Consider the following 57,671-nt stretch of genomic DNA (forward strand, 5'->3'; position numbering starts at 1 on the left):
CTGAATCAATTCCAGCAATTATTGCAACACTTTTTTGTGATTCTCCAGCTAAAACTCTAGCTACAAGAGAATACCTTCCTTCAGCTGTACGTTCTTTACATGTTGAAGGATGCTTTAAAGTATCAATTCCATAAATATCTGCAATTCTTGACCAAGTAACAATTCGTTTTCTAAAATTCTTTTGACCAATTCCTGCTGGTGTTTCAGGCCATTGACCATTTCTGTATAGCTCGACACAATTTAATTTAAATACAAAATCATATTTCACGTAAAAACCCCCTTTACTGGTGTCCAGTAAAGGGGGTACATATCAAAAATCTAACATTTGGAGGTCGGTTTTTTATAAACTTCCTACGGTACCAGCCGGTTCATATCCCTGGGAAAGAGCGCCGCCTCCCTGACATTCGTTTTGCCTAAAAGGCTCATGGTAAAGCGCTCCACGCCCATTCCAAAGCCTCCATGAGGAGCTATGCCGTATTTATGAAGCATCAAATAGCTTTCGAAGGCCTCTGTATTCATTCCTCTCTCTTTCATCTTCTCTGTCTGGGCATGGTAATCATGGATACGCTGCCCGCCCGTCGTTACTTCAATCCCTCTAAAAAGCAAGTCAAAGCTTTTGGTCACTTCTTTATCCCCATCCTCCTCCATGGCGTAAAAGGGCCGCTTGGCTGTAGGATAATGGGTAACAAAGACAAATTCGCAGCCGGTCTTTTCTTTTATCAGCTGGCATAACAGCCTCTCTTCCTCCGGTTCAAAGTCATAGTCATCCTCTGTATTTCTGTTAAATTCCTTTTGTATCCATTCCTTGGCTTCCTTAAAAGATATGGAAGGGATGCTATCAATAGCAGGAAGATTGACTTCTAAAAGCTCAAGCTCCTCCCTGCAATTTTCCTTAAGGTATGCCATCACTGTCTGAAGCATTGCTGTTTCGGTTTCCATGATTTCGTAAAAGCTGCTGATATACCCCATCTCCAGGTCAAGACCTATATATTCATTCAGATGTCTTGCCGTATCATGCTTCTCCGCCCTGTAAACAGCCCCGATTTCAAAGACCCTGTCAAAAACTGCCACCATCATCTGCTTATATGCCTGGGGACTTTGGGCAAGATATGCCTCTTTTCCGAAATACTGCAACCCAAACATATTAGCTCCGCCTTCAACACCTGAGAAAACAATCTTCGGACTGTGAATTTCCGTGAACTTTTTTTCCATGAGGAATTTTCTTGCTCCTGCTAAAATGCCCTCCTGTATTTTAAATACGGCCCTCTCTTTGTGGTTTCTAAGAGTTATAACTCGGTAATCCAGTTTTGTCTCAAGAGAAGCCTTGACCTCTCTGTTATTAATAACTACCGGCACTTCCGCGGCGGGAAGGGATAAAATCTCTATCTCTAAAATGTCAATCTCAAATCCGGCATGGGCTCTTTCTTCCTTTCTTACCATCCCCTTAACTTTCACACTGGCATTTTCACAAAGCTCTTCACAGGTTATATTACCAGTGTCTAATACGCATTGGATGAGATTTCTTGCCGTACGCAATATAACAAAGGAAAAACCGCTCATCTTTCTGATTTTATAAACAGAGCCGGTAATGTCTGCCAACTTTCCGATTCTTTCCCTTAATTCCTTTTCTTCTATGATTTCAGTTGTCTTACCAATTATATTATTCATAAATGACCTCCTGTTTTTCATTAATATGCTGCTTTTCCTATTCTTAAATCTCTTCCGCCATAATCTCTATGCTGCATGTTTCCTTCGCGCATATCGCAGATCAGCCTGCGATATTGTCCAAATAAGACATTTGAAAAATGCAGTGTGTTTTTCAATCCATCCCCCCTTAAACAAAAAAAGCACCTGGATATTTTATAAAAATACCCAGGTGGCTTTTGTTTCTATCCGTGTAAGAATCCTGCCTCCATAGGTACAAGCCAAATAAGCGCTTATACCTATGGTACTTCCATAGCTATAAGCGCCGCCTATCATCATCCCTATTTAAAAAGGCAGGCTTAAAAAGATTCATACTTAACCTCATTTCTTACTCATTAATAATTTCAATTATCCTATCACGAAAGTTTTTATTTGTCAATCTCTGATATTAGATGATTATTTAAAATTTAGTGTGGTGGTTTTCACATTTGTATATTTGCTCATAAAGTCTTTTTGTAAACTGCTTACCTTGTATAAGCGATTGAAACGGATAAGTGAATGTTTCACCACACTCATTGCATTCATATCGAGGTGACTTTACAATTATATCTATGTGTACCAATCCCATACTTATATCATGCACCAGACGGTCTGATTTTCCGTTTGAGTAATAATTATGTGATTTACCACATTTTAAGCAAGCTCCACTATATCTTTTGACTGGTTCACAATGGAACAACAGTGAAGTAAAATCATTCATAGGTCGGACACAATCAAGTTCAGTCAGTTCTTCGATATTAAGCTTTGGAATTGGACGAACATCCTCATATTGATTCTTTTGTTCTTGTACTTTGCTCGCTGCTACCAACATTAATAAATGTTTGATAACAGCTTTTTATTTTATGCTTTGTACAAGACAACTCTTGTATAATTATTCTGCACCATTGCTACTATTACAGGGTTTACAAGGCATTAGGCAGTTTTCGGTTATCTGCAAGTTCGTGTGAGTTTTGTCCTTAGAGCCATTTTAGTAAGCTTGTAGGGCTTTTTAATAAAACCGTATGATATTTTTAATAACTAATAACAAAATGCTTATTTTGTTTATTAAATTGAAATCCACCAACACACTCCAAATTTATCAATAACAGTGGCACAACATTTGCTCCACGGAACTTCATGAATGGGATTAATAATAACACCGCCATTACTCAAAATATTAAAGGCATTATAAACCGATTCTTCGCTTCCCATCTCAAAAACATTAAAAGTCATTGTTTCCCATTTCATTTTGTGAACTATGTTTATGTCACAAGGGTTTGCTGCTTCGCTTAATGCTAAAAAACCTTCACCATTTACGGATAATTCACAGTGTACATAAGCAGTTTCGGTATCATTTTTCACTTCAAATGTAATTTCTGCACCAAAAGCTTTGCAATACATTTCTGCCGCTTCAAAACTACTTTTCACATAAACCTGAGTATAATTTTTCATATTTACCTCCTGCACAAAATATAAATACCATTACGCAAGCCTGTTTTGCTTGACTTGCGTATATAATGTTTTACTATTGCATCACAAAAAAAATTAAAATCTACCGCTTCAACGCTTGTTTAGGTGAAATACTATACTTATCTCAAACTCCACACTATATCTTAAATAATCTATTAGATATTACACAGAAAACATATAAAGGATATCTCTAGAAATTCACGATGTTTTTGACTTGCATTTCTGGCAGATAAATTCAAGATACCGTCTTACAAGATTGATGTCCGTACATTGGTACAGCATTCTTGCACCTACAACATCCTCAATTTCATTAAAAATAAGCTCCCCATCTTCTCCTATCAAAAAATCAATCCCGACCATTCCAAAGGAAAAATGCCGTATAATCTTTTCTGCCACACTTCTTTCCTTGCCGGAAAGTTCATAGACTCCAATCTCCCCTCCCAGGGAATAATTAGCACGAAAGCCTTCCCTTGAAGTGCGAAGAATGGCTGTGACAATATCCTTTCCAATTACATAAACACGTAAATCCTGATGCCTCCCGGTTATCAGGGGCTGCATAACACAATCGGAAGAAGCAATCCCTTTCAGAATTTCCTCCTCTTTCGTCTCAACTTCTCTGAAATCCTGATATATGTCCTTTTCGCCAGGAGATGCCTTGGGAAGTGCCAAAAATACCTGGCTTCCTCCATGGCCTTCAACGGTTTTAATCACTGTAGGCTCTGTAATTCTTTGATACCTTTGCAGCACTAACGCATTTTCTACAAATGTCGTATCTACGATTGGAATCCCCAACGCTGCCACTGTCTGATAGGTCAGGGCTTTATCATTACAAATACGTGCAATTACTGTGGAATTAAATACCGGGATGGAAAGGCATTCCAGCTGCTTGCTTAAAAGAGGGTATATAGTGCGCACAACTGCAAAATCAGGCTTTTGGCATTCCTCTCCCTTATACCGTATAAACCAGCTGTTATTTTTAACACCGATTTCAAGGTATTCACGAAGAATCAGCTCTACAGAGATTCCCATAGCCTGTCCTTCTTTTTCGTAGAATTCAATATAGCCCTTGTTTTTAACGGCATCCTTTTCTCCATAGATTAACCAGCCCGTCATTATTTCGCTCCTTTTACCTTCCCTAAGATATACTCCAATATAACATCTGCCGCATTTACTCCCGTACAATCATAGATGTTCTTAAAATGAGCATTGGAATTCACTTCACAGACAAGGGGTTCTCCATCACGGCCAAATAAAATATCGACTCCCGCAAAATCAAGTCCCAGCGTCTTACAGCATAAGAGTGCCAGGTCAATCTGCTCCTTTGTAGGCTCATAGGGTTTCATCTTCCCCCCTGCCGTAATATTCGCCCTAAAATCCCCATTATCGGAATAGCGGTACATGGAAGCGATAACCTCCTCTCCCACAACCTGAAGCCTGACATCCCGTCCCATACTGCTTTCGATAAATTCCTGAAAAAGCATGGGTTTACTGCCGATTTTTAAGGTAATTGCCATAAGTTCTGCCTGGGACCTTGCCAGATACACCTGCTGTCCAAAAGAGCCAAAGCATTCCTTTACCACACAGGGATAACCAATCAGTGCTTCAACCTCCTCAAGGAAATCCAGGTTCGCATATCCGATGGTATCAAAGGTCATTGGTGCAATATAGGTTTTCGGCATTGGGATACCTGCTTTTGAAAGAGCTAAATGGGTAAGGCTCTTATCATCACTTAAAGCAATTGCCCTGGAAGAGTTGTATAAAGTATACCCGCTATCCTCTAAAAATTTTGCAAGCCTGATATCCTTGTCCCAAAAGAGGACAAAATCAACCTCCCGGCCCTTTCCCTCCCTGCTATCCTCTCTGTCTCCAGGCAGGTATATGGGCAACTGGGAATTGCCAAATCCTTTAAGGTCTATGGCGTATTTTTTTGCACTCTCCATAAACCACTGGTGGATAATTGAGAATTTGGAATTTATAAGATAAGAGTTGGTAACTAAATATCCCTTAACCGGTGTTTTATATATATTCGTCGACATACGCTTCAAACTCCTCCAAAGACATTAATATCTTTCTCGGCTTAGTTCCTTCTTCCGGTCCAACCACACCGGCCTCCGCCAGCTGATCCATAATTCTTGCCGCCCTGTTAAAGCCGATTTTATATACTCTTTGCAGCATACCGATGGATGCTTTATCCTTTTCAATGATGAATTTACCGGCCTCTATAAAATAATCGTCCCGTTCACTGCCGCCGGAAACACTCATACTTTCCGATGTTTGAGCATTTGCAATCTTACCTTCCACTTCCTCGCTGTATTCCGCTCCGCTGTTGGTCTCTGCCAAGAATTTTACTACTCCACTGACTTCCTTATCGGAAATAAATGCTCCCTGCACACGGATAGGCTTTGGATAACCGGAAGGAAAGAACAGCATATCACCTTTTCCCAAGAGCTTTTCTGCTCCTGATCCGTCAATGATTGTCCTGGAATCGATGGCAGAGGATACGGAGAAGGCAATTCTTGACGGAATATTGGCCTTTATCAGACCGGTTATAACATTTACGGAAGGCCTCTGGGTAGCTATGATAAGGTGGAGTCCTGCCGCACGCGCCATCTGTGCCAGACGGCAGATAGCATCCTCAACCTCTCCCGGTGCTACCATCATAAGATCTGCAAGCTCGTCTACGATAATCACAATCTGTGGAAGTTTTTGGTATCTTTCATCCTGATATTCTGCTACAGTGGCAACTTTTTCATTATAGCCTTTTACATCCCTTACACCCAAATCGGCAAACTTCTTATATCTTTCTGTCATCTCCATAACTGCCCAGTTAAGAGCTGCCGATGCCTTCTTAGGATCGGTAACAACCGGTATCAAAAGGTGCGGTATTCCATTATAAACACTAAGTTCCACTACCTTGGGATCCACCATTATCATCTTCACATCGGAAGGATTGGCTTTATACAAAATACTCATAATCAGGGTATTTATACATACGGACTTACCGGAACCTGTAGCTCCTGCAATTAGTAAGTGAGGCATCTTTCCGATGTCTGTGACAATAATCTGCCCGCCGATATCCTTTCCAACGGCAAAAGCGATATCCGAAGGATGCCCTTTAAATTCTCTGCTGTCAATTAATTCACGGAATAAAACCATAGAATTATCTTTATTAGGTACCTCAATTCCTACGGCCGCCTTTCCAGGAATAGGAGCTTCAATACGGATATCCGCAGCTGCCAGATTCAGCTTGATATCATCTGCAAGCCCTGTGATCCGGCTGACCTTAACTCCCTGCTCGGGAAGCAGCTCATATCTGGTTACGGAAGGCCCGCAGCTGACATTGGTTACCGTAACGCCAACGCCAAAGCTTTCCAAAGTCTTTTGAAGCTTTATAGCCGTCTCCTTTAAATCTCTTTCAGATACTCCCTTGACATTTCCCTTAGGTCTGGCCAGTAAATCCAAAGGCGGGAATACGTATTCTTTCACTGCTGCCTGCTGATTCCTGGTCATTTCATCTGAAATATCGGATAAATTATCGAAAGAAGCCTCTGCCGCTTCTGTATTAAGTCCATTTAAAACATCCGTTTTTTCTTCTGCCATCTCTGTAAAATTGTCTGTATATTCATCTTTTGCGACATCCTCTTTCGTGGTATCCTCTCCATAAAATGCAGCAGGAACATTCTCTTCCTCTGTAAAATCAGGTTCCAAAGCCCTTGCTTCTTCATGAAGCACAAAGCCCATATCAGCCTGCTGTATGGGAAGCTCATCCATAGGCTTAGGGGTTATCTCCTGCATCTCCACTGCCGCTTTATTATCTGCCTCTTTCTTCTTTCTTGCAGATTTTCCTTTTTTCGCGGAAGGTACCTCTTCCGGTTTTACTTCCTCCGAAATGGTTTCTGCTCCCACTAATTCTTCGCTTTTCTTCGGGAAGGAGATAATTCTTGCCTTTCTCTTTGGAAGCACTGTCCCTTCTTCCATAGCCTCTATCTCTTTAGCTTCTGTCTCTTCCTGCCTTAAGCGTTTCATCTCCCTCATCTGCAGAAGAGCCGCTTCGCTCTTTTGCCCAAGTGGTTTAAAAAGGGATTTCCCTGTAAATATTACTACAAGGACAGCCATAATGCCAAAGAGGACTACATAACTTCCTGCGGTTCCAAACAAAGGGTAGAACAGCGCCAGTAACAGCCCTCCGATAAGTCCTCCCCCATTCTTATCAGCAGAGGAACCACGGTAAATATCCGTAAGTTTTATTCCATCCTGATATCCCGTTGTCAACAGTTGAATAACCGCCGCAAGCACAATACTGATTAATACTGCTGTTACTATCTTAACATAAGCTGACTTATTTCCCCTGTTAGCAACTCCAAAGGCTACGGAGAAGAACAAAAAAAACGGCAGCAGATAAGCAAGAAAGCCAAAGATGCCAAAAGTGAAGCTGTTTATCCAGTTTCCGGCTTTTCCGCTTAAATGAAAGTTACTAAGTATCAATAGAAGTGATATCACAAGGCTTGCTACTAATACTATCTCATCCCTATACATATCCTTTACAGGATCTTTTCTTTTTCCTTTATGTACATTTTTTCTGCCACTGCTTTTCTTACCGGTATTACCGGTTCTTTTTCTGGCAGAAGTTTTACTTTTCATTTTTTCGGCAGCCAAAACAAACCCTCCCTAAACTCAAAAATAGACCCGGAATAACTGCAGCTACCTGCTGCTGCCTCTTCCTGATCCTTTGACAGCCATTCTACACTTTTATACCAAAGAAACATTTAAAGCCAGCTTATTTTCAACAGCCGGTTTTAAATGCTCTTCAGAAATTTCCATAAAATTATTATACCCTTAAACAACCTTAGTTGCAAGGAAAATTATTCCCGGGGGAGTACAGTGGATTCAGATAATCCTCCATATCAGTGGACTGAATTCCCTCAATAATATAATCCTTTCCTTCTTTTCTTGTATATATTTTTCCTCTTTCTACGTCAAAACTACACCTTTCTACTTCTGTCGACTTTTCTTCCTTCTCTTTCGATTGAATATTCGATTTTGTTCTATCTGTGTAGATTCTCTCCAGTGGAGTTACGGTGTACAGCATTCGTCATCACCTCTTCCTGCCATTTGGTATAATTTTCCTAATGCATCTCTGATTCCGCCTACTTCATCAACTATTCCGTTATCCACTGTTTCAGAGCCTATCAGTATCGATCCCACATCCTTGGCAAGCTGGCCGGTATTGTGCATAAGACCTCTTAATTTTTCCTTATCGATTTTGGAATGACTGGATACAAAATTTAGTATCCTGTCCTGTATTTTTTCAAAATAATCATAGGTCTGGGAAACACCTATCACCGTACCGTTCATCCGAACAGGATGGATAATCATAGTTGCGGTAGGAACTATGAAGCTGTATTTTGCAGAAACTGCCAGCGGCACTCCGATGGAATGGCTTCCTCCCAGTACCAGTGAAACCGTTGGTTTGCTTAAAGAGGCTATCATTTCCGCAATGGCAAGTCCTGCTTCTACATCCCCTCCTACCGTATTGATCAAAATCAGTAAGCCATCAATATCAGAGCTGTCTTCAATGGCTGCAAGCTGCGGCAGGACATGTTCATACTTTGTCGTTTTGTTATGCTGGGGCAGACATTCATGCCCTTCAATCTCTCCTATTATCGATAGTAAATGTATTTTAGACTTTCTCTTCTCATTTATGAGCGTTGTTTGCCCGAATTCCTTTATTTTGCCGTCATCTAATTCTTCCTTTTCTTTCTCTTCTTTTTGCTTTTCTATTTTTGTCTCGTTCTTAGCCATGGCATCTCCTTATATTTATCATTATTGTAATCCTCATCTCCTGCCTGTTTTTTGTAAACATATTTCATTTGTTTATACAGGTGTATTTTTTCCCACGTATATTTATTTTTTGTATATGACATAATGATGTCCTGATGATAATTTTTAATATTCCCAATTCTCATATAAAATATCATGAGATGAAGATAAAATAAAGGATGTGCCTTGGCACATCCTTAGAGGAGCGTTTTTCCTATGCTTCATTTTTTAATTTAAAAAACTTAGTAAACTTTAAAAATATCAGGCGGTTCCGTGTATCAAAATCCAACCGTTTTGTAAGCGGAACCAGCCTTTCCTCAAGTTTTATATCTCTTATCTCCCTCTTGTATCCGGCAGCCGTTAAGAGTTTCCGCAAATCCGATTCCGTAGGCAGCTTACCCAGAATACCGGAAATAGCCGGAAGAGAGTCCAGGGCATTCTCTTTTACAACCTCTTCATAAGTCCTTCCCTTCCCCATGCTTTCTATCTCTCTATTTGGCATAACCTTATTGATTCCATTTTTGACGGTATTTTTAAGTTTGTGACAAGTATGTACTGCTACCATAAGCCCAATAGAAATCTTCTCTCCGTGATAGGTCTCAAAGAGTTCATTAACAGCTTCTTTTTCCCACAGGTGTGCCGCATCATCTCCCCCGGAGGCAGAACTTATACTCCCAACCATCTGCATGGCAATGCCGGATAATAAAAGTGCATATATGAGCTTTTCATAAGCTCTTAAAGTATTCTTATCCCTTGTATTTCCCTTTAAATCATTGCTGTAAAGACACACTTCCTTTAATGCCGACATCTCCATCTCACAGATTCGTTGGCAGATATATTCTCCCGTTACCATATGGGAAATCTCCCAGTCCGTAAGGGCCGTGTACTTTCTTAGGATTTTCGTTATACCGGAAGCGGTGAGCCTATAAGGTGCTTTTGCAAGAATGAGGGTATCTGCAATTATCAGTACAGGTGAATCTCCCGGAATATTTTTCTTAGAGCCATTCATTGTCAATATAGAAATGACAGATGCATAACTGTCTGTGCTGGCAGCAGTAGGGACGGATACAAAGGGTATCCTAAACTCCATTGCCAAATACCGGCTGATATCATGGATAGTACCGGCACCTGCGGCAATAATGAGCTTTATTCTGCCGGAAGAGAGCAAACCTTTTCTTGCCAGGGTAATTCCGCAATTATCCGCTCTAAGATCATTTGCAGGAAGTATGATTAATTCACAGCCAGGCAGCAGTTTCTCCACTGTCTTTCCTGCTGCCTGATATGTATTGGTATCACAGATAACTGCAATTTCAGTGTTTCGTCCATCGAAAATACTTCTGACTTTTTCGGGAAGCCTCTTCAATGCATTTTCTTCGATCAGTATATCCTTTACAAATATTTCATGGGTTCTGCCGCAATTACAAGGTCTGCGAAAGCTGTTTATGTCTATTTGCACGGTATATCCTCCCTTTGACTTTTACGGAAACAAAGAGCATAACGGCTATTTAAGACAGCCGTATGCTCTGAATTAAATTCTATTTTATTATATTATGATTTCCCCGTCCGGTTCCTTAAATTTTCGCTTAGATAAGAAATTTTACATTAACACCTATGCATATCGCAAGCCAGCCTGCAATACTGCTCAAACAGAATGTGAAAATCACTCTTAAGTTTTACGCAATACAGATTATAACAGCAAACCTTCTTTGTTGATTCCCTCCAGATTGCCCACTAAGGAGATGCTCACATTTTCTTTATTTAAGTATTTAACAGCAAATTCCTTAACCGTTTCTCCTGTTACATCATTAACCTTTTCTATGATTTCCTCAAGAGGTATTATATATCCTCGAAACAGCATGGCCTTGCCATTGCTGTTCATACGGTTCTTAGCTGTCTCTTCTCCCAGTATAAGCTCTGTTTTTATCTGTTCCTTGCACATGGAAAGCTCTTCCTCGGTTATTCCCTTCTCTTTGATATCCTCAATAATTTGAAAGATATTATCAATAACAGGTCTTAACTGTGAAGGATTCATTGCACCATATATATGAAAAAGACCTGCCCTGGAATAAGCGCTTCCATAAGAATAAATAGTATAGGCCAATCCCTGATTTTCACGGATTTCCTGAAATAACCTGGAATTAATACTGCCTCCGAACACAGAGTTCAAGACAGTAAGAATGTATTTTTCTTCCCCATCGGATTTAATGGATTCATAAGCCATGTTCAAATGAAGCTGCTCCACATCCTTTTCTTTTACGTAAACTGTCGGAACATAGGAGGGGGCACTTGCTGCCTCTGCCCTGTTACCCTTTGGCATGATTCCAAAATTTCGCTCTAACTGCTCCATAATTTCTTCTTCCTCGAAATTTCCGGCTGCTGAAATGACCATATTCCCGCCCACATAATATTTCGCCATAAATTCCAGGACTTCTTCTCTGGTAGTATTTCGGACTGTCTCTTTGGAGCCTGAAATCTGAAAACCTAACGGATGCTTGTCCCAAACCTTCATCTGGAGCATTTCATGGACTAAATCTTCCGGAGAATCATCATACATATCAATTTCTTCTATGATAACCCCTTTTTCCTTCTGAAAGGATTTTTCCTCAAATAAAGAGTTGTTAAACATATCTCCCAATATATCAATTGCTACCGAAAGATGCTCGTCCAGTGTCACGGCATAAAAAGAGGTACATTCCTTACTGGTATAAGCATTGATATCCCCGCCGATTCTTGCCATCTCATCTGCGATCTGCTTTGCATTTCTTGTCTTGGTTCCCTTAAAGAGCATATGTTCAATTATATGTGAAATTCCGTTATTTTTCTCATTTTCATTGGAAGAGCCTACTTTTACCCATATTCCCAAAGCAGCACTTCTAAAATACGGCATTTTTTCCAATACAACCGTTATTCCATTGGATAATTCCCTGGTATTTACCATTCAATTCAACCTTTCTGATAATCAATAAATTTAATTGTATCATCATTGCGGTTATTATACAACAGTGAAAAATCCATAGAATCAATTCATTTACATTTTTTGTAATTCCCTCGCTTTTCCTATTACTCCATTCTTTCTCAAATTTGTACAAAATCCTTATAATAACAAACTTCCTTCGCCCCATTAAAATCTGCAAACTTAAGAATTGTCTCATTCAGCGGCTCACAGAAATCTTCCCAATCCTTTCCTTTTTCAAGCCAGAGCCTTCTAACTTCTAAAACCTTGTCCTTTCTGTTTGACACGAATTCTCCCCTTCCAATTATTTCATCCCCTGACAGGATTGGAAGTACATAATATCCGTATTTACGTTTATCCTCCGGGGTATAAATTTCCCATTTATAATCAAAACCAAAAAGCTGGCTGATTAATTTTCTATCCCACAGCATATTGTCAAGAGGTGCCAAAAGCTCTGTCCTTTCGCAATTGCCTTCTTCCTTCTCCGTAATATATTTTACATCCTCTTTCAGGCAGTACAAAGGCTCGGCAAAATCCTCCACTATAAGCTTAGCAATCTTCCCTTTTTCCAATAATTCGCCAAAAATCTTTTCTCTATCCCTTGCTTTTAAATCCCTTACCCCAAGCCAGGCGTCAGAAGGTTTATTCCAAAGAAGCCCGACTCCGGAAATCCTTCTTAACACCCTCCATTTCAGATGCTCGTAGTCTTCCTTTAACGGGTCCTTCCTTCGGTATTCCTTACCCAAGTATTCCTTCGCAGGCGCATAGTACTTAATAGAACCTTTTTTATGATGTATAATAAGATCTCCTGTAAAATAAAGATTCTCAAGGGCAACTCTTGTTAAGCTGGTATTCATTCCCCAATACCAGTCAACGCTATTCCCAGTCTTTAAATCCTTCGAACATATGGGTCCTGTCTCCTTCATCTTTTTATGGATTACCGGAATCAACTCTTCAACCTCTTTCTGAAACCAGACAGCCTCCTTCATATGCTTTCTGGTCCTTTCAAAATAGCGGAAATCTTCCATCAAAAAGATGGAAAGATTTTTATCAAAATAATCAATTAACACCCGGTCTTCATACAAAAGCTTATACAGCATTTCTTTCCGAAAGCCCTTAATCCTTGATTGCAGTACCAATTCCGGGTTCTTACCGCATACATCCACCGGGTCAAACTGAATACAGCCCGCCTGCTTGATATAAGAAACTACCCCTTCCTCTCCGAAAAAGCGGTATTCTCCAAGCAGCCCCTGTTTCTTTAACAGTAATCTTCTTGCCTGTTTCCTGGTTATATGATATTCTTTCACCTATTCTTCCTCCATGCGTTTTGCGAACGTTTGTTCTTATTATAGTATATATTCCTTTGCAAAGCAAGTGTTATCAGATTTGGGGTAAATATTGCTAAAAAACCCCCTGTAACAGTTGATTTTACCAACATTACAGGGGGTCTGTATCTTAATAATTATTTTACATCTTTTATACTAAAGCTGATTCTGCCCATCTTATCTTTGCCAAGGCATACCACCTTTACCATATCTCCAAGAGTAAGAACATCCTCTACTTTTTCTACTCTCTCTTTGGAAATCTTAGAGATATGAACCATGCCTTCCTTACCGGGTGCAAATTCTAAGAAAGCTCCGAAATCTTTGATGCTTATAACCTTGCCTTCAAAAATCTGTCCTTCCTCAAAATCCGCTACAATTGTCTGTATCAGCTTAATTGCTTTCTGGATGCTGTCAGAATCAACACCGCATACAGATACTGAACCGTCATCGGTAATATCGATCTTCACACCTGTCTGCTCGATAATGGCATTGATTGTCTTTCCTCTTTGTCCAACCACATCACCAATCTTAGTAGGATCAATCTTAATCTGTACAATCTTAGGTGAATAAGGTCCAACCTCCGGACGGGGACTGCTGATGCAGGGAGCCATAATATCATTGAGGATATAGGTTCTGGCTTCTTTCGTACGGTAAATAGCTTTCTCAATAATCTCTCTGGTAAGACCATGAATCTTAATATCCATCTGAATAGCGGTTATACCCTTATGGGTTCCTGCCACCTTAAAGTCCATATCGCCGAAGAAATCTTCAAGTCCCTGAATATCCGTAAGGATAATATAATCATCATCGGTTTCGCCGGTAACCAGACCAACAGAAATACCTGCAACCATGCTCTTAATAGGCACACCGGCAGCCATCAGGGAAAGTGTGGATGCACAGATACTTCCCTGGGAAGTGGAACCGTTGGATTCCAATACTTCGGATACGGTACGGATAGCATACGGGAATTCTTCCTCCGGAGGAAGTACAGGCACTAAGGCTTTCTCTGCTAAAGCGCCGTGGCCAATCTCTCTTCTTCCCGGTCCTCTGGAGGGCTTTGTCTCACCTACAGAATAGGAAGGGAAATTATAGTGGTGCATATAACGCTTTGTCTTCTCATTTTCATCAATTCCGTCTAATTTCTGGATTTCTGCAAGAGCACCTAGCGTAGTTACCGTAAGAACCTGTGTCTGTCCTCTGGTAAACATAGCAGAACCATGGGTTCTGGGAAGGATATCGACTTCTGCTGCAAGATGCCTTATCTGTGTAATCTCACGGCCGTCAGGACGCTTGTGGTCTTTTAAAATCATCTTGCGGACAGTTTTCTTTTCGAATTTATAGATTGCTTCTCCAAGCAAAGGAATCCATTCGGGATGGGTTTCCTTATAACGCTCGTTAAGCTTATCGGTAATGACACGGATATTCTCTTCTCTTACCTGCTTCACATCAGTAAATACAGCCTCTTCCATTGCCTCGGGGGTAATGAAAGCAACCATATCTGCATAGAGTTCTTCCGGGGTATCGCATTTTATATAGTCATGCTTTGGCTTTCCGTATTCAGCTACGATTGTCTCAATAAAAGCGATAACCTTCTGATTTAATTCATGAGCTGCAAAGATAGCCTCAATCATCTTATCTTCCGGCAATTCATAAGCACCGGCTTCAATCATAATAACCTTCTCTTTTGTAGAGGCTACGGTTAAGCTTAATATGGATTTCTCTCTCTGCGCGCTGGTAGGATTAAATACCAGTTCTCCGTCCACCATACCAACCATAGTAGAAGCTGTCGGTCCGTCAAAGGGAATATCAGATATTGCGGTAGCGATAGCGGAACCAAGCATAGCGGTAAGCTCAGGGCTGCAGTCCTGGTCCACACACATTACAAGATTATTAAGGGTTACGTCATTTCTGTAATCCTTCGGAAAAAGAGGTCTCATGGGTCTGTCAATGACACGTGAGGTTAGAATGGCATTTTCAGAAGCTTTTCCTTCCCTTTTGATAAAACCACCGGGAATCTTTCCTACTGCATATAATTTCTCTTCATATTCTACGCTTAACGGGAAAAAATCTATTCCCTCTCTTGGCTTGTCAGATGCTGTTGCGGTTGATACAACAACAGTATCTCCATAGTGCATAAATGCTGCACCATTTGCTTGAGCTGCCACTCTGCCTACATCAACGGTCAGAGTTCTTCCGGCAAGCTCCATGGAAAAACTTTTGTACATGAATTTTACTCCTTTATTCATAAATTTGCCAAAGATGCCGAAACTACTGAAAAACTCACCGCAGTCAATTAATACCGGTGCCCTTTTCAGAAGTCTCGGATGCGATCTCTGGCATATATCGCAGAAAAACTGCTTCGAATTATTATACCACTAATCAGTTAAAATTACTACTAAATTTTTCATGTCCGGTCCGAAATGCGATTATTATTCCTTTCTGCTTAAAATTATAGTATAATAGAAAACAACTTAACCAATTAATTGATATTTACAAGGAAGTTAATGTGAAAATTAAAAGCAATTTTCACACAAGATTGTGCCTGCGAAATCCCCGGCCAATCTTGCGGCGCATTGGAAAGGGCATGATTATTTCTATGAAAAATATAAATTCGAATAAATTAATTAAAATTATTCAGTTCATTTCTCTTGGCGTGTTTCTTGTATGTGCCATTTATTTAGGATATGAGCTGATACTTCGCCCTTACCTGTCCCAAAAGGCTGTAACTGAGGCCAGAAATCTGTATAATACTTCAAAAGAAGAGGTGGCCGCCACGAAAGAGCCGGAAAGTACGGAGGCTCCAAAGGATACCTTACAGGAAACATCAAAAGCAGACATGTCAGAGGACAGCCTGTATGACAGTATGGGCAGATTAAAGGAGTTTTCCGGCCTTTTATCCGTTAATGAAGACGTTAAGGGCTGGATAACAATAGATGGCACTAATATCGACTATCCGGTACTTCAATCCGGTAAAGATGACCCGGAATATTATCTGCACAAAAACTTGGACCGTAAAACAGACAAAGCAGGCAGTATTTTTTTGGATATAAATTCCTCTGTAGAGGAAAACACACAAAATATGCTTATCTATGGGCATAACATGAAGTCCACCGATAATATGTTCCACTATCTGATTAAATACAATGACCTTGCGTATTACAGGAAACATCCTGTAATTACCTTTGACACCCTTTACCACAAGGGGCAATGGAAAATAATCTCTATTTTCAAGGCCGATGCCAATATAAATGACGATTTCTTTGATTTTACCAGAACCAGATTTGAAAGTGACACGGATTTTCTGGAATATGTATACCAGCTTAGAATCCGTTCCATCTACAATATTCCCGTGGATATGAATGAAAAGGACCAGATTATTACCCTTGTCACCTGCTCCTATGAATTAGATAATTACAGAACCGTAATTGTAGCCAGAAAAATCAGGGATGGAGAGAACTCTGCCGTTGCAGCAGACAAGGCAGCCGTGAATCCTTCCATCCTCTATCCCGCCAGCTGGTATGCCAATTACGGAGGAACTGCCCCCAAAACTTCTTCCGTCAAAGAAGCTCTGGAGGCAGGACAAATTGATTGGTATATTAAGCCTTAGCCAGGGCTCTTAGAAAATCACAGTACCAGAATACCACTTCGGATATGCGGTATAGTTCTGCTTCTTTGCCGTAGCTGCGCCATATTTCCTTATAATCATAGAACCAGCATTCTATCTTTTCTGCCAGTTCCCATGGCTGTGATTTCCCCGGCATATCTTTTTTATAATAATCTCTGGCAATCACGGCGAAGATTTCATTAAAGAGTCCGATTCCCTTTGCTGCAACAAGATATGCTTTTGCTATCTTACGCTTTGGAGTATCCAGATTCTTTACAGTCAGGTACATTTCCTGAACCAACTCTTTAAGTCGGTCATTTGCTTTGGGAATATCTGCTGCCGGAAGTTCAAAAATCCATTCGCACTTTTCCTTCACATTGCCTTCCCGTTCCATTTTTTCTTTCCACTCAACAGCATATCCCCAGGTAAAAATATCCTGTTTCTCCATTTCAGCAGTAATCTCTGCAAAATTACCGGATGCATCACCAAATTCCAGAAGAGATATCTGTCTGTTTATTTCCTCATATTCATCTATTGCCTGGTTCCAGGAAAAGGCTGCTCCGTATATCATAGCCGGTACCGAGAATTCCGGATGATTGATATGGCCATAATCACCCCAGTCCGTTATCAGAAGTCCTTCTGCCTGATATTTGTGGACATATTCGCACATTTTACTGATATTTTCATAAGCCCAGTCTAAGCGATTGATAAACCTCATCCAGCCTTGAACTCCCGGACACAGATACTGCCTGGCACCCGATTCCTGAAGCTTCTTTATGTTCTCCTCGCAGACATTGGTATTATAATCCCAGTTAAGGCAGATAGCCTCCTTGGGAAGTTCCTTTACGTTCTCTGTCTTTTGTAAAATAATATCTCCCCAAAACATAGGGACTCTTCCGTGTTCTATTATAATATCACACAGCTTATTTAAGAAATTGATATATACCTTATCTTTTCCAAGAGCCTTGGCCGCTTCCCTGCTCTTTCCATTGCCCAAGTCAAAGGTTTCATCTGCACAGATATTAAACTTATCCGTACGGAACAGCACCATGAATTCTTCAAGCAGCCTCCTTATCAAAGCAATACTCTTATCATTGGTGGCATCCAGGGTATGATGCTGCATTCTGTCCTGCAAGGAAAATCTTGCACCGTAAGAACCCTCAAGTTCGCATAGCTCATGATAAGATGCAGTGGATAAGAGCTTGTGCAAATGCCCAAAGCTGGCAAGGGATGGTATCAGCTCAATATTTAAATTGCTGCAGTATTCATCAAACTCCATAATTTCTTCCGCTGTTAAGGGGGTATCATCTCTCCATACCTCACTTAATCCCGTAAATAAGTAGCTGTGTTCGACATAGAGCTGGAGCTGATTTAGTTTATAATAACTCATCTTATCGGCCAGTTTTTTCAAAGAAGCAAGTGTCGGAATCCTTCCTCTTGTAACATCAAAATAATATCCCCTTGCCTTTATATCCGGATAATCCTTAATGGTCAGACAGGTAAGAACCGCACCTTCTGAATATAGTATCTGGCTTAAGGTCTGCACTCCATAAAGAAGCCCTTTGTGAGAACCGCCTTTTATGAGGATACCTTCTTCCTTTATCTCCAGAACATATTCCTCTTCCTTAAGTCCATCGGCAACCTCCAGAAGGATAGAACCCTCCTTAGTATGGGGGCCTTTTAATATCGGCAGAGAAAATCCCAGTATTTCTTCGATTTTGGATTTTAACAACTTTGCGTGATTTAACTCCCTGTTAGTTGCTTTCTGGGGGAGCAGAATTTTCGTCTCGTACTTTACAGCATAATGCCTTTCATGAAATACAGCTATCTGCTGTGGCTTTGGTATAATAATCATATAAATACCCATGCCCTTTCCTGTACCTGCAAACTTTGGGCCGCAGGTACAAATTTGCATTTGAAAAATCTTGATTTTTCAAACTACTCTCCTTTATAATTATCTTTCTACAAATAGAATACCAAGTGTTTTCGGCCCGCAGTGACTGGAAATAACGGCTCCGGCATAGGTAATATGAATATTTTCAAATACTCCCAGCTGCTCAATTTCCTTATAAAGAAATTCAACCGTTTCTTCATCACACCCGGAATGGGTTATAAATACTCTTTCTGTATCAGCATCTTTAAGTTCCGGTATCAGGTCACTGTAATAGCTTGTTAGCGCTTTGCGGTTGGTACCTCTGTATTTTTTATCAACGCCCATCTTTCCATCTCTTACAGCAATCATGGGTTTTAACTGTAACACATTTCCCAGTAATGCGGCTACCGATGAACATCTTCCTCCCATGTGCAGGTATGCAAGGGTATCCACCACAAAGCTTGCCCTTACCTTATCCCGCATAGTGCTTACGATATAATCTTCTATTTCGCCGGCCGAAAAACCTTCCTGTGCCATGGTGGCTGCCTTTATTATCTGTAAGCCAATTCCGGTGGACAGATTTTTTGAATTTATAATATGTATTTTCTTGTATTCCAGATATTCTCCTGCCAGTCGTACAACATTACAGGAGGAAGACATATCCTCTGATATACCAAAAAACAGGATATCACTGTTTTCCTTCACAAATGGCTTTAATACCTCTACAGCGCTTTCCAGAGTGGGCGCTGCCGTTTTGGGCAAGCTGTTTTCTTTTTCAGCCCAGGTAAAAATATCATCCTTATTTATACTGACACCATCCAGATATGTATTGTCTCCCATTATAACGCATAACGGCATTATCGTTATATCGTACTTTTCAAGCAGCTCTTTTGATAGATCACAGGTACTGTCAGCTATAATCTTTATCATAATTGCTTTACCTCTCATTTTTTTGTTTCTATGCGGTATAGAATTCTTCGAAGGGCAACAGTAAAAACAGCATAAACACCAAGTCCCATGCTGTTTTTACCGTTTCCTTATTTCTTCATATAGATGATATGATACCACAAATACTTACATATTTACAAGAGTAAACTCCTTGAGTTTCCTCAGTTCTATCCATAAGCAAAGCTTTTGTCTGTATTGGTTTTTAACGACTTTCAAAAGGCCTTCAAACTTAGAACGTAAATTTACCACTAAAATGATTTATAAAAGCTTATACATTTATCAGAAGCTATCACCTGGTTAATATATTTTTTTGAGCTCTATCTTTTTAAGATAACGGACCTGGCTTTGTCACCACCTATTTGCTATACCTCTGGCTTCCATGGAACAGAGCTTTCCATTTTTGTACAGACATGATGTGAGTAGGTTATCCCTCTTCACGTTTATTTGATGACAAGATTTTCTACTCTATTCAGATAATCTACTTTTTATGTAATGGATAAATGGACAATTTTGTCCATAACTTGTTAACTCATTTACCGAGAAGTAGTCACAAAACCATTGACAAATCGACAAACTTTACGGTGAATCCGGCTAAATGTAATTCATTTTTTCGACCAGAAACGATTTTTTGTTACCTATTAATTCTAGCGACCATACCGCCTATCAAAACTTTTTGTTATTGAAATACATAAATACTATCCTAATCTTTATCTCTCCCCAGAAACATATTTCATATTACATGCTAATAACTAACGCCATAAATTATATTGAATTTATTTATTTGTTTGAATATATAAGTTTTTACTAATTGTATCTTTAACACTATTTATCACACTACAGGCACTCTCGTCAGTCCCATATATTGGTTTGCTAAATATTACTTTTATTTTTATTCGTTTCCCATTTTTTCTAAAGTGTAAACCTTTTCTAGCTTTTGAATAAGCGTCATAAACTCCTATTAAAGTAACCGGAACAATAGGTATATCATTATTTTTTGCCAGTAAAGCTGCCCCATTTTGAAAATTTGCCAAATTGCCATCATATGTCCTTGTGCCTTCAGGAAATATGACCAGGCTCTTCCCTTGTCGTATAAATTCAGTACCAAAACGTAATGTATTGGTTGCGTTACCAATTGATCTTCTATCAATTGGTAATCCATTAACAAGTCTCAAGAAATAACGTTTTAATTTAGTAGCAGTAAATTTATCCCAACAAAAACAATATATCTTTTCTTTCTCTTTTTCATTAAATGCAGATAATACAAGAATTGGATCCAGTTCTGATATATGGTTGGGGCAAAAAATAACTGGTGTATTTAATGGAATATTTTCTTTTCCAATATAACTAATTTTATATGTTTTAATAAAAATCTTCTCTATAAATTTCAAAAAATTAGTATCAAATTTGTTTTTTAATATTGGATACTCCCGCGCATCATAATCGTATTCTAATTCGACCTTTGTGCTTTCCTTTCCATCTATCATATTATATACATCCTGTACCGTTGTATCTGCTGAGAAAAAGGCACTATAATCCTTTCCAAATGTCTCCTCTAAAGATAAACATAATTGAAACATACTTAAGGAATCATATGCCAAATTATTATACAAATTCATTTCCGGTAATATATCCAAATATTCCAAATTAATGGTAGAGCATTTCCTAATACTTTTTTTTACTTTTCCTTCCATTCCAGATAAATCATCTACACATTTTTCTGCTGATACAATCTCTTTTTTTCCTTTTTCAGAATCTATTGCTATTTGTTTAAGATCAAACCGCCGAACTTTTCCCACACTAGTTTTTGGTAATTTATCAATAAAAAGAAGTTTTGAAACTCTATAATTGGATGGTATGCTCCCATTTTCAAACATTAAATATTGCCTGATTTTTGCCTGTTCTTTTGGAAGAATATCCCCTTCAATAAACATTACTACCGTGTCATATTCCGTTTCATTCGAATATTGTACTCCACATACTGCAAAATTTAAATTCTTCAATACTTTTAATTTGGTATATACTTCTTCTATCGCTTCCGGGGATATTTTTTCTCCATTTTGCAGTAAAATAGCTTCCTTTCTACGTCCAGTGATTTTATATCTATCCTCACCGAGAGATATCGCTAAATCACCTGTTTTAAAGTAACCATCTTCTGTAAAAGCTTCATTTGTTGCTTCCTGATCCTTAAAATAACTTCGAAATAAGCAAGGACTTTTCACAACAAGTTCACCAATTCCATCTGGATCTATATTAATTAGTTTAACGTTTATAATTTCTCCTGTTACTTTTCCGGTGGGAATCGAATCATACTTGCCCAATTCCGTACTTATTACTCCAACATTTGTTTCTGTTGTGGCGTATACGTTAATTATATCATAACCTAGAGCATTAAAATAATTCAGTACCTTGGGATTCAGAGCCGTACCTCCCGACATGAGATTCATCATATTCTTCCCAAACATTTGTTTTCTAATTGAAGCAAATACATACTTTCCTAAATTAATATTATATTTTTTTCTTACTAACAAAGATAAATTAATTAGTTTATTATTTATAATTCCAGCAATTTTTGGTTTCTCAGCGATTTTTTGTTCAACCTTGTTCATAAAAGCTTCATAAATTTTAGGTACCAAAACTACAAATGTAGGGTTAAATTCTATAAACACATTTGAAATCTTTATTGGATTGACGTTTTCTACCATATATAATTTACTTCTGGAATATATAGCAGCAAATGCTGCTGCCAAACCCGCTACATGGAATAATGGCAGCACTAATAATACATGAGTTTTTCTTTCCACAACACCTATTTTAGGAAATAATTGTTCAAACATTAATGTTTGTGACACAAAAGTCATTTCTACACCTTTCATTTTACTTGTTGTACCAGACGAAAAAAGGATAAAGGCCACTTCCTCATGAACTTCTGTAGTTTTAGGCAAACTACTGCTTACTTGCTCTATCGATTTATCATAAAGGGTAACATCATCTACTATTTCTATAATAGGAACCATTTCATAATATTCTTGAGGAATTTTAGGTAATTGAGAGCCTATAGTTACTATTGTTTTTACTTCTCCCAATTCCAATAAAGCCGAATACTCTTCTTTCGTAATTGAGTAATCAATAAGCATTGGTACTATTCCAGCTTTAACAGCCCCTAAAAAAGCAAATAAGTAGTAAGGAGACGTAGGGGAAGAAATAAGAATTCTATCTCCTTTACTCAGTCCAAGCTTTACAAATAATTCTTCTGCCCTTTGTATTCTTTTACAAAACTCATTTCCTGTAAATAATTCAACATTTCCATTTTCCCGTTTATAATAAAGCATATTATTATCACCAAATTCTTTCATTGCTGATAATAACATATCACAAAAACTTTTCATATCTATGCTTTCTCCTTGTAGACACTATTCTTTTTATGTTTTTGACAAACTTCTTTTTTCGTTTTCTGAAACAGAAGTATTTATTATAGCAGCGGTTAAAACTATGTTTATAAAGTTAAGCAGAAGCCTTATTAGCGTGTACTTCACCCCTAAGCTTTGCATTTCAAAAAGTAGCTGGGTTACTTTTATACTTGCCCATGCTCCCATAAAAATAAATATATTAAAAAAGGTAGCCCCTTTCTCTAAAAACATAATCGCTACCGGGAATGCCATATACAACGGACCAACCCCTACTGTACCAAGCAAAAATGCTACTATGCTTCCCTTCATTCCAGAATTTTCACCCATAAGCTTTATCATTAAATCCTTACTTACCCATACATTTATAAGTCCTATCAATATCATAATAGGTGGAAGCACTATAAACATTTCCAGGAAACTGGAATCATGAGGTGAAATAATAAATTTAAACTTATCATAATCCAAAAAGTAAATGATTAGATACAATATCAGGGCTAAAAGAATAATACTATATTCTTTTATCATATATACCATCTTCTTCATACATTACTTGTCCCCTTCACATGATAATTGTTACAACTGCAGAAGATAATATAGCAAAAAATATAGCAAGTACATTCCTTTTTATTGCAATATTTTTCCTAAAGAACTCTATTTCCATGGGCAGCGTAAGCAGACCAACCATTGTTATTGTTGTTATAAATACGGTTACTTGAGCGTAACCTGCTCCCATCTTTAAAAGTTCTGCCGCCATTGGATAGGCAATCATGGTAGGTATAATTACGATGGAACCAAGTAAACACGCAATAAAAACGCCCAAAACGCCAGAGTTTTCACCCAATATTTTAGAAACAAACTCAGTATTCAAATAAGAAAGTAATATTGTTATTATTAAAAATAATCCAATCAACTTTGGCAGTAACTCGATCAAAGATGTGAATGCATATTTTAATGCCTGGCATGTTTTTTCTTTACTTTTGAAAAAAGAAACAAGCAATGTCAAAGCAATTATTATATACAATATGATAGTAAACATAATAGTTGGTCTCCTTCATAATAATTGCAATACCTATACTTAAATATGGATATTTCTTGCTAACTTGTAACTTTACTGTCTACGCCTTATTATCTGATCCGAAGAGTATGATTTTTTCTGTTACTAGCTGTTTGATTGCTTCATATCCGGGATATAATAATTTTCTGGGGTCAAACCCTTTTCCTACTAAATCACTTCCGTTTTCTATATAGCTTCTTGTTGCCTGCGCAAATGCTATCTGGCATTCTGTATTTACATTAACTTTCGCAACTCCCAGTTGTATGGCCTTTTTTATCATTTCATCTGAAATCCCTGTTCCGCCGTGCAAAACCAAAGGCATATCCTTAATTTCTTTTTTTATATCTGCCAGTGCGTCAAAATTTAATCCTTTCCAATTTTCAGGATATTTTCCATGTATATTACCAATTCCGGCTGCCAAAGCTGTAATGCCTAAAGTTGCAATCTGCTTACATTCATCTGCTGAAGCAATTTCTCCTTCTCCAATGATTCCATCTTCTTCTCCACCTATAGCTCCCACTTCCGCCTCTAACGTAATGCAATTTTTATTTGCTAATTCAACCAGTTCCATAGTTCGAACCAAATTTTCATCTATAGAATACCCGGATCCATCGAACATGACAGACGAAAATCCTGATTTTATTGCTGCAATTGTTCCATTATAGCTTCCATGGTCTAAATGCAGGGCTATCGGTACTTTAATCCTAAGATCTTTTATAAGTCCATTTACCATACCGACAACCGTATTATAACTTCCCATATATTTAGCTGCACCTTCCGAAACCCCTAATATTACAGGAGAATTGCATTCTGTCGCAGCAACCAATATTGCTTTTGTCCACTCAAGGTTATTTATATTAAAGTGACCAATTGCATATCCGCCTTTTACCGCATCTTCTAGCATATTTTTCATATTAACTAACATACCATTACCTCCTAATTTTTCTTGCAAGATACAGTCCCGCATACCTTACATTCCACATTTCTTTCAAGTTTTACCCGTTTAAAACTAGCATTCAATGCATTATAGTATAGCAACTCATTTTTTAATAGTTTACCAATATTCAGACTATACTTAATTACTTCCATTGCCTGCAAGGAACCGATAACACCTGGTAAGGCACCAATAACTCCTATTTCTAATTTTTCATCATTTTCTTCATATTCATAAATACATTCATAGCAGGCAGTTTCTCCCGGTATGATTGTTGTTACATACCCCTCAAAATTAAAAATCGCTCCTTCTACTAAAGGTCTTTTTAACTTGCAACATACTTTATTTACAATATATCTCGTTAAAGAATTATCCACAGCATTAACAATAATATCATAATGACGTATGATGCTTTCCGCATTTTCTTCATCTATTAGGCAGTTATAAATTTCCACACATACATCCTTATTTAGCCGAGACAAAACAGTCTTCGCAGAATCAACTTTAGGTATTCCCACCGTATCTATGTTATGTATAATTTGTCTTTGCAAATTGCTTAGATCCACACAATCACAATCAACCAATCCTAATTTTCCGATTCCTGCTGCGGCTAAATATAAGGAGACTGGAGATCCTAACCCTCCTGTTCCAATAATTAAAACTTTTGTTTCCAACAGCTTTTTTTGCCCTTCTTCTCCAATATCTTTCAGTATCAGTTGCCTTCTATACCTTTTTAATTGTTCTTCCGATAATTGCTGCATCGTTTTTGTTCCTCTCTTTTTATTTCTCAGCCCCCAGCAAGTTGTAATAATATCTCAAGGACACTGTGTTCACCAAATTCTATCTGGTCATAATTGCTTTTATTAATCATTTTTCCATCAAGTGCTAATATTACACCTCTCTTTAACATCTTATCTTCATCAAAAATTTTATTTACTATTCCGGAACACTCCTTTAATAAGACACTGTATAACCCCTGCAAGTTAGAACAGCACACATTCAGTTCATTTTCATTTGCATCTTCACATAAATAACTTGGTAAAACAACTTTTAAATTCATAATCTTTTCTCTCCTTGTATTATATAGTCATAGCTTTTTACCATTTTCCAGGTATAAGCTATTCTGTCAAGATGCTGTGATTAATTTCTCTCTCCAGCCACACAGGTAGTTTCAGATATGTTCTAATCACAGCCTCTTTGCCACATTGTTAATTAGTTAGCTACCTTCAAAGTACTGATGTCTCTAAAATATATTTTCACTCTTTATTTAGTAACAATTCTTTTTCGACTCGACTTTTAATAATTACTCTATTCTACATTTTTGGCTAATCGCATACCAACATCGGCAGCATAAAAATCGATTGATTCATAATTTCGAAAATTACACCTACACATTTCAGAAAAGGCATGAATACTGCCTCCTCTACAAACCTTTTTAAAAGTATTACTATTATTCAAAGGAGAATACATTGGTGACCGGGCATAATAATCCTTTTCATAACTATCCGCACACCATTCCCATAAATTCCCATGAATATCAAACAAACCATATGTATTAGGTTCTAATCGTCCTATTTCATGGATATATCCATCAGAATTTTCGCTATACCATGCATATTTCGAAAGATCTTCTTCCTTCTCGCAACACCAGTCTCCCTTTGAATCTCCTCTGCTTGCATATTCCCATTCTGCTTCTGTAAGTAAACGACAGTTAACCCATTTACTAAACATAACGGCATCGTACCAAGATAAATTGCCCGCCGGCATATTATCGCATTCCGTAATCTCTGCTTTGGGATTGTACTGCTTATATAATTCAGAAGAAACTGCTATGTCACTTACTAAAAAAGAATTTAATTGTACTTCATGTTTAGGTTCTTCTCCGCAATATTTTATTTTTGCATTTTTGTCAGATCCCATCATAAATTTATTCCCATCTATTCTTTTCATGTGATGCTGAATTGATTCTCTATAACGTTCTTCACTGTTTCTATAAAATCTTTGCTCCATTAGTTCCTGTTCCATGTCTGATGATATATTTTTAATAGCTTGCCATGCTAAATATAAAGCCTCGCCATTTACAAATTTAGGAATTCCATTTTCATCAAACTCAAATACTTCTTTTAAATCCTTATAAATACTACTAGTATTATTTAATTTGATAACATTCTTAACATAGTTCAATTCTTTATTTTTCATTTTTATCCCCTTATCTATAAAAGTCTTTTATCGATACTTATACGTATTGTTGATTAACTCTCACAATTTCTAATTCGTTAGGAACATTTTCTTGTATTTCAAACGCTTTGATTTGAGGTGATTCGATGTTTCTCAATGAAATGATTAGATGCCACAATTTTGGTGATGGATGCAAATCTATGTCGACTGTGGAAAAGATAGCCGGATGCCTCTGATGGCTATGAAAAACTCCAACAATATGTTTACCTTTATTTTTAATCAGTTTATTAATTTCATATACTTCTTCTTCATTTGCCAAGAATCCGGCATCATTGTTTCTTACATAGTAATTTCCATATTCTTCAAACATATCTTTCCACTCATTTCTTTGATCATTACTAAACATAATAAACTCGTCTGGATTTCCGCCTTCAATAGAAGAAATAAAATATCCAAATGCCTTCTGTGGAAATTTATCAATTACTTGCTTCGTAAAACTATTTATTAATTCTGTTGGAATAAATATTTCTTTTTTCATATTATCTCCTTTTATCTGTTTGTTTTTTATATTTCTGAATATTATTTATTTACTAACCCTCTCATATTTTTGATAAAACATTTCCTCTGTTTTGGTCAAACGGTACCTCTATAAAAGCAACACATTCATAATATTTATTTTCCAAGTATTCACATATTAAGTATATTTTCCTTTACATATAAATTTTAATGTTCTATATTAATCATAAGAAGTAGTTTTGAAACATATTAAAATAAATAAAAAAGTTTTGGAGTAAAATTATGCAAATAAATTATAGCTGCCTTCCTTGTTTAGTCAGTCAAATTGTCAAAGTAGCTGATATCACTAAGGTTGAAAATAAAGAGAAACTATTTCATGACATATTTGAATATCTAAGTAAGATTGACTTTAACAAAACTAACCCTGAAATTATTGGTTCCACCTTTGACTTGTTAAAAAAGCATATTAAAAATGATGATCCCTATTTTGAAATAAGGAATTATTATAATACAATGTTTCAATCGATGCTAAGTACATTTGAAAAGCGTATAAATCAAGCTTCTAATCCCTTGGAATGTGCACTTAAATATGCAGCATTAGCAAATATAATAGATTTTAATCCCATTTCCAACAATAAAGCAGAAAATATTATGGAATATTTTGACAATATCAACAATCTGAACTTTTCCATTAATCATTCAAATAAACTGATAAAAGAAATTGGATTGAGTAAATCTCTTCTCTATCTCGGTGATAATTGTGGTGAAATTTGTCTGGATAAACTACTCCTAAAAAAAATAAAAGAAAGTAATCCTGCTATTAATATTTACTTTGGAGTAAGAGGCAAACCTGTTATTAATGACTCCATAGAAGCGGACGCGTATTCAGTTGGTATTAACCAATATGCCAAAATAATAAGCAATGGAGATAATTCACTTGGAACAGTACTTAGCAGAGCAAGCGATAAATTTATTAAGGTCTACGATGAAGCAGATATTGTGATTGCTAAAGGGCAAGGGAATTATGAGAGCTTAAGTGAAGAGAAGAATAAAAAAATTTTTTATTTACTTATCACAAAGTGTTCTGTTATTGCAAATGATATTGGTACTGACATAGAATCATTGGTATGTATGATGAAGGAGTCATCTTACAAGAATCCTATCTCCAGCAATAATTCGTCCCCCCAATAATATGCAAGGATAAACTTCTGCTCTGCTCCAAATGTCATTTTATGAAAAGCTATACTCTTCTAATTTTACCCAATGCAGTCTTATCAAAGTCGTTGTTATGAATGTAAAACTTAAAAATTCTTTTATAAGGCGGGAACTTTAAATTGACACTATATATCAATTTCTCAAGCGCCTCCTGTAAATCAGTGACTTTATTTTTCTGTGCATACTCTAAATTTGGATAAATGTTAGCAACTAAATATTTTCTATCTTTTTCTTCACACACATAGACTGTTTTAACCAGTTGATTATTTTCTAATTCATTTTCCAACTCTTCCGGAGAAACATTATTACCATCTGCTAAAATAATCAAATTTTTCTTTCTTCCAGTTAAAAACAGGTAATTATCTTCATCCAGATATCCTAAATCTCCAGTCTTTAGCCACCCTTTTTCAAATATCTTATAATTTTCCTCTTCATTTTTATAGTAACCCTTCATGACGGTATCACCACGAATAATAATCTCGCCATTTTGAATACGTACTTTGGCAAACCTTGGATTAATAAGCTTACCAACTGAACCACTTTTTCCTTTTCCTATAGGGTTGCAGGAAATAATAGGTGAACACTCTGTCATTCCATATCCGTTGCATACATTAATCTTATACCTTTGCAATACCTGACAAATTTCTGGCTGAAGAAACGCACCACCGCTAATAATTGCTTTTAAATTTCTCCCTAGGATGTTTTGTATGTAATCACCATCCGATAGCTTTTTTTGACCATAGTTTTTAAGCTGTAATTGGATTTTATGAAAAATATTATCTAAAATAGCAGGAACCACAACCAGATATTGAGGTTGAAACAGAGTGATGCTTTTCGATACATATTTTAAGCTTCCCCCAAAACCGATGGCAGCGCCATAATATATAGGAACTAAAAGCCCTGCTGTCAAACCGAACATATGATTCGGTGGCAATAATGGCATAACTATTTCATATGATTTTATACTATTTCCAAAATAATAATAGCAGCTCATAATATTGCTACATAAATTTTTATGGGTTAAGGGCACCATTTTATAATTTCCAGTTGTCCCCGAAGTAAATACTAACACTGCATTTTGTTCCGGCAAAACATCAGAAAACTCAAAATTCAATTTCTCAGCGCTTATTCCACTCTGTCCTTTTTCCTTATCCCATAGTTCAATGCAAAAGACCTTTGAACTATTAACATAGGAAGTCAACTTTTTTCCGTAGTCATACCCCAAAATAATTATTTCTGTATCGGATTGTTCAACTAACATTTCAATTGTTTCTACTGTGAATCCTGCATCTAAAAGAACTGCCACTCCTCCACTTAAAATAATTGCAAAAAAGCTGACCATCCATTCATAGCTCAAAGGCCCCCACAAAGCAACATGGCGCCTGTTCAAATTATAGCCTGAATAACTGTGTGCTGCTGACTTCACGTCATTTTCAAACTGCTGATATGAAGTCTCTTCCGAGCTATCAGCATTCCGAATATATGCTATAGGTGCATTCCTACAAGCTGCAACAGAAAAATGAAGTAATTCAGCAAGCGTTTCAATAGTTTTCTTGGTCTTCATTAAACCACTCTCCTCTTTCTTCGTATTTTAAACAAGCTGTTATTTCACGGACTATATATTAATATATCAAATATCATCTTTTCATCCTTAGAAAATCCGAGTGCCTGATGCATACGTATACTTGGCATGTTCGTTTCATCAATCCAACATATAAACTTTGTATTTTCCGAAAACAATTGTAATACATATTCATATAAAATCAATCCTAATCCCAGACCGCTATATTCTTTTGATATTGCAATCACATTTAAATGCACATTGGAACTATCTAACCTTTCAAAGCAAAACGCTCCCATTAGAACACTATTTTTATAAATAGTACATATCTCATTTTTCTCAATATGGGCCCTAATTGTTGCCTTTGTAGGCACATGGGATATGTATGGTTCAAAAGCCTCCTGAAAAATATTCAAAACCACTTTTTCTTCTCTGATTTTCGCAAATCCACAAGAGATTTCATTCATATTACTAATACTCGAAAATCGGGTTTCTTCGCTATTATTTTTTTTATATAACAGCCACCGATTATATCTCGCATGTAGTTTAATGTCTTCTTCCTTCATTTTAGCAACATGTCTTTGGACGGAATTTATTCTTCCTGTTACATCAATAATAACAGGCTTTGTAATGCCTTTTTGTAGCAAATATTTTTTTACCTCAAGAGCATTATCTGAATCAGTAAGATAATAATATAATCTAAAAAACTCCTTTTCCTTTTGTAATATAAAAGCTCCATCTTTTGTAATATCAAGAGTAGTATTTTCATCTGCCGCCATTTTTTCAATTATGTTATTCATAAGTATTGAATTACTATAGAAGCTTCCATGATTTTGCTTTAAATTATCAATTTTATTTCGCAAGTTTTTAACATCAAACAATTCCTTCATCTCCTAATATAGTTTCTTTTTTCACTACAATCCGTAAAGCTTCTAAAGCTTCTACTGCTATATATATAAATTATCCGGTGCATCTGCTCTAAAGATAAATCCTTTCTCTTTCCAATTCAAATAAATCTCTTTATGCGCAAAGGCCATATTGATATTATCTGTATACCCTGTATGGGAAGTAATAATCAAACTGCAATTATTTTCTTTTGCAATTCGGTCAAGGGTAACCAGAGATTTTCTATTCAAATTGCTGTCTACATTCCACATATCATAAAAGCAATAACCACCTGTATGGTTTATAATCAAAGTATCACCAACAAACAGATATTTCTTATCAACTAAAAAGGAAAGATGCCCCAAAGTATGCCCCGGTGTCAATATTGCCTGTATCTCGTAATCACCAATTTTTATGGTTTCCATATCCTCTAACAAGTAATCTGTCCTATCTGTTTTAATTGGCGTTTTTAATTCCAAGCCAAACTTTCTCATTCTGCTGTATTTTCCAGATAAATATTTCTGTTCTTCCTTGCCTAAATAGACTTTTGCTTTAGGAAATGGATTTGCACAACGTTTATCTATTCCGCCAGCATGATCCAAATCTAAATGTGTAATTAGAATATGTGATATTTCTTCCCCTCTAATTCCCAGACTATTTAATCCCGGCTGAATATATTTACTATTTTTATATCCGGTATCTATGGCAATAAATCCCTTATCCAAGCGAAGCAGAAACATATTTACATCCTTGTCACGTATACACCAGATATCATTATTAATTTTTCCTGTTTCCAGAGGCATTACAATTTTTTTCCCTTTTGTAATCCTGGGTTTTACAAAAGTTCCAAAAAACTCCACAACATTCATATTATTATTTCCTTCTCTTTACAATCTCAACCAATCTTTCTATCGTTGGATTTTCGATAAATTCCTCAAATAATACCTGTGTATTAAATTCCTTATTCACTCTTAAAAGCATTGTTAAAGACTGAAGTGAATCTCCACCAAGTACAGTAAATTCTTCATCCGCCCTAAAATCCTTTCCTTTCTCTAAGGCTAAAACCTCACTCCATATGCTTTTCAACCGTTCCTCTATATCCTTATCTTCACTTTTACCTAAAGAATCCATATTATATTTTTCATAAAATTTTTTTCGGATTTCTTGCGTATTAATTTTTTTATTTTCATTTAAAGGAAACTGATCCATAAGAAACCATTTTTGTGGAATCATATATTCCGGTAACTGTTTTTCCAAGAATATTTTTAACTGTTTTATATCAACCGGCTGTTTCTGACAATAAGCTGTCACAATAAAATTCCCCACTTCTTCTTCTAGAAAAAGCACGACTGCATCCTCAATACTTTCATACTGCAAGATATTTTTTCGGATTTCATCTAATTCAATACGATAGCCACGATACTTAATCTGACTGTCAATTCTTCCATAACAATGAAGGTTTCCATCCTCTTCCATCATACCAATATCACCAGTATAATAACGGCGTTTTCCTGTAATTAAATCTTCATGGAAATGCTTATCATTTTCCTCCTGATTGTTTCTATAACCCTTTGCCAGACAGATACCCTCAATACAAATTTCCCCTTTTTCCCTGAGGGACTTTTTATTACCCTCTTTGTCGACAATATAAATATCTGTATTGTCAATTGGATACCCTACTGGTATATCAGAACTTGATTGCCTTATCTCCGTTAATGTAACCAAAACCGTTGCTTCCGTTGGACCATACATATTGAAAATCCGATAGTTTTTCTTTCTATAAAAGAGCATCTTTTCTCCAATGACACAAAGCTTCTCCAAAACCGGATTTTCTACATTTAAAAACAAATGATATAATGCAGTAGTCATACATTGAATGGTAATGCACGACTTTATCATATACTGGTTTAAAGATATGATATCTTTTCTATCTTCCTCCTTTATCAGATAAATTTCTGCTCCTGAAAGTAAAAATGGATACATATCAAAAACAGAAGCATCAAATCCAAAGTTTGACAGTGCAATTGTTTTATCTTTCTCGGATATTCCTATTCTATGAATAACCGAACTGCAAAAATTGAGAATAGCTTTATCCTGTACCTCGACTCCTTTTGGAATGCCAGAAGACCCAGAAGTAAAAATGACATAAGCAATTCGCTCTTGTGTTGATTCCGAATAGAACTCTCTCCGCTCTTTTTTCAATAATTCGGAAACATTCTCTATTAATACCTCATTTTTTATCAAAAGGCCTCTTTTAATTACTTCCTCTGCTTCATCAGTAAATCTTTCTTCTGTAAGAAGTGCATCTGCATTTGCGACAGCTAGAATTTTCAAATTACGTTCAAATGCAGATTTATAATCCAATGGAGCATACGTATAACCTGCCTTTAATACTCCAAGCATATATATAAACTTCATAAAACTATTACTAACCAAAATGGCAATCGTTGCTTCTTTTTGATCTTTCAGGATTTCACGAAGCATATTGCATATCACGTCGGAGCAATAATCCAGTTCTTCATAAGTCAACGTATATTGATCCATATGTAATGCGGCAGACTTCCCGTATTTTGTTACAGCCTGCTTAAACTTTATCTGTAATGTTATATTTTCATTTTCCATGCACTTATCACCTTTTACCTAAGATTTAATTTTGTAACTCAATTTGTTTTTGAGTAACATAATCAGAAAGTTCCTGCACCGTTCTAATATTCACAATATCCTCTTCTGATATTTCAATCATATAGTTTTCTTCCAGTTGACAGCACATTTCCACAACATCATAGGATTGTAAACCTAAGTCTGCAACAAGTTCCGAATCTGCATGAATGTCCGTTATATTTAAGCCATAATAATCTGAAATAAATTCAATAATTTCCTTTGTCATTTTTTCTTTTGCTCCTTCTCAAGACCTTTTAACAGCATCTTCAATCAACAGATTTTAATGCTTCAGTCATAATAATCTTTTGTACTTTATGAGAAATAACTAGGTTTACAATTACCGAGCATGCAATCACAAATATCGATATTATTGCCAAATGACTACTATACAATGTCATAACCCAGTCATAAGAATCAAATGAAACCACCTGTATAAACAATCTTAAAAATGCATATCCGGCTGGAATACCAATTATCCACCCTGGAATAGTAGTAAGTGCACAATCAACCAGAACAATATTTCTAATTTCTCTCCTAGTAAATCCCATAACTTTCATCGTGGCATATTCTCTGTAGCGTTCTTCATAATTTACCATTCCCAGATTGTAAAGGATTACAACGCTTAGTAAGAAGGATGCAAGAATAAGTAACTTAATAATTGTATTACAGCTATTCGATAACTCATCAATATTTTCTTTCTGACGATTAATTGACGTTAATTCCCTAAAATAATCCGTATTTTTTAGAGAATCATAAGTATCTTTATCCATTAATACTGCTGTAGGTTCAAACGTCTCTCCCATATTCTTCCATCCAATATCAGAAATATAAATACTTTGAGGAGTCAATGCCATGGTAATTGCTGCTATTTTCTCGGTAAAGGATTTTGATATTCCGCTGACATTAAAAGTAATTTCATCTCCAGTATCCACTTTTAGCTGTTTTGCCAATTTATTTGAAATTACAATTCCTTTATCAGTAAGCTTAATATCTGTGCCTGTGTGAATATCTTCTAAGTAAATGTAGTTTCCATTTTCCATTATAGTTACTACACTTGTAACTTTTCCTCCTTTTGTCATGATATCTACGGCACTCTGTTTCATCCATTGCAGATTATTCGCTCCTACTTTCTCATTAATTAAATCATAGCGTTCATGATTATATAAACTGATACTTCCCTTATACGCATAATTATATTGTGTATCGAATACATAGTCGTTGGAATATCCAATGGAATCATGCATTCCAACCCCTGCAATCATCAGCATCATACTTCCTGCCACTCCAATGACCCCAATAAGATACCTTACTTTATTTCGAAATGTATCACGAGTAACCCAAGTCCATGCATATCCTAATTCATTTGACTTGTTCCTCTTAGGTGCCTTTCTTTTCTTTTGTTTTTCTCCAATGCCACGCATTGTTTCTGCTGGCATCGCTTTTAGAGATTTGTTGGCAGCCCACAGAGTCGCAAAGGTACAAATCAAAATAATTAATGCAATAATAAAATAAGTTCCGTAAGAGTTTTCCAATTTCCATTCAGGTAATGTCAACGTCGTCTTTTTTACGGAAGCAACAGCCTTTGCAACTGTTACTTTTCCCAAGCCCACACCTAATGTTCCACCAATCAGCGGAATAATAAAACCGTACATTAAATAATGTCTTCGAATTTCTGAATTCTTAAGACCTAGTGCTTTCATTGTTCCTATCTGAGTTATCTGATTTTTAACCAAACGGCTCATAGTTGTATACATTGTCAATAATGCTAAAAGAATAAATACAAAAGTAAATAAGAGGGCCATTTTCATCGTTTGTGATATTTCATCAGCCATCTGTGCTGTAGAAGTAAAGTCATCTCTTGTTTGCATATAATAGAATTTATCTCCCAGTACCCTCGTCACCTCATCTTTGAGGTCATCTGGATTATAGTCATTTTCTACAGATATTCGAATTTGATTATAAGATATCGTTCCCAGAATATCCTTTATCTGGAATTCACTACAGTATCCATAGCCATGAACTGCTGCATTCGGCATAGTCTCAGTTGCAGAACCTGTGTAGTAAATGAATTCCGGACTTAAGACTAGCCCATTTACTTTTACGGAAGCAGAAGCATTACCATAAGAAATGTTAATTGTATCTCCTTCCTGAATATTATGACTTTTTGCATAAGATTGATCTAACCATATTCCCGATGCTTCGTAATCAAACTTTTCTCCACTCATAATAAGAGGCTTTTGGTTTTTATCATCAGAAATCGTGATGACATCTAAGTCAGTAGCAACATTGGTATCATGTAAATCCACATCCATGACAAGTGACATTGAATGTGTGACCTTCGTGACACTGCCAATACCTTTGATTTTCTCTACCTCATCATTGTCTAACTGACTGCCATACACCCATGCATCGCATAAATTCGTTTTGTGATAAAATTGATTTGATACATGTTCCATCCCAGTCCATACACTTTCCATACCGGAATAAATTGTAACTGATAACAAGGCCATAACAAACACTGAAAAGAACTGCGGAAACATATGCAGTAAATCTCTTTTCAATTTAACTCTCAAGTACTTCATTTACCACTCTACCTCCTCTACCTTAAGAGGATTATCACTTTTTACAACACTCTCCACTTTTCCGTCTTTCAGTCTCAATACTGTATCTGCAATATCTGCAATCACTGCATTATGAGTTACAATTATAACTGTAGTATTATATTTAGCAGACATTTCCTGCAAGATTTTAAGGATCATCTTTCCGGTTTCACTATCTAAAGCACCGGTAGGTTCATCACAAAGCATAATATTGGGATTCTTGCAAAGTGCCCTTGCAATTGAAACTCTTTGAAGTTCTCCTCCAGATAATTGTGAAGGGAAATTGTTCATACGATGCTTTAACCCAACAGCTTCAATAGCCTCTTCTGAACTGATTGAACTTTTGCTTAGCCTATATGCCATATCAATATTTTCATATGCTGTTAGGTTCGGCAAAATATTATAAAACTGGAATACAAAACCAATGTCATTTCTTCTATATAAAGTTAACTGACCTTTGTCCATTTTTGTAATATTTATCTCATTTACCAAAATACTGCCTTCACTAGCAAAATCCATGCCACCAAGCAGATTCAGTAGAGTTGATTTTCCCGAACCGCTCGGCCCCAGAATCACCGCAAAACTCCCCTTTTCAAAAGAAAAGTGGATATTATCCAACGCTTTAATTGTTGCATCTCCCGATTTATATATTTTAGTTACACCTTGAAATTCTACAAAGCTCATTTTCTGTCCTCCTGATATCCAATCTGTTATAACATCAACCTTAATTAATTTTAATACAAATCATCTACTGTAAAACCTTCAAAGTATTTCTCTGCTTCGCTGATATTATCTACTACGCCGATACATAATGGTCTACCATCATCTGTATGTTGAATACCATAAATACAGTGCTGAAAATAGGCATAGTTTTTGTTAAACATAACAAGACCAATTGCCTGTGACAGAATGCCATAAAAAGTAGGTCCCCAAATTTGAGAGAAATAGAACTTCTCCTTTATCTCTATATTTTTACCGCTTTTTATCCAATAAGCAGATATAATTTTCATCAATTTCATTACATACTCACTATTAGAATTTGCCTCCAATACTTGTAATGAGCGAATCTCTTTCCATTGCCCATCCAAAATCCATTCATAACCGATAATCTCAATATTCTCTGCGTGTACGATTTTACCCTGCTTATTGTATTTCACATTCCTTATCAAATTGTTTATGTCGATTTTAGTTATACTCTCTTTTCCATTTACTATAATCCTATCCACACACTCAAGTCCCGTTTCGGTGGAAAAGGCCTGGGTTATTTCCTGTACCAGCCCCTTTGTCATTTCCTTCTTCTTACAGTATTCCAAAAACGTACAAGAGCCATAAACCAACTCGTAGATATGTCTGCAAAACAGAATAAGAGAATCCTTAATCACAGGATTATTGGGTGTAAATACTTCTCCAAGAAGTATTTGTCTCATTCTTCTATTCAGATACTTCCCTGTGCAGGCAATTCCCTGACTTCCTTTAAATTTTTTATACAAATTAATTTTTTCAATTTTATTGTCTTTATTTATTTCAATAGAAATAATTGTAGGAAGCTTAACATCAAAATCCTGCACATCAGCCATATTGCATTGCCATGCCAAAATTTCTGTTTTATCATCATAGATACAAATTTTTATCCCGCCAATTCTTGTACAGCAGCTTCCCATAAGTGTGATATTTTCTAAAGCCTGCTCAATATCGGCCTCTGTAAAGTTTTCTTCCGCTTGTATCTTTTCCAAAATCATCCTATTTTCCCACCTTATTTCTTATATATTGATATAAACGATTTAAAGAATTTATATCCGTAATATCATCTGTGTCTACCACTACCTCATATCTCTCTTCTATCTCCCCAATCACACTATAGATAGAAAGTGAATCCATACCCAATTCCATAAAAGTATCCGCTTTTTCTGCCTCTTCAATTGAAATCCCGTATCTTCCGCATACAAACTCTGCAAACTCTTTATAATCTACTTTCATCCTTTGTCTCCTTTGAATCTCTATTCTGATTTACTCGGAAAACAATACCTGCTTTTCTGCAGGAATACCATTCTCCGCCCACTCCATAAGTACCTTTTTATCTATTTTACCAGCCAGTATAATTGGCATTTCCGATATCATATACACTTTATCTGGAATTTTGTAATTGGAAATCTTGTTAAAAAGATATTTTAATACGTCACGTTCTGTTAAATCTTTTCCTGCCTTTACTACAACAAAAGCAATGATTTCTTCCCCCAGCACCTCATGCTTTCTGCCAACGACTGCAGCAGTCTGTATATTTGGCATTTTTAAAATATAGTCCTCAATGTCACTTGGGTATACATTGAATCCACCGCGGATAATCATATCTTTACATCTTCCTACAATACTAATATTCTCTTCGTCATAGAATTTTGCCAAATCACCGGTATAAAGCCAGCCTTCATCGTCTATCACCTGTCTTGTTTTTTCCTGATTATTATAGTATCCGGCCATATTGTATCCACGAACTGCAAGTTCTCCTATTTTGCCTTTCGAAAGTTCTTCGTGATTTTCATCTACAATTTTCAGCTCCACACCAGGTATCGCTCTCCCAACGGTATTAAACCTGATGTCTTCTGAATCATCCAGTCTTGTCATTGTTACCACACTGGTTGCTTCAATCAATCCATATGCATTCATCAGTTTACAGTTCAGCTTTTCTTCAATTCTTTTTGCAAGTTCCGAGCTACATAATGACCCTGACACTACAAGGGTTTTTAATCCATCAAACTTGGTAAAATCAATAATCCTGCAATTTAGGAGCAAGGTCCACATTGTCGGCTGTGTATGTATCATGGTATTTTCACATTTTGATACCTCTTTTAAAATGTCATTCGGGTTAAAGGAAGATATCATTTTAAATTCATTTTCTGCTGCAAAATTAATTAAAAGACTTAAGAATCCCTGGGCAGAGTATAAGGGAGCTATCGAGAGAGGGCTATCATTCCTAGCCCAGTATTCTGCAGAATATTTCGAGATTTTGTAAATATCATTGTTTTTCAAAACCACACCTTTTGGCATGCCTGTGGTTCCGGATGTATAAGATATCATAGCAAAATCATTTGGATATATTTCCTCCAAGGTTACCTCTTCTATATTCCTTGGTTGTAATAAACTTTGAAACAGTTCACCCCTGTCCCCAAACTGATTTTCTTTTAAATAAAATATTTTCTTTATATCTCCATGACTTTCACTGTATTCTGCAACATATTTCCCAAATAGAATGTTACCTGCCTGTTGCGAGCAAATTATAAAATCAATTTCTGCATCATCAAACACCCTAAACAATTCATCTTTTTTCCAGCGGATATTAATTGAAACTGGCAATGCCCCAATATAGAATGTAGAAAGATAGGAATAAATATATTCCATGCAATTATCAAGAATAATAGCAATCTTTGATCCTTTTTTCACACCGTGTTCCATAAGATTGACAACCATGTTCTCAATATTCGTCAGCAGTTTTTGGTAAGAAATTTTTTCTGCATCAAACGTAATGGCAATTTGATCCAAATGTTCCTTACAAATGCATTTTATCATATCTCTGAGTGTAACTTTATCAGCACCCAGCATGTTATTAATAAATGAAACAATTTTTCTTGGACTTTCAATGTCACTTAAGTCAATCGAATTAAAATCAAATTCAACTCCATAAATTTCCTCCAGTTCAAACAGCAGCTCCATAATCTGGAGAGATTGTAACATTCCATTTTCAACAAATGATTCTTGCAAATCAATTCTTTCTTCTATGTTAAATTTTCCCTTGATTTTCTCTGCTACCGTCTCTGCCAATGCTAATCTCATTTCTATCCCCCCTAAATTGACATGTATACTAATCCCACATTAAACCCATTTGCAACGCCAAGCAAAACAACTTTCTGTCCTGTTCCAATTTTTAGCTGTCCGCTGTTTACGGCCCTGCTTAATGCCACCGGTATCGAAGCCGTGCTCATATTACCAAGGGTACCAATCTGTGAAACTACTCTGTCATCTGGAAGTTTGAGTACTTCACTGGACTTGATGATAATATATTTGGTTATCTGAGTAGGTATAAACAAATCAATCTCTTCTCTTACGATTTTCATTTTTTCCATCTGCTCTTCAAAAAATTTCATTGCTCTTTTAAAATTAATTTTCATTAATTCTTCCGATTCATTCTGAAAATAGAATTTATCCGGATCATGAGGATATATTGTCCCTCCTCCCCAAAGTACACCATCACTCCAAGTGTCAGGAAATGTGCGGAAAGCCGTAATAATTCCAAAGTCTTCTTCTGATTCCTGTCGTTCCAAAACAATAGCTCCGCCTCCATCTCCCACTGAAAATGTAGAATTTACATCTTTCAGTTTCGCAGGATCTTTTAACAAATCCATTTTTACAAAACGGCTTAGCACTTCTCCCGAAGCAATGAGAACATTCTTTACATCATTACACTTTATATACATATTTGCTATTTCTATAGCACATACAAATGCATTGCAGGCATTTTTTATATCAAAACTTTTGGCATTACGGATGTTCAGTTTATCCATAATAATATTGGCTGTCGCAGGTTCTGCCACATCTTGTGTTAATGCTGAAAAAATAACCAGATCAATGTCCTCTGCCTTTTTCCCTGCCATTTCCATCGCTTCTTTTGCTGCCTCCACCGCTAAATCTGAAGAATTAATTTCATCCGAAGCAAATCTTCTTTCAGAGACCCCACTCAATATCTTGGCCATTCCTTTACGAATACCAAGCTGGTCAAATCCCATCATTGCTTCCATTTCTTCACTGGTAACAACTCTTTCTGGAAGCGCCTGCCCTACTCCAACCAATTTTGCAATATAATTCATAGTTTTCACCATCTATCACATTATCATTTGTTTACAATGTAATACCCTTTCTACATGTTTCTTTTAGGCTTATTTATCAAATATTTCTGCTCTGGATTCTTGATCCCATTTTGAGATATCGAGACCTTTCTGGCAAAGCAGTGCATACGTCAATCTGTCAATACCAAATGCAATACAGCCACTTAAGCAGTAAGCCTCTCCATAACGAATATTATGTTCTTTAGTAAAATGCGTTCGATGTACATTAGTTGAACTCACAGCAGATGCCATATCAGATGCAGGCAGCTCCAACCGCAGCTCTTGCTTAGAATCCCCAAGCATCTGGAAGATCTTCAGCTTAGTATAATTACTTGCAAAAAAAGAATCACTTGCTGTCTCTATCGTACCCTTCCAACCAAATAAGTCTATCCAATATTTCCAAAGCTTACGACCTTTTCCCAAGTTTTCCGTAACCTGTTCCTGGGTTCCTACAAACACGTATTCTTTCATATAGAACTCATTTAATCGTGCTAATTCAAAGACATTATTGCCTTCATTACGAAAGCATTTCCCAGAGACCATATATTTTAAAGGTAATTGATTCCCCTCAATCTTTTTATTTTCCAGAATCGGATAAATTGGCACACATGCAGCATGCCTGAGCACGAGATCAGGAACTTTCATTTTTTCAAAGATTTTTCCATCTTTCGTTCCATTCTTAGAGAATTCTTCTAGCACTTTCAAATCATTACTTAAAGTAGTTTGAAACATAATATGATGAGGAAAATTCTCAAAATATTTTCCTTTCTCATAAATTTCTGTAGGAAACAATACAGGGACTTCATACTCCATCATATCTCTAAAATTTTTCTTTCCATATTCATCTATCTTTCTGCAGAAATATTTAAATACTTTTAAAAAGATACCGCTGTAAATAAATGCCCCTTTACTAATTTCAATAATGCTTCCATTATCTTTCAATTCATCAAATATAGGCTCCTGATTTAATATAGTTCCCGTAAAATTCTTTAATATTTTTGTCTTCACTCTACTATTACTCTTCATTTCATTTGAATTTATCATAGCTCTAAGGTCATTCACATTATTTCTAACCTCATCCTGATAACCATCTTCTACCTCCAGCACTACCTGGTTCTTCTCTTTATTAACACTAAATATTTTGGGTGAAATGTATGACAACATATCGCAAAATATATTTATATCATCTTCATTCAGTCCTTCATAAATAACATTCAGTCTTTCCATAATTTTGATTTCTCCTAATTTCTTTTGTATTAATTGAACTTCAAACATATTAAAAACTTCCGTTAATTCATTATGTAATGACGTTCCACGGCTTTTTCCACTTTGTATCAAATTTAACGATAATTAATTTTTGAGATTTTATCAAATATTCACCGAAATCTTTTGTAAAAACACAATAGGATTTCTGCTTTACTTCATAAATATGCACTATTTCTTCTGTGAAAGCGCAGACACACATTCCCATTCTCCGCTGCCAAAACAATAATTGTTTCCCATAAGACTGTGCTATATCTAACTTTGTGCTGAGTATCACAGCCAACAAATAATATGCTTATTTCCGGTACTTCTTTCCGGCAGAAGTAAACCTAAAAAAACATATTGCTCTAAGTCAATTTCCTTCACCTCTTGCAAAAATAATAGTACAGCTTGATATACGTACCTCCTCGCTCATTATCTTTTTTGAGTGATATTTTTCTTTTTAATAGATTCAATTACATAACAGTGTTATCTACAGCTTATTTTTTTAATATATGTATTGGTAAAGACATATATCCTTTTTTAATATATTAAATATTCTATATTAACTTTTAATGAAGTAGTTTTACTTACAATTGTTTCCTAATAACACCGTTATGTTACTCCTGTTTACATCATTTGTCAAGTATTATTATTTATATACATTAACTTATATTGAATTTATATACATTGATTTCATCTTTGAGGTTTTGTCGTAAATAGTCAAAAGCTGTAACCCCTGCTTAAATAATGGGATTACAGCTTTTGTTCTTAATTATTAGGTTGGTGACAATATAAAGCATTTTTTACTTTTTTTCTAAACCTTCAAACATCCCGTACCAGCCTTTGAATAAATACTTTATAATAAGGCTCATATGGCCTATAGCCTCTTTTTCTGACGTTTCATGTTTAATCATATGGACAAATATATCAATATGCATGTGTGCTATCCAGTGAATCACAAAATCATCCACCCTTTGTATATGCTTCTTTTCCGCCATCTGATCCAATAAAATACGGTAGTGTTGCTGTGTAATGGCAACAAATCGTTCAATACTGTTCTCAAACCGTGAACCATATGATTTTGCCAGAATCAGTTGAAATTCGGAACTATATTGATACAAATAATGGATTACCTGGGTTACCATTTCATAATCTTCATCAGAAGAATCCATCTCCATGCTTCCGCCCTGTAGCTGATTCCTCTCATCCTCATAATGTTTCATCACTAATGCATACATCTTATCTAAAGGCTCCTGTACTAAGGATGCAAATAAATCTTCTTTGTCCTGAAAAAAGAAATACAATGCTCCCGTTGTAACACCTGCATCCTTACATATATTACGAAGCGAAGCCTGTAAATAGCCCTTCTCCATAAATTCCTTTTTTGCACTTATAAGAAGCTTTTTTCTTGTTTCCTTTTCGTCTTTCAAATGCCTCTCCCTCTTGTTAATATTAAAATCCAGGATAACTTACTGTCTGCTACTATCCCTTATATTTTATCATGGCTACTGAAACTTTACAATGATTTAAAGGATGTCCTTGAAAGACTAAAGGCCTATTAGATTATGAATAGAACTATCTTACAGCCCAGTCTTACTATAACACCTACCTGTTATGGGCTGTTTTTGCTTTACTCAATATGAAAATCCACTTTCAGATTTATCGAAAGATTCGTTAGAAAGTCAGCCTGTCTACCCTTGTAATCAAGCCATAAGCTTCGCTTCCTGTAACCGGTCATCGGGTATAGATTCATGTAATCCAGCTTTCCATCCATACAGATGGACTTGATCGTTTTAGCGATATTTTCTCTTACATAGGCATTGCATTCTTCTTCTATCTTTTCTATGTCCGAATTTTTAGCTCTGTCTTCTTTTTTCTCAAGACCTTTTTGGATAGAAGCACTGCCCTCCACAATCATATCCAGATAGGGCTTTCCATTGTCCTCACGAAATTCCATAGTTCTGGTTATGCGGTTTATCTTGATTACATATTTGGGCAGATTGCTCTTATCATCCTCCGGCAGATAAAGGACCTTATTCTTTCCAAAGCCACAGGAAAAGTAGATAAAGTCACTCTCCTCCTTATTTGCATAAAAGCCTACCGCCCCTTCCGAATAAATACCAACACCGGATACTCTCATCTTCTTATCATCGGCATGAAGCATCGGAAGGATAACGGTTCTGTTTCCTTCATTTCTGGCAAGGATTAAATCCCCTGCATCAATTTCTTTTATTCCGTTATTTCTAAGATTTATACGGCTTAACTGTGCTAAGTAGTCTCCGATACCTCCCTCAATATCACTGTTTAAATCCATAATGTCCCCGGCTTTGCCCTCCGCCAAAAATACCGGCGTATTCCTGCCAAGTTCATATTTGTTTTCCACATACGTAAGGAAGGCATTCATTTTATCCTTGCTTTTTGATATGCCATCCCCAAGAATAATGGCCTTTAACTGGCTGAAATCAAGCCTTTTATTATTTTCAAGACTATAATCCTCTTCAACTTCAGAAAAATCCTTGTCCGCAAAAGCCAGCTTTAATCTCTTCGGATCCTCTGCCGCCTGCTTTGTCAATACTTTTAAGTCCGGCAGGATATAATAAACCTCTATCATATCCTTCCCTTTTGCATCAATTCCTACCGCCTGTATGAAATTTCTGTCTTCAATTTCTGTCATATCACTGCAACCGGTTAAGCTCACTGCTCCTGCTGCAACTATGAAAGCAAATACCGTATTGACAACTGCCTTTTTGTTTATGAACTTCTTCAGCTTTCCGGTACATGCTACCAATAAAGGGATAATTAAGGATTGGGGCATACCGATATACATCATATATCTTCTGAAATAATAGAAGAACTGCTCGGTGTCAATTGGTATGACTGCCACTCCAAAGACAAGCAGTATCAAAGGTACCAGCAGATAATTCCGGTTGGACAGCTTTAAAATATGCCCTGAAATATAACTTAGATAATAAAACAGCGCACCGGTCAGAGTAAAGATACTAAGCAGCCATATGGAAAGAATGAAGGCATCCTGCCTTTGCACAAGTCCTCCCGGAAGCTTTACCATCTGAAAAATACTAATAGCCGACCACAACTTATCTGCTGTTTCTTTTCTTCCAAGAAGCCCCATAGTGACGACATACATCAGAATATCTAAGATGCCGGTTATGGTTATTGCTCTTGCAGCATAATTATACATCTTTTTACCCTTTTTAATATCCGATTTCCGGTAATGAATCATAGGAACCGCAAAAATCATCATCTCTAAAGCGCTAAAAGTCAATAATATCAGATAACTGCCAGCTCCTATGTCTTTCATGCTTTCCGTAAACAAAGGAGTAAGATTGGCAGGGTCTACTTTGCGAATCCCTAAGAGGAGAAAAAGAACGATTGGAACCATTACAAGAAAGTAAATGATTTCTGTTATTCTTGCCCTTACCTCCATTCCCTTTGAGGCCGAATAGGCGGAAACCATCAGAAGAAACAAAATAATTATCCTGTTATCCGTATCTGCAAGCAATGTCTGGTTGATAACCTGTCCGAAAATTCTTGCCGAAAATACCAGACACAAAAACAGCTTAACAATGTAGGGTATTGCAACAAAAAAGGTTACAAACCTCCCAAAATTATCATCACAGTAATTCAGATATCTTCCGCCTGTCTGCTTGCATAATATAAGTATCAGATATCCGTAAATAAATGCATACAGAGTGCCGAGGCATATAGCTAATATCCCGTCCCTGCCGGAGGAAGCGGCTGCAAGGTTAGGAATAATCAAGCCCGAAACACTAAAAAGGTCAAATACCAAAAGACGTGTAAACTGCCTTAGAGAAATCTTGTCATTATCAGAAAACATTATGATTCTTCTCCCTTCTAATCCTCATTCTCATCTTCCATCTCTTTTCCGCCCTCTCTCTTAACAAGCTTGGTTCTTTCGTCCTTGCTTGCAAATAAAGGACGTCTTCTTAATTTTCTGAAAGGAAACCTTAGCATGGCATCTTTGGTATCGGTGCCATGATTGATACCGGAAGCGGCGAAGGGAACCATATATGGCATGCCAAAGCTTTTTAAACCACCCAAATGTATCAATAAGCAGGTAATTCCTATTATGAAACCAAACAGCCCAAGAAAAGCCGACAGTGCCAGGATGAAATACCGGATAATACGAAAGGCAGAAGCAAAGGGTTCATTGGGTACCGTAAAGGCCGTAATAGCAGTCAAAGCAATTACAATTACAACAATGGGGCTCACAATATTTGCATTTACAGCGGCATCCCCAATAATAAGGCCTCCAACGATTCCTAATGTGCCTCCCATTGGTCCCGGCATCCGGACTCCGGCTTCTAATAGCATCTGAAAGCTTATTTCCATAATAATTACTTCCACCAGTACGGAAAAGGGAACTCCTTCTCTGGCTGCAGCAAAGGAAAGCGACATGGCAGGTGAGAGAAGCTCTGCATTATAATTTAATACAGCCACATAAAGTCCCGGAAGAGCTATCGTCAGAAAAGCACCGATATAACGCAGCAGGCGGAGAAAGGTTGCGACTTCCCACCTGGTGTAAGCATCGTCAGAAGCCTGAAAAAAGGAATTCAAGGTAGTCGGAAGAACAATGACTACCGGGGAATTATCTACCAGTATTACCACCCTTCCATCTAATATGGCTGCTGCTGCCTTATCCGGCCTTTCCGTGGATTGGTATTCCGGAAATGGGGAGTAGGTATTCCGCTCAGTAAGCTGTTCTAACATACCGCTGTCTAAAATCCCATCTATCACATATTCATTAAGCCTTCGTTCAATTTCTGCCAAAACTTCAGGCTTTGCCACTCCCTCCAGGTAGCAGACAGCTACATCCGTGCGTGTTCTGGTTCCGATTTTTAACTGCTTCATCTTAAGGTTCGTATCCTTAATCCTTCTTCTTAACAATACCCGGTTTATAAAAAGTGCCTCGCTAAAGCTCTCCTTAGAGCCCCTGACACTTACTTCATTTTCACTGGTTGGGACACCCCTGTTTGGCATCTTGCGCATGGACACTTTTAGTGCCTTATCATAACCATCCACCAGAATAATGGTATCTCCGGAAAGTATCTGTCCGACAATCTCTGCTATCGTGTTGACTTCAACCAAGTCAACTGTCTGTATCCCCTGGTTCTTGATATACTCAAATTTATCAGTTTCCGGCATCTCCTTTAAGTCCCTGAAAAGCTGCAGCAGGGTATTCATTTCAAGGAGTTCTTTATCAATCATATTGTCAATATAAATAATAAATATATCTGTCTGATTTGCTCCGCCCACGCTGAACTTTCTCTTCACAACATCCGCGCAGTTTTCAAACAGTGCCGATAAGGTGTCGATATTTTCATCAAGGGACTTGGAAAAAAGAGCAGTTATATGATTTTTATCATCATGTAAAAGGGTCATTGAAGCCTCCTTAAAATCCGTTAGTTTTCATATATCTGGTATTATATCCAAAGAAACGCTGTTTACTCATGGTTTATAAGGAGTACTTTAAATAAAGAATGTGCATTCCGCCCATAGGTCTTTTTATCTTACAGGACGTAATTTTCTATAAGATAAAAAAAGCCCCATGACTTTTCTTTCCTGCAAAAGTCATGGAACCTTTTTAAATATCCAGTTTTAATTGTACTTCTTCCTCTGCTTCTAACTTAAAATCCTCCACCTTATCCGAGGTTATAATAGGAAGATCTTCTAAGGAGTGAATCCCAAAACTTCTTAAAAACTCTTCCGTTGTTCCAAAGAGAATCGGCCTTCCCGGTGCATCCATTCTGCCGATCTCGCCAACCAGATTGTATTCTATTAATTTATTGACCGCATGGTCGGATTTTACTCCCCTGATTGCTTCAATCTCTATTCTGGTAATAGGCTGCTTATATGCTATGATGGACAGTGTTTCAAGGAGTACATCCGTTAATACATGCTTCTTTGGCACATGGGTAATCCTTATCAGTGAATCATACAATTCGGTTTTGGTACACATCTGATAAGAGTCCTCCAGCTCAATAATATGGATTCCCCTTTCCTCACTTCGGTAATCGTCCATCATGGTATGTATTATCTTCTTTACTGTATCCTTATCATGTCCTAACGCCGCCGAAAGCCTGTCAAGTTCCACCGCTTCTCCCATGGTAAAGAGGATGGCTTCAATTGCCGCCTTAATCTGTTTTATCTCCATATAAACCTCATTTCTGCATATTCAGCCTTAAGCCTAAGTTACTATTTGACTTTTCATTATACAGCTGCCGCTTCCTTATAGGTAATCATAATGTCTTCAAACAGGTTGTCCTGCCTGATAATGATTTCTCCGGTCTTCATCAGTTCAAGAATGGCAAGAAAGGTAACAATAACCTCTGTTTTACCGCGTTGGCCCATTAACAGCTGATAAAAGGAAAATCTCTTATGCAGTCTTCCATACTTCGCCACTTCTTCTATCTTCTCGGTCAGATTGCCCTCTTCCTTTTCGATACGCCCGAATTTACTCCTTATAGGGTCAACCTTATCCGTCTGCCGTTTCATCACTGACTCAAATATCCGGTGCAGCTTGGCAAGTGTCAGATCAGAAAGAAGGGTGCTTATATCTACCTTCTCTTCGTAGTCATTGATTTCCTCCGGTATGGTAGGGTTTTTAAAGAATGCCCTTCCGGCATCAAGTTCCCTGTCCTTTAACTCCAAGGATATGTATTTATACATCTTATATTCCAAAAGCCTTTCCACCAGCTCCTGTCTCGGATCCTCTTCCCCGAAGTCCTTCTTCTCATCCTTAGGCAGCAGCATCTTCGACTTTATGTTAAGAAGCGTGGCTGCCATAACAAGGAATTCACTCATAATATTTAGATCTTTTGTCTCCATATGATTGACATATTCCATATACTGCTCTGTTATCAGAACAATCGGTATATCATGGATGCTTACTTTATTTTTTTCGATCAGATGCAGTAACAGATCCAAAGGACCCTCAAACACCTCTAGTTTAAATGAAATCCCCATTACTTCTATCCTTTCACCATATAAGTTCTGCTATAATATCAACGTCAGAATATACCATGATATATCCGTCAAAAGCTGAAAAATCACTACAAAAATCAACAGTACCTTTATCAGATAATCATTCTTAATAATTGAAAAATATCTGGAAGGTGATTTTGCGGCAATACAAAGGCCCATGTCAAAGGTTGACACCGGAAAAAGATTGACAAAAAACATCGTTATACTGATAAGTGCCATATATAACAGAGAAAACTGGAAAAACAGCCTGATAGAGCCATCGCCTGGATTCCACTCCAGAAGAGATGAAAAATTATTCTGTACTTTAATGATAATAACACTGGCTGCAAATACGAGGAATAAGCTCACAAAGCCGCAGATTCCAAGCAATAAATTGCTCCTCCTGTTTTTTAACCGGTACATATAGGGCTTTGAAAATCCAGCCTGATTGGTTACGCAAAACAGAATTCCTATAGGGTCAATATACTGGTACAGTTTATAGATATTCTTTTTCTTCTTTGGGTCCTGTTTTTTATTTAAACTATTATATAATAAGGCTTTGGGAAATTCATGGAGTATCATAACAATACAGCCTGCCAGAAAGGCAGCCAAAAGTCTTATTAATTGTATTCTCATAAATGTCAATCCTCCTGTATCATAAGTCTTTTTAAAGTAACAACCATTAATTCCGGACGGTTTCCGATACGGAATTTCAAAGTATGAAGCCCTAATCCTCTGGATATTAACATAGTACTGCCCTTCTCACTAAAACGGCCGGCATCGTATTTCGGAAAGAACCGGTACTGGGGAGATAACATTCCTCCTAAAAAAGGAAGCCTTATAATACCTCCGTGAACATGTCCGGACAAAATCAAATCAGAACCATAAGCTACATAATTCTTAAAATACATGGGATTATGGGCAATCAGTATATCATAACATTGCCTGTCACACTTCCCCAGAAGATTTTCAACATAATCTAATGGCATCCTTGGTATTTTGCTTTTACCATAGTAAGGTTTCTCGATGGATAAGCCTGATATTTTCAAATTATCATTCTTTTTTCTAAGGGTTACGCTTTCATTATCCAGAAGGATAATCCCATCTTTTTTAAGCCTGCTTACATAATCTCTGTAAAGCACAGCATATTCCTCTTTTTCGCTGTCCAGACTCTGTTCATGATTACCCATTCCGTAATAAACCGGATATTTTCTTGACAGTGCCTTTAAGAGATTATAAGCAGTATCGTATTTCTTTGGTGCTTTGCGTACCAGCATGTCCCCTGCCACCAGAATAATATCCGGTTTTATGGAATCTATCTGCCTTTTTAATACTTCATTTTCTTTGCCAAAGCTATAGTTGTGAAGATCAGCCAGAATGACCATACGAAAACCGTCAAAGGCCTTTGGAAGCCTCTCTGATTCCACAATTTCCTTCGTAATTTCCGGTTTTAGATTTCTTATATACTCTATAAGAAGAAGGAGTAAAAGAAGTGCTCCTATTATTTTTATCATCCATAGCCCTTTCTAATTTATAATTTCCATCTTATCCACCACGCTGCCAGCACAAATTTGTGTGTGAATTATGCTTTTCAATAATTCGTACTAACTGCCATGCCTTCCTCAGTACACCTCAAGTTTGTGCCGAGGATTTCGCAGGCATAAACTTGTGTGTGAATTATGCTTTTCAATAATTCACACTAACTGCCATGCCTTCCTCAGTACACCTCAAGTTTGTGCCGAGGATTTCGCAGGCATAAACTTGTGTGTGAATTATGCTTTTCAATAATTCACACTAATCCCATAAAAAGGATAGACCGCAGGAAAGCTGTTATCAATTATAACACAGACTTTCTTTGCGGTCTATAGTACCCTTTTTTAGAATAGGAATTTTTTCATAGCTGCCTTAAAATAATCCTTAAGGTTCGCTTTATCGACATTTTCAGATGCCACAATATCCACCTTTCCGATGGTCTTGCCTCCCAGCTGGTAGGTTACCTCACCAACCTTATCATTTTCTTTTACGGGGGCGGTAAGACTTTCCTCTACGGTTACCTTTTTTGTAATATCCGCCGGATTGGTTCCTTTTAAGCACAGATAAGAGAATTTATCATTTACCTTGTAATTCAATCCGTCTGCCACACCCTTTTTTACCGGTATGGGAGTTACTGCAAGGTCCTTGTTATCGTCCTGGTAAATGCTGCAATTAGCAAAGCCATAATCTAAAAGCTTTGCAGCTTCCCTGAAACGCACTTTGGTCTCAGGTGCTGCCAGTACTACTGCTATCATATCCATGCCGTTTCGTTTGGCTGTGGCAGAGAGACAATACTTTGCAAGACTTGTAGAACCGGTCTTAAGCCCGGTGATTCCATTGTAACTTTTAATCAGCTTATTGGTATTGGTAAGTCCGAATTCACTTTGGCCTTTCTTTGTGGTATGAATGATATTTTCCATCCAAACAGTGGAATAATCACTGATCTGAGGGTATTTTGCAACAAGCTCTCTGGACATAAGGGCTATATCATATGCCGTAGTATAATGATTATCTACGTCCAAGCCGCAGCAATTCACAAAATTGGTGTTACTCATGCCCAATCCCTTTGCTCTTTCATTCATCATGTTCACAAAGGATTCCTCAGAACCTGCTATGTATTCGGCCATTGCAACGGCAGCATCATTGGCACTGGCTATACTGATACATTTTATCATGGTATTTACATCCTGGGTTTCGCCGGGCTCTAAATATACCTGGGAACCTCCCATGGAGGCTGCATATTCACTGACAGTTACCTGATCCGTCAGCTTAATCTTACCGCTTGCCAGTGCATCAAATATCAGTAAAAGTGTCATAATCTTTGTGATACTGGCAGGTTTTCTCTTTTCATCCTTGTTCTTTTCATAAATTACAGTACCCGTTGAACCTTCTATGAGAACTGCCGACTCGGATGTGATATCAACTGCTGCACTATCCTGCGTTGTGCCGTTTTGTGCAACATCTTTCTGTGCTGTGCTATCCTGCCCGGCGGCTTCCTTACTGTTCTTCCCGGTATCTGCAAAGGTTTTTGCGCCCATATTACCGGAAAAAAGTAATGCAATGCATAACACAAAGCAAAGAATTTTTGCATATTTCTTATACTTCATACTAACCTCACTAGTCCATATCCTATTAGTATATAATTAGTACGAAGTATAAGATTTTAGACCAACTTTATTCAGTTCTTAGGGCATCTATCGGGTTTAATTTTGCCGCCTTATTTGCCGGCATAAATCCAAATCCCACACCGATACCGGCTGATACGCCAAAAGCTAACAGAATGGAGTTTACCGTAGGATAAGCATCCAGTCCAAAGGCATTTCCGATGTTGGTGGTTGCAGCCCAGCCTAAGATAATTCCAATAGTTCCTCCCAAGATGCTGATGGTTGCCGCTTCTATTACAAATTGCAGCAGGATATCCTTTCTTTTAGCCCCCAGGGATTTTCTGATACCAATCTCCTTGGTCCTTTCAACCACGGATACCAGCATGATATTCATAATTCCAATACCGGCAACTAACAAGGAGATTCCTGCAATACCGCCTAGTATGGAGCCCATCATATTAGTCATCTCCGTTACTTTTTCAAGCAGCTCTGCCATCGTCGATATCTTATACAAATCCTCATCCTTCATGATGTTATACAAATAATTATCAAGGAGGGTCTTGCAGGTATCCACCTTATCATCACTTACAGCTGCAAAGCTGTAGCTTGAAATAGCGGTTCCCGCCATTCTTACTGCGCTGGAATAGGGTATATATACACAATCATCCGCTGAATTTTCTTCTGAATCGGCTTCTTCTTCCTTAATACCGATCACCGTGTATACTTCCCCGTTTATCCTGATGGTATCTCCCACCCTGGCAATGCCGTCAAAGAGTTCATCTACAATGTAGGTACCGATAACGCAGCCCTTATAACGGTTCTTTATGTCAGCATAGTCAATAAATCTTCCGCTTGACAGCTTAAAATCATTCAAGTCCGCATAATCTTCTCCGACTCCGGTAACTGTGGTACTCATAGAATTCGTACCGTATTTTAAAGTATAATTGCTGACTACGGAAGGGGATACTCCCTCAAATACATTGCTGTATTTCTTTACGAAGTCATATACATCATCCACCTTTACAAACCGGGTATCCGTATTGGTTACAGAGACCGTCAGCATATTGGTTCCCATATCGGAAAAGGTAGACAGTACATAATTCGTAACACCATTCATAAGACCGATTAAGGTTATAACTGAGGTAACACCGATTATCATGCCGAGCATGGTCAGGAATGATCGCAGCTTGTTACCGACAATACTTTTTATTGCCAATTTAAAGGTCTGAAATAAATTCATGTACGATTCCTCCTGTACTCCTCTACGCCGCCGTCAAAATCCACCTTTCCATCCTTTAAAGACACAACGCGGTTTGCCTCTTCTGCAATGGAATGATCGTGGGTAATGAGCACAATCGTATTGCCTTCTTCATTGAGCTGCTGCAGAAAGTCAAGCACTTCCCTGCTGGTTTTTGAATCCAGTGCTCCTGTAGGCTCATCAGCCAGAATCAGGGAGGGATTACCAACTAAAGCTCTGGCAATGGAACCTCTCTGCTGCTGTCCGCCTGAAAGCTGATTGGGAAAGTTTTTGTATTTATCCTTAATCCCAACTCTGTCTAAGGCTGCCATAGCAAGCTCTTTTCTCTTACGCCTTGAAACTCCTGCATAGAGCAAGGGAAGTTCCACGTTCTCAAGCAGTGTCTGCCTGGCTAACAGATTATATTGCTGAAAGATAAAGCCGATGGTCTTATTTCTGATTTCAGCCAGTTCATCCCCTTTTAGGGTTGAAACGTCTTCTCCGTTTAAGATATACTGCCCTTCTGTTGGAACATCCAGGGCACCGATAATATTCATTATCGTGGACTTTCCGCTTCCTGACTTCCCGACAATAGCTACAAATTCTCCCGGATATATCTTAAGACTTATTCCATCATTGGCACGCACCTCAGTGCTTCCCATCCGGTATATTTTATAAATATCAATTAGATTGATTAAAGGTTCATTCATGACGGTAACACCTCCTATCTGCCGCCAGAGGAACCGCTTCCCTGGCTTCTGCTCTGGCCGCCTCCAAAGGAACCGCTTCTTTGACTGCTTCCGCCTTGCCAGTTACCTCCGGGACCTCCTTGGCCGCCTTCCATGTTGAATCCTCCGGGCATCATTGTCTGAGTCGTACCTGAACTGGTACGTTTTACATAGACTTCATCCCCTTCTGATAATCCGCTCTTAACTTCAATATAGTTCCCGTCAGTCAGTCCTGTTTCTATTTCCACTTCCTTAAATCCCGCCGGAACACTTCCATTTGCTTTTGTTACAGAAGCATCCTTCACATAGACCACATCTCCACGCATTAAAGCGTCTGCCGGTATTGCAAGAACACCTTCTGCCTTTTCCACTATAATCTCACCTGTTACATTCATACCGGGAAGCAGGTCCCCCGCATCATTAATGCGTACCGTTACCGGGTATTGGGTAACACCGCCGTTTGTAGTACTCTCAAGACTTATGTTTGTTACTACGCCGCTTATCTTGGCATTTTCCAGTGCATCTGCTGTTACATTGACCTCCTGGCCTACAGCTACACTCTTTACATCCAGTTCATCCACATACATTTCAAAGGTAACGGCAGATAAATCATAGATGACGCACAGGCTGCTCTGGGAATTGATAGTATCTCCCTCCAGTGCATCTTTTCTTATGACCTTACCCGAAATAGGTGCTGTAATACTGTAGTCTGTCTTGGTATCCACAACCTCATCCAAAGCAGATTTGGCATCTTCAATACTTTCCTTTGCCGTTTCAATGGAATCCTTCGCATTCTCCATGGAGTCCTTTGCATTCTCTGCTGTTTTATTATAGGAGTCAAGCTGGTCTTCTATGGAATCTTTATCAAGAACAGCAATGGAATCGCCTTCTGCGACTTTATCTCCTTCTTCTACGGAAAGCTTCGCTACTTCACCGGCTTTTTCTGCTGTTATCACTGTATCTGTCAGTGGTTGAAAGGAGCCTTCCTCACTGGAGGAAAGGGTTCCGATTGAGGCCGTTGCTTTGCTCTCTGCAGTAATACCGCCCGGGTTCTTTACCTTAATTGTAACCTTCTTAACAATCCTGTTACCGCTTAATGCTTCCTCAAGGCTGCTTACCTTGGTAACCGTACCGGATAAGGTTTCCGCGCCGCCTGATAATTGGACAGAAGCTGTTTTCCCAACCAAAGCGGAAGTTACATCGGAAGCATTAAAGTAAACATCTAACAGCATATAACTGTTATCATAGATCTTAGCAAGCTGGCTGCCTTTTTGAACGTTATCGCCTTCCTTTACCATAAGTTCTGTAATAACACCGGCGGAGGCGGCAGTTAAGTTTAAATTTTTATATTTATCTGCAGCTTCATTATAATCTTTTAAGGCATCTTCATAGTTTGCCTTTGCCTTATCATAGTTCTCAACCGATTTATCATAATTCTTTTCTGCTCTGGAAACGGAGGTATTGGCCTGGTCTATCTTCTTATCCAGAGTATCTGTAGTAACCTGGTAAAGTACCTGCCCTTTTTCTACCTCATCTCCTTCTTCAAAATCAGCGGATATTACCTCTCCTTCTACCAGGGTTTTTACCTCATATGTATTTAAAGGCTGAACGGTACCGGAGGAAGTCAGTGTGTTTTCAATGTCTCTCGTTTCTACTTTAGCTGTCGTTACCGTATTTTCGGAAGCTGCTTTTTTTGCCTTATTAAGTACCAGCTTTTTATATCCCATCCCTGCTGCTATCACTATGATTAATACAATAATTACGATACGTATTATTTTTTTCGATTTGCTCTTTTTTCTTGGCTTTTTACCATTTGCAGTTTCTGTTTTTGCAGTTCCTGCCTTTGCAGTTTCTGCAAATGTACTGCCCTTTTTCTTAAACAGATTCATCCCTCAATCCTCCTTAACTTTTTAGTCAGCATCCTGTGCTATGATAACTCGTACACGGCCTCCGAGGGCAGTCGTTTTATCATAATAGGCCGTCAGTTTATATTTTGTTAAGCTGGTTACCTTACTTAACGTTGTCTGTGTATAGTCCATTCCATCATAGAAATATACTTGCGCATTATCTGCCAGCAAATACTTGGTGGAGGAATCCTGTACATAAGTAGAACCGACCGCCTTAACTGAAACTGACTGAAGCTTCATAACGGAAGAGATATCCGTTCCATTAATTATAAGCCCTACAGGTCCGATGCTTGCGGAAAGAATCTCTGTAGAAGTGGTAGTGGAAGTCTTTCCATTTATAATGTACTGGCTTGCAGAACCGGAACCGGCTGTGCTCTTAATTCCAAGATAAATACCGTATTGGTATAAATCACCGCTTACATTGTTAAGAATCAGATTTGTAATCTCATTTCTGCTGTTCATTTCACAATAGATAACACTTCCGGAACTTATAAGAGAACCGGCAAGCCGGCTTGCATACAATGATGTGTAGTTTCCTTTATAATAGTCCAGTATCTTTACATTGGCTGCCAGCTCATAGCTTCCTAAAGCCAGACCGTCCGCTGAAAAGGTCATACTGGATGGCAGAGAATTTGGAAAGGCATAGCTTTCAACGGCCGAGGTTCCGTTCGTATAGGTAATACGGACAAGCTGCCCGTCTGTATAGCTTACCTTTGTATTGTCATAATCCTGTTCAAAGGTAGCTCCGCTTGCATCGACCACTGTCATAAAGGATGTATAGGTATAATCACCCTTTGCATCGGTTACCGCGTGCTTTCCTGTACTTAGTATAATTCCTGTCGTGGTCACATTGA

The 57,671-nt window shown here is 37.5% G+C and carries 50 protein-coding genes (1 of these 50 running past the window's edge); 2 read left to right on the forward strand and 48 right to left on the reverse strand.

All coding sequences use genetic code 11. From position 1 onward, the window contains the following. From BUF11_RS20655 to BUF11_RS20720, 14 genes are all read right to left on the reverse strand, one after another. The coding region (locus tag BUF11_RS20655) for a hypothetical protein (protein ID WP_073587978.1) at positions 1-268 on the reverse strand (268 nt) is incomplete at its 3' end. 83 nt (positions 269-351) lie between these two features. Beyond that, a complete protein-coding gene (gene aspS, locus BUF11_RS20660; RefSeq protein WP_073590778.1) occupies positions 352-1,668 on the reverse strand; it encodes an aspartate--tRNA(Asn) ligase in 1,317 nt (438 codons plus the stop codon). Between the two features lie 20 nt (positions 1,669-1,688). Next, a complete protein-coding gene (locus BUF11_RS24985) occupies positions 1,689-1,823 on the reverse strand; it encodes a hypothetical protein (RefSeq protein WP_278277168.1) in 135 nt (44 codons plus the stop codon). Between the two features lie 281 nt (positions 1,824-2,104). Further along, complete coding sequence (locus BUF11_RS25245; RefSeq protein ID WP_073590779.1) at positions 2,105-2,515, reverse strand: transposase family protein; 411 nt, start codon at positions 2,513-2,515, stop codon at positions 2,105-2,107. Positions 2,516-2,748: 233 nt separating this feature from the next. Then, on the reverse strand, positions 2,749-3,135 hold the full coding sequence (locus BUF11_RS20670; RefSeq protein WP_073590780.1) for a VOC family protein: 387 nt from the start codon (positions 3,133-3,135) through the stop codon (positions 2,749-2,751). A gap of 216 nt (positions 3,136-3,351) precedes the next feature. Further along, positions 3,352-4,266 (reverse strand): ATP-grasp domain-containing protein, encoded by a 915-nt coding sequence (locus tag BUF11_RS20675; RefSeq protein WP_073590781.1) that lies wholly within the window; start codon positions 4,264-4,266, stop codon positions 3,352-3,354. After that, on the reverse strand, positions 4,266-5,189 hold the full coding sequence (locus BUF11_RS20680) for an ATP-grasp domain-containing protein (RefSeq protein ID WP_073590782.1): 924 nt from the start codon (positions 5,187-5,189) through the stop codon (positions 4,266-4,268). The genes BUF11_RS20675 and BUF11_RS20680 overlap by 1 nt, the downstream gene beginning before the upstream one ends. After that, a complete protein-coding gene (locus BUF11_RS20685; protein ID WP_139243480.1) occupies positions 5,170-7,794 on the reverse strand; it encodes an FtsK/SpoIIIE family DNA translocase in 2,625 nt (874 codons plus the stop codon). The genes BUF11_RS20680 and BUF11_RS20685 overlap by 20 nt, the downstream gene beginning before the upstream one ends. A gap of 205 nt (positions 7,795-7,999) precedes the next feature. After that, positions 8,000-8,242 (reverse strand): YlzJ-like family protein, encoded by a 243-nt coding sequence (locus tag BUF11_RS20690; protein WP_073590784.1) that lies wholly within the window; start codon positions 8,240-8,242, stop codon positions 8,000-8,002. Continuing rightward, positions 8,227-8,955 carry a ClpP family protease gene (locus tag BUF11_RS20695; protein WP_073590785.1) on the reverse strand — a complete coding sequence of 243 codons (729 nt, stop codon included), beginning with the start codon at positions 8,953-8,955 and terminating at the stop codon, positions 8,227-8,229. The genes BUF11_RS20690 and BUF11_RS20695 overlap by 16 nt, the downstream gene beginning before the upstream one ends. Before the next feature lie 232 nt (positions 8,956-9,187). Beyond that, positions 9,188-10,429, reverse strand: coding sequence for an iron-containing alcohol dehydrogenase (locus BUF11_RS20705; protein WP_073590787.1), 1,242 nt, complete (start codon positions 10,427-10,429; stop codon positions 9,188-9,190). 231 nt (positions 10,430-10,660) lie between these two features. Further along, positions 10,661-11,911 carry a M16 family metallopeptidase gene (locus tag BUF11_RS20710; RefSeq protein ID WP_073590788.1) on the reverse strand — a complete coding sequence of 417 codons (1,251 nt, stop codon included), beginning with the start codon at positions 11,909-11,911 and terminating at the stop codon, positions 10,661-10,663. Positions 11,912-12,048: 137 nt separating this feature from the next. Further along, complete coding sequence (locus tag BUF11_RS20715; RefSeq protein WP_073590789.1) at positions 12,049-13,233, reverse strand: DNA glycosylase AlkZ-like family protein; 1,185 nt, start codon at positions 13,231-13,233, stop codon at positions 12,049-12,051. A gap of 155 nt (positions 13,234-13,388) precedes the next feature. Then, on the reverse strand, positions 13,389-15,476 hold the full coding sequence (locus BUF11_RS20720) for a polyribonucleotide nucleotidyltransferase (protein WP_073590790.1): 2,088 nt from the start codon (positions 15,474-15,476) through the stop codon (positions 13,389-13,391). A gap of 371 nt (positions 15,477-15,847) precedes the next feature. Between BUF11_RS20720 and srtB the strand changes: the two genes are divergently transcribed. Then, positions 15,848-16,858 (forward strand): class B sortase, encoded by a 1,011-nt coding sequence (gene srtB / locus BUF11_RS20725; protein ID WP_175562120.1) that lies wholly within the window; start codon positions 15,848-15,850, stop codon positions 16,856-16,858. On the opposite strand, the gene BUF11_RS20730 is transcribed toward srtB, so the two are convergent. The 10 genes from BUF11_RS20730 to BUF11_RS20775 form a co-directional block, all read right to left on the reverse strand. Next, positions 16,848-18,722, reverse strand: a complete 1,875-nt coding sequence (locus BUF11_RS20730; RefSeq protein WP_175562121.1) for a beta-N-acetylhexosaminidase — start codon at positions 18,720-18,722, stop codon at positions 16,848-16,850. The two genes, srtB and BUF11_RS20730, sit on opposite strands and share 11 nt — an antisense overlap. An 87-nt stretch (positions 18,723-18,809) precedes the next feature. Beyond that, complete coding sequence (locus BUF11_RS20735) at positions 18,810-19,658, reverse strand: DegV family protein (protein WP_073590792.1); 849 nt, start codon at positions 19,656-19,658, stop codon at positions 18,810-18,812. A 791-nt stretch (positions 19,659-20,449) separates the two neighbouring features. Beyond that, positions 20,450-23,062 (reverse strand): AMP-binding protein, encoded by a 2,613-nt coding sequence (locus tag BUF11_RS20740; RefSeq protein WP_073590793.1) that lies wholly within the window; start codon positions 23,060-23,062, stop codon positions 20,450-20,452. A 33-nt stretch (positions 23,063-23,095) separates the two neighbouring features. Continuing rightward, positions 23,096-23,626 (reverse strand): permease, encoded by a 531-nt coding sequence (locus BUF11_RS20745; protein ID WP_073590794.1) that lies wholly within the window; start codon positions 23,624-23,626, stop codon positions 23,096-23,098. Positions 23,627-23,642: 16 nt separating this feature from the next. Then, a complete protein-coding gene (locus tag BUF11_RS20750) occupies positions 23,643-24,119 on the reverse strand; it encodes a hypothetical protein (RefSeq protein ID WP_073590795.1) in 477 nt (158 codons plus the stop codon). A 79-nt stretch (positions 24,120-24,198) separates the two neighbouring features. Beyond that, the gene (gene fba / locus BUF11_RS20755) at positions 24,199-25,062 is read right to left on the reverse strand and encodes a class II fructose-1,6-bisphosphate aldolase (RefSeq protein ID WP_073590796.1); all 864 of its coding nucleotides are present in this window, start codon (positions 25,060-25,062) and stop codon (positions 24,199-24,201) included. An 11-nt stretch (positions 25,063-25,073) separates the two neighbouring features. Beyond that, the gene (locus BUF11_RS20760; RefSeq protein ID WP_073590797.1) at positions 25,074-25,832 is read right to left on the reverse strand and encodes a HesA/MoeB/ThiF family protein; all 759 of its coding nucleotides are present in this window, start codon (positions 25,830-25,832) and stop codon (positions 25,074-25,076) included. Between the two features lie 26 nt (positions 25,833-25,858). Next, on the reverse strand, positions 25,859-26,131 hold the full coding sequence (locus BUF11_RS20765) for a hypothetical protein (RefSeq protein ID WP_073590798.1): 273 nt from the start codon (positions 26,129-26,131) through the stop codon (positions 25,859-25,861). Between the two features lie 248 nt (positions 26,132-26,379). Further along, positions 26,380-27,270 (reverse strand): formylglycine-generating enzyme family protein, encoded by an 891-nt coding sequence (locus BUF11_RS20770; protein ID WP_073590799.1) that lies wholly within the window; start codon positions 27,268-27,270, stop codon positions 26,380-26,382. Positions 27,271-27,307: 37 nt separating this feature from the next. Continuing rightward, entirely contained in the window at positions 27,308-27,787 is a 480-nt protein-coding gene (locus tag BUF11_RS20775) for a Mov34/MPN/PAD-1 family protein (protein ID WP_073590800.1), read from the reverse strand. Positions 27,788-28,047: 260 nt separating this feature from the next. Here BUF11_RS20775 and BUF11_RS20780 point away from each other — a divergent pair, with 260 nt between their 5' ends. Continuing rightward, a complete protein-coding gene (locus BUF11_RS20780; protein ID WP_073590801.1) occupies positions 28,048-28,956 on the forward strand; it encodes a damage-control phosphatase ARMT1 family protein in 909 nt (302 codons plus the stop codon). Between the two features lie 49 nt (positions 28,957-29,005). Here the strand turns inward: BUF11_RS20780 and BUF11_RS20785 are convergent, their stop codons facing one another. From BUF11_RS20785 to BUF11_RS20900, 24 genes are all read right to left on the reverse strand, one after another. Further along, entirely contained in the window at positions 29,006-30,544 is a 1,539-nt protein-coding gene (locus BUF11_RS20785) for an AMP-binding protein (RefSeq protein ID WP_073590802.1), read from the reverse strand. 44 nt (positions 30,545-30,588) lie between these two features. Further along, the gene (locus BUF11_RS20790) at positions 30,589-31,422 is read right to left on the reverse strand and encodes a GNAT family N-acetyltransferase (protein ID WP_073590803.1); all 834 of its coding nucleotides are present in this window, start codon (positions 31,420-31,422) and stop codon (positions 30,589-30,591) included. Between the two features lie 66 nt (positions 31,423-31,488). Continuing rightward, positions 31,489-32,295 carry an MBL fold metallo-hydrolase gene (locus BUF11_RS20795; protein ID WP_073590804.1) on the reverse strand — a complete coding sequence of 269 codons (807 nt, stop codon included), beginning with the start codon at positions 32,293-32,295 and terminating at the stop codon, positions 31,489-31,491. Between the two features lie 4 nt (positions 32,296-32,299). Beyond that, entirely contained in the window at positions 32,300-34,048 is a 1,749-nt protein-coding gene (locus BUF11_RS20800) for a non-ribosomal peptide synthetase (protein ID WP_073590805.1), read from the reverse strand. 25 nt (positions 34,049-34,073) lie between these two features. Further along, on the reverse strand, positions 34,074-34,313 hold the full coding sequence (locus BUF11_RS20805) for an acyl carrier protein (protein ID WP_073590806.1): 240 nt from the start codon (positions 34,311-34,313) through the stop codon (positions 34,074-34,076). A 40-nt stretch (positions 34,314-34,353) separates the two neighbouring features. Beyond that, positions 34,354-36,669, reverse strand: a complete 2,316-nt coding sequence (locus tag BUF11_RS20810) for an ABC transporter permease (RefSeq protein ID WP_073590807.1) — start codon at positions 36,667-36,669, stop codon at positions 34,354-34,356. Next, complete coding sequence (locus BUF11_RS20815; RefSeq protein ID WP_073590808.1) at positions 36,670-37,371, reverse strand: ABC transporter ATP-binding protein; 702 nt, start codon at positions 37,369-37,371, stop codon at positions 36,670-36,672. Between the two features lie 50 nt (positions 37,372-37,421). Continuing rightward, entirely contained in the window at positions 37,422-38,426 is a 1,005-nt protein-coding gene (locus tag BUF11_RS20820) for a hypothetical protein (RefSeq protein WP_073590809.1), read from the reverse strand. A gap of 1 nt (position 38,427) precedes the next feature. Then, on the reverse strand, positions 38,428-38,664 hold the full coding sequence (locus tag BUF11_RS20825; protein WP_073590810.1) for an acyl carrier protein: 237 nt from the start codon (positions 38,662-38,664) through the stop codon (positions 38,428-38,430). A gap of 30 nt (positions 38,665-38,694) precedes the next feature. Beyond that, positions 38,695-40,512 carry an AMP-binding protein gene (locus BUF11_RS20830; RefSeq protein WP_073590811.1) on the reverse strand — a complete coding sequence of 606 codons (1,818 nt, stop codon included), beginning with the start codon at positions 40,510-40,512 and terminating at the stop codon, positions 38,695-38,697. Between the two features lie 11 nt (positions 40,513-40,523). Then, entirely contained in the window at positions 40,524-41,543 is a 1,020-nt protein-coding gene (locus BUF11_RS20835; RefSeq protein WP_073590812.1) for a 3-oxoacyl-ACP synthase III family protein, read from the reverse strand. A 69-nt stretch (positions 41,544-41,612) separates the two neighbouring features. After that, entirely contained in the window at positions 41,613-42,836 is a 1,224-nt protein-coding gene (locus BUF11_RS20840; RefSeq protein WP_084558799.1) for an aminoacyl--tRNA ligase-related protein, read from the reverse strand. A 773-nt stretch (positions 42,837-43,609) separates the two neighbouring features. Then, positions 43,610-44,236, reverse strand: coding sequence for a TetR/AcrR family transcriptional regulator (locus BUF11_RS20845; protein WP_073590813.1), 627 nt, complete (start codon positions 44,234-44,236; stop codon positions 43,610-43,612). Between the two features lie 200 nt (positions 44,237-44,436). Continuing rightward, positions 44,437-46,662, reverse strand: coding sequence for an endospore germination permease (locus tag BUF11_RS20850; protein WP_073590814.1), 2,226 nt, complete (start codon positions 46,660-46,662; stop codon positions 44,437-44,439). A 17-nt stretch (positions 46,663-46,679) separates the two neighbouring features. After that, the gene (locus BUF11_RS20855; RefSeq protein WP_073590815.1) at positions 46,680-48,227 is read right to left on the reverse strand and encodes a spore germination protein; all 1,548 of its coding nucleotides are present in this window, start codon (positions 48,225-48,227) and stop codon (positions 46,680-46,682) included. 202 nt (positions 48,228-48,429) lie between these two features. Then, on the reverse strand, positions 48,430-48,999 hold the full coding sequence (gene scpB, locus BUF11_RS20860) for an SMC-Scp complex subunit ScpB (RefSeq protein ID WP_073590816.1): 570 nt from the start codon (positions 48,997-48,999) through the stop codon (positions 48,430-48,432). A 56-nt stretch (positions 49,000-49,055) separates the two neighbouring features. Further along, a complete protein-coding gene (locus BUF11_RS20865; protein WP_073590817.1) occupies positions 49,056-49,811 on the reverse strand; it encodes a segregation and condensation protein A in 756 nt (251 codons plus the stop codon). Positions 49,812-49,841: 30 nt separating this feature from the next. Beyond that, on the reverse strand, positions 49,842-50,444 hold the full coding sequence (locus tag BUF11_RS20870; RefSeq protein ID WP_073590818.1) for a hypothetical protein: 603 nt from the start codon (positions 50,442-50,444) through the stop codon (positions 49,842-49,844). Positions 50,445-50,449: 5 nt separating this feature from the next. Further along, positions 50,450-51,322, reverse strand: coding sequence for a metallophosphoesterase (locus BUF11_RS20875; RefSeq protein ID WP_073590819.1), 873 nt, complete (start codon positions 51,320-51,322; stop codon positions 50,450-50,452). 363 nt (positions 51,323-51,685) lie between these two features. Continuing rightward, positions 51,686-52,948 carry a D-alanyl-D-alanine carboxypeptidase family protein gene (locus BUF11_RS20880; RefSeq protein WP_073590820.1) on the reverse strand — a complete coding sequence of 421 codons (1,263 nt, stop codon included), beginning with the start codon at positions 52,946-52,948 and terminating at the stop codon, positions 51,686-51,688. A gap of 67 nt (positions 52,949-53,015) precedes the next feature. After that, a complete protein-coding gene (locus tag BUF11_RS20885; RefSeq protein WP_073590821.1) occupies positions 53,016-54,185 on the reverse strand; it encodes an ABC transporter permease in 1,170 nt (389 codons plus the stop codon). Beyond that, entirely contained in the window at positions 54,182-54,892 is a 711-nt protein-coding gene (locus BUF11_RS20890) for an ABC transporter ATP-binding protein (protein WP_073590822.1), read from the reverse strand. The genes BUF11_RS20885 and BUF11_RS20890 overlap by 4 nt, the downstream gene beginning before the upstream one ends. A 14-nt stretch (positions 54,893-54,906) precedes the next feature. Beyond that, positions 54,907-56,799: an efflux RND transporter periplasmic adaptor subunit gene (locus BUF11_RS20895; protein WP_073590823.1), complete on the reverse strand. Its 1,893-nt coding sequence runs from the start codon at positions 56,797-56,799 to the stop codon at positions 54,907-54,909. Positions 56,800-56,820: 21 nt separating this feature from the next. Beyond that, on the reverse strand, positions 56,821-57,671 hold the end of the coding sequence (locus BUF11_RS20900; RefSeq protein ID WP_084558800.1) for an S-layer homology domain-containing protein. It continues 1,015 nt past the right edge of the window; only the last 851 of its 1,866 coding nucleotides appear in the window; its start codon lies off the right edge, out of view; its stop codon occupies positions 56,821-56,823.

This window comes from Anaerocolumna xylanovorans DSM 12503 (assembly GCF_900143645.1).
GTDB lineage: Bacteria > Bacillota > Clostridia > Lachnospirales > Lachnospiraceae > Anaerocolumna > Anaerocolumna xylanovorans.

What these genes read in the sequence shown, in the direction of transcription:
- BUF11_RS20830 (WP_073590811.1), bottom strand. Translation starts at nt 40,512, where the DNA reads ATGAGATTAGCATTGGCAGAGACGGTAGCAGAGAAAATCAAGGGAAAA.
- BUF11_RS20805 (WP_073590806.1), bottom strand. Translation starts at nt 34,313, where the DNA reads ATGACAAAGGAAATTATTGAATTTATTTCAGATTATTATGGCTTAAAT.
- BUF11_RS20690 (WP_073590784.1), bottom strand. Translation starts at nt 8,242, where the DNA reads ATGCTGTACACCGTAACTCCACTGGAGAGAATCTACACAGATAGAACA.
- BUF11_RS20740 (WP_073590793.1), bottom strand. Translation starts at nt 23,062, where the DNA reads ATGAAAAGTTTTTGTGATATGTTATTATCAGCAATGAAAGAATTTGGT.
- scpB (WP_073590816.1), bottom strand. Translation starts at nt 48,999, where the DNA reads ATGGAGATAAAACAGATTAAGGCGGCAATTGAAGCCATCCTCTTTACC.
- BUF11_RS20765 (WP_073590798.1), bottom strand. Translation starts at nt 26,131, where the DNA reads ATGAATTTAAAAGTTGTTTTACCAAGTTATTTATGTGAAGATGCAAAT.
- BUF11_RS20750 (WP_073590795.1), bottom strand. Translation starts at nt 24,119, where the DNA reads ATGTTTACTATCATATTGTATATAATAATTGCTTTGACATTGCTTGTT.
- BUF11_RS20800 (WP_073590805.1), bottom strand. Translation starts at nt 34,048, where the DNA reads ATGGAAAATGAAAATATAACATTACAGATAAAGTTTAAGCAGGCTGTA.
- BUF11_RS20695 (WP_073590785.1), bottom strand. Translation starts at nt 8,955, where the DNA reads ATGGCTAAGAACGAGACAAAAATAGAAAAGCAAAAAGAAGAGAAAGAA.
- BUF11_RS20745 (WP_073590794.1), bottom strand. Translation starts at nt 23,626, where the DNA reads ATGAAGAAGATGGTATATATGATAAAAGAATATAGTATTATTCTTTTA.
- BUF11_RS20810 (WP_073590807.1), bottom strand. Translation starts at nt 36,669, where the DNA reads ATGAAGTACTTGAGAGTTAAATTGAAAAGAGATTTACTGCATATGTTT.
- BUF11_RS20785 (WP_073590802.1), bottom strand. Translation starts at nt 30,544, where the DNA reads ATGAAGACCAAGAAAACTATTGAAACGCTTGCTGAATTACTTCATTTT.
- BUF11_RS20875 (WP_073590819.1), bottom strand. Translation starts at nt 51,322, where the DNA reads ATGATAAAAATAATAGGAGCACTTCTTTTACTCCTTCTTCTTATAGAG.
- BUF11_RS20775 (WP_073590800.1), bottom strand. Translation starts at nt 27,787, where the DNA reads ATGAAAAAAGAAATATTTATTCCAACAGAATTAATAAATAGTTTTACG.
- BUF11_RS20840 (WP_084558799.1), bottom strand. Translation starts at nt 42,836, where the DNA reads ATGTTTGAAGTTCAATTAATACAAAAGAAATTAGGAGAAATCAAAATT.
- BUF11_RS20865 (WP_073590817.1), bottom strand. Translation starts at nt 49,811, where the DNA reads ATGGGGATTTCATTTAAACTAGAGGTGTTTGAGGGTCCTTTGGATCTG.
- BUF11_RS20680 (WP_073590782.1), bottom strand. Translation starts at nt 5,189, where the DNA reads ATGTCGACGAATATATATAAAACACCGGTTAAGGGATATTTAGTTACC.
- BUF11_RS20760 (WP_073590797.1), bottom strand. Translation starts at nt 25,832, where the DNA reads ATGCAGCAATTATCGGAAGAACAATTAAAAAGGTATAGAAGGCAACTG.
- BUF11_RS20895 (WP_073590823.1), bottom strand. Translation starts at nt 56,799, where the DNA reads ATGAATCTGTTTAAGAAAAAGGGCAGTACATTTGCAGAAACTGCAAAG.
- BUF11_RS20820 (WP_073590809.1), bottom strand. Translation starts at nt 38,426, where the DNA reads ATGATTTTGGAAAAGATACAAGCGGAAGAAAACTTTACAGAGGCCGAT.
- BUF11_RS20730 (WP_175562121.1), bottom strand. Translation starts at nt 18,722, where the DNA reads ATGGGTATTTATATGATTATTATACCAAAGCCACAGCAGATAGCTGTA.
- BUF11_RS20855 (WP_073590815.1), bottom strand. Translation starts at nt 48,227, where the DNA reads ATGACCCTTTTACATGATGATAAAAATCATATAACTGCTCTTTTTTCC.
- srtB (WP_175562120.1), top strand. Translation starts at nt 15,848, where the DNA reads ATGAAAAATATAAATTCGAATAAATTAATTAAAATTATTCAGTTCATT.
- BUF11_RS25245 (WP_073590779.1), bottom strand. Translation starts at nt 2,515, where the DNA reads ATGTTGGTAGCAGCGAGCAAAGTACAAGAACAAAAGAATCAATATGAG.
- BUF11_RS20670 (WP_073590780.1), bottom strand. Translation starts at nt 3,135, where the DNA reads ATGAAAAATTATACTCAGGTTTATGTGAAAAGTAGTTTTGAAGCGGCA.
- BUF11_RS20685 (WP_139243480.1), bottom strand. Translation starts at nt 7,794, where the DNA reads ATGAAAAGTAAAACTTCTGCCAGAAAAAGAACCGGTAATACCGGTAAG.
- fba (WP_073590796.1), bottom strand. Translation starts at nt 25,062, where the DNA reads ATGTTAGTTAATATGAAAAATATGCTAGAAGATGCGGTAAAAGGCGGA.
- BUF11_RS20825 (WP_073590810.1), bottom strand. Translation starts at nt 38,664, where the DNA reads ATGAAAGTAGATTATAAAGAGTTTGCAGAGTTTGTATGCGGAAGATAC.
- BUF11_RS20815 (WP_073590808.1), bottom strand. Translation starts at nt 37,371, where the DNA reads ATGAGCTTTGTAGAATTTCAAGGTGTAACTAAAATATATAAATCGGGA.
- BUF11_RS20770 (WP_073590799.1), bottom strand. Translation starts at nt 27,270, where the DNA reads ATGAAAAATAAAGAATTGAACTATGTTAAGAATGTTATCAAATTAAAT.
- BUF11_RS20890 (WP_073590822.1), bottom strand. Translation starts at nt 54,892, where the DNA reads ATGAATGAACCTTTAATCAATCTAATTGATATTTATAAAATATACCGG.
- BUF11_RS20835 (WP_073590812.1), bottom strand. Translation starts at nt 41,543, where the DNA reads ATGAATTATATTGCAAAATTGGTTGGAGTAGGGCAGGCGCTTCCAGAA.
- BUF11_RS20720 (WP_073590790.1), bottom strand. Translation starts at nt 15,476, where the DNA reads ATGTACAAAAGTTTTTCCATGGAGCTTGCCGGAAGAACTCTGACCGTT.
- BUF11_RS20885 (WP_073590821.1), bottom strand. Translation starts at nt 54,185, where the DNA reads ATGAATTTATTTCAGACCTTTAAATTGGCAATAAAAAGTATTGTCGGT.
- BUF11_RS20735 (WP_073590792.1), bottom strand. Translation starts at nt 19,658, where the DNA reads ATGATAAAGATTATAGCTGACAGTACCTGTGATCTATCAAAAGAGCTG.
- BUF11_RS20850 (WP_073590814.1), bottom strand. Translation starts at nt 46,662, where the DNA reads ATGTTTTCTGATAATGACAAGATTTCTCTAAGGCAGTTTACACGTCTT.
- BUF11_RS20675 (WP_073590781.1), bottom strand. Translation starts at nt 4,266, where the DNA reads ATGACGGGCTGGTTAATCTATGGAGAAAAGGATGCCGTTAAAAACAAG.
- BUF11_RS20795 (WP_073590804.1), bottom strand. Translation starts at nt 32,295, where the DNA reads ATGAATGTTGTGGAGTTTTTTGGAACTTTTGTAAAACCCAGGATTACA.
- aspS (WP_073590778.1), bottom strand. Translation starts at nt 1,668, where the DNA reads ATGAATAATATAATTGGTAAGACAACTGAAATCATAGAAGAAAAGGAA.
- BUF11_RS20870 (WP_073590818.1), bottom strand. Translation starts at nt 50,444, where the DNA reads ATGAGAATACAATTAATAAGACTTTTGGCTGCCTTTCTGGCAGGCTGT.
- BUF11_RS20710 (WP_073590788.1), bottom strand. Translation starts at nt 11,911, where the DNA reads ATGGTAAATACCAGGGAATTATCCAATGGAATAACGGTTGTATTGGAA.
- BUF11_RS20780 (WP_073590801.1), top strand. Translation starts at nt 28,048, where the DNA reads ATGCAAATAAATTATAGCTGCCTTCCTTGTTTAGTCAGTCAAATTGTC.
- BUF11_RS20880 (WP_073590820.1), bottom strand. Translation starts at nt 52,948, where the DNA reads ATGAAGTATAAGAAATATGCAAAAATTCTTTGCTTTGTGTTATGCATT.